Here is a 57,671-nt window from a genome sequence, read left to right on the forward strand (position 1 = left end):
TCGTTTTGAATAAATGGAATAATTCTGTTCCATCTCGGGATATTCATAATAATAGTATGAACCCTCCCAAACTATAATAAAATTCCCATCGCTGGCTATATCGACAGCAGGTGAGCCTGCGGATTTATAATTAGTATAATCGTTATAATAAGAATCAGAGACTATTATCTCCAGATCCGAAGTGTTTTCATTGTCTACATACCTCGCTTTCACATAATCTGCCGGATCATCGCTATCATATGACTCCCAAACTATAGCAAAATTTCCATTTTCATCAAGGGCCACATCAGGACTATCAACGCTTTCGTATGTTGTATTGGAACCTTCCTTTAGCGTGTATGGACCATCTGCGATTATATTTTCTCCATCCAGTTCATATCGCATGTATTTGATTGAAAATGTGCTATAAGGTGTTGTTGGCTCCATAGAAGTCCACGCTACTACAAAGTCCCCTTCATCATTAATTGAAACACTGGGATCCGAATTTCTATTCGTGTCGGCAGTCACAGTGAACTCCAACCCTTCATCACCAACACCAAAACCTTTGCCAACTATTTGATTGTCTGCCGACTCCCATACGAATACAGACTCTCCAAGGTCATTCATGGCTGCATCCGGGTTTTTCTGATCTCCATCTGTATCCGAATTGAGCAGAGTTTTATCAGTCGTCAATTTCGTCGGTATACCAATTCCGGTGGGACCAGAGGAAGCTAATCCTTCTGTTTGAACTGCTGTCGTGAGGCCTAAACTAAAGGCCAAAGAACCGCCAGCAGCAGCCAATTTCATCCGACTGTTTAATTGTTCAATTTTTTGTTTGAGCTTTCGAAGTTTTGAAAGGATTTGATACCTTTTACGAGCTGTAAGCGCTTGAAAGGATTTGTTCGCTATTCTTTTTTCAAATCTCGTTTGAAGTTTTCTGAATTTCCGCAGTGTTCTACGATATTCCAGAAAGAGGTAGTTTTGGTAGCTCATAACTTCCTGTTTTTAATTGGATTGAGGTCAGAAACTGTCTGCAGTTTCTGACCTCAATATTTTATTCTTTATTGATCTTATAAGTCATTGTGGTGTTTTCATTAACCAATTTCAATAAATAAAGGCCACGCTTCAAGTGTGCTACATCTATGTCTATCACCATCGAAGCACGTGTTTGATGTATGCTCGATTGGCTCATTAGCTGACCCGATGCATTAAATACATATAGGTCAATCGAACCAATCATATTTGCTGGGGGTCTCAGTTTTACCTGACCCGAAGTAGGGTTCGGGTAGAGCTGAATGCCTTCAGGATTTTCGCCATCTACTGTCAGCACTGAAGCGATCGCAAGATTAAACTCATCGGAGTTCGAAGCTTCACCATCTGAAGCCGAGACCTTGAGGGTAATCGTTCGATCAAAGTTCGGATCGTTTTCAACCGTTCCGCTAAAAGTGCGGGTAGCCGCATTGAAACTCAGCCAAGAGGGCAAGGCCGAATCATCGCCTAACGTAGCCGAATAAGTCAATTCAGAAGACTCCTCATCTGAGAAAGTATTGTCTGGAATAGTATAACTATATGCCTGAAAACCTGTGGTGCTTTGGTCCGGAATAGGGTTGTCCACAGTTGGCGCATCGTTCACTAGGTTGACATTAATGTAAAAAGAGTTCGTACCAGTTTCAAAATCTTCGTTAGCTACAGTGAAAGTAAAAAGGTCAAATGTACTTTCTTCCCCGTTGTGCTCATAGCTAAGGAAGTGCATGTCATCTTCATTAAGCTGCTGATTCAAGGTGATGGCATTGCCGTCCAGCTTCAAAGTGCCTTGAGAAGGCAATAGTGTCACTGTAAGTAGAGGAGATTCATCCCCACCTGACGGATTGCTAATCAAAAGTTCATCAGAAGTAATGTCAGCTTCTGTTCCTTCATCTATTATTAAATCTTCAACTAAGAAAGTAGGCTTATGAGATACGAATTGTTTAGCCATTACGGCGTAATCGCTATCATCAGTGTAATTCGCTTCCCATACAACCGTATAGCTACCATCTGGGCTCGATGCCATTGCACTATTCGAATGATCATTTTGAGTGGTGTCATTAACCAAAAACTCCGGCCCAACCTTCTCCATTTCATAAGACAGCCTCTGTGCCCAGATACCATCATATTCGCCGCCTTCATATGATTCGTCTTGAAAGGTCAAAATAAAATCCCCATCATCAACCGCTTCGATACCCACTTCGTCAGGTCGATTACCAACATCTAATTGAACCGCCGAGCCATCAAAACTTTCCCCACCCGAATAATTTCTTAGATAGGCATGCACATAGTCACTGCCATGGGCCCAGGCCACCACAAATTCTCCTTCTTCATTTGATGCCACCGCAGGTTTGTGCAACCTGATATCTCCGTTGTTACTTGTTTGTAAATGATCCACTATGGGGTTAAAAGCGTCATCGAAGACACTCAAATACAGTTGCACTCCACCGTAACTATAAGTAAATGGAATGGCCATATCTCCATCCTCATTAAAAGCAATTGAAGATATAATAGTTGTTTGAGATTCCGGGGCAATCTCCACTAAGAGTTGATTGCCGGCTGCGTCGGGCACTCCGGTCGGTGATATTTCTTGTCCGTAGATTCGATTCCAATTAGTAGATCCATAATCAGTATAGTGCGATGACCATACAACCTGAAAGTTTCCGTCGGGATTGATGGCAACATCCGGCCTCCGCTGATTGGACCTAGTTCCATCATTGATCATAAAATCATTTTTGATCACACTTCCGTCCCAATCATATACTTTACCAAGAATGTCGTCATGTTCTCCTCCAATATCTCCACCATCTGTGGTCCAAACAACCATAAAAGAGCCATCGTCTTTGAGCGCTACTTCAGGGTCATCTACAGCTAACCCTCCATCATTTATTGTCATTTCTGTGCCTTGACGAATGCCGGCTCTATTGTATCGTTGTGCCTTGATGCTGTATGCACTGCCTGAACCATTGTAATGATCCGTCCAAACTATAACAAAGTCTCCATCTGCATTTTTTGCAATGTCCGGATCGTCTTGATTTACAGTAGTAACGCTATTGACAATAAATTCATTGCCTTCATCAACGTTACCAGCCAGGGGTTTGGCTATCGTTTTGGTATGTACATTATAGGCTGAGCCATAGTAGACTCCTGCCGCTACAATCGCATCTCCGTCAAGGTCCAATGCAACAGCCACGCCTTCCTGGTTATCATCTGGGTTTATCGCTTCATACCCATTGTAAACCAATTCATTTTCCTTATCGAATAAGGACAAAGCCACAAAACCATCGCCATAAGTTTGATTCCAAACCACAGCAAAATCACCATCCAGATTAGCCGAGATATCTGGCATATCTGAAGCATTGGCTCGATTTGTTAGTTCTTCCTCTTCAAAAATCGCCGTACCATCACTTTTGTATTTGCTAGCCAAAACACTAGAATAAGTGCCAGCATCTTCAGTGAAAGCAATCATGAAATCACCCGTACTTTTATCCATGGCAATGGCTTGTCGACGAGTTTGGGAGTTGAAACTATTTGATATTCGAACATCATTAGCATCTAAAGCTGAAGCATCGCTGTCAAAACGGCGAATAAAGGTTTGGTCTTCTCCTCCTGTTTCATTGTTCCAAGTAACAACAAAGCTTCCATCGTCCTGTATGGCTACATCAGGGTAATCTCTCGAATGATTACTTACAAGAGTACTAGCATCTATTCTAAACTCATTTCCGTCAAAAGAAGCTGGTCCGGTAACAATTCTTGCATTTATCTCACTTCCATAGTTGCCTTCCCAAACAATTACAGCATCACCATCACTATTGATATCTACTGCTGGTTCGCTCAAAGTAAAGTAGGAGCTAGATTCCTGATCCACCCGAAACTCTGAGCCGTTTGGCAAACCATCCGCTTGATACATCTGAGCGAAAATTCCTGTTTTGGACGTACCTGCATAGCCACTCCAGGTCACAATAAAACGACCTGAACCATCTATCGCCACATCCGGTGAAGATTGGGTGTTGTCCGTAGTGGTATTGATTTGAAACTCTGAATCCTCTTCGGTTCCATCTGCATTGAATCGTTGACCAATAATTCCAGAACCATCAGTTAATGACTCTCCTTGCCAAACCACTACGTAGTTGCCATTGATATCAATATCCACAGCAGGCTGATACTGGTGACCTGTGCTATAGTCATTCACTTGACTTTCATCAACAGCACAATAAGGCTCGTTATCAGCGTCACTATATTTTTTGAAATAGACTCCTCTATTGTCACAATCATCATCTATACCACATTCTCCTCCATAAGCAGCATACTCGTCATCCCAGGCCACAGCAAAATCACCATGGTCGTTCATGGCTACGGCGGGGTTACCGCCTCCATACGTTTCACTATAAAAAGAATAATCTGGCTCCATAATGGCATCACCAAAACGGTTAAATCGCTTGCCCACAATGTTATAATCGCTTCCATCAGAGTCTTCATATACGATTATAAAACCTCCATCTTTATCTGCGGCAATTTGAAGGTCACTCGCATAAGGCAATGTTGTGACGTTAATCACCGAGCTCGTTTCTTCTCCCCCCTCATTAAAGGTTTGCGCTCTTATATATTCAAATGAACCAGGAAGGCTTTCATATTCCCAAGCCACTACAAAGCTTCCATCTCCGTTGAGGTCAACATCTGGGGAAAACAGATTGTCTTCACCACCACCAACATATGCAGATACGAGTTTATCTTCATCACCTTGAGGAACACCGGCCTTATATTTTCGTCCAGTGACATGCCCGTAAGTAGAACCATACCCATTAATGTCTTTGTCTATCCAAACGACAATGAAGTTTCCTTCATCATCCATATCTACACTAGGTTGAGTTTGATTAAATTCTGTATTTTGGCTGACATCAAGTACACCAGCAGATACATTTTCATTGGTATAATATCTTGCTTTCACATCATAGTCAGCGCCATTGTATTGCTCCCAAGCAATAACAAAATTGCCCTCATCATCTACGGCTACTTCTGGGTTGTCTATCCACTCACCACTAACATAATCCTTGGCTGTGTATGGTCCGTCAGCGGAAATATCACCATCCTCCACTTCATACCTCATGTACTTGATAGCGAAGTTGCTATCCGCCCAAGCGACAACAAACTGATCATCGTCATTGATAGCAATGGATGGATTGGCATTGAAGGTAGATGTACCCCCAGGTATTGAAAAATCCAGGCTTTGATCCACATCGCCTCCATAGCCTTTACCTTGCAAAGAGCCATCATTGTCGTCTTCCCAAACAATAGCGAAGTTGCCTTCATTATTGAGTGCAATGTCTGCGTCTTGCTGAGAACCTGTAGTAGCATCATTTGCCAATGTTCTGTCAATGCTCAATGTTTTTGGAGCCGCCTGTTGAGCCTGTACCTCTTGACTATCTAAAGCAAATGCCATGGTGAAAGCCAACGAACCACCTGCAGTAGCCAATTTAAGTCGACTTGTGAGTTGCTCTATTTTTTGTTTGAGTTTTCGAAGTTGTGAAAGGAGTCGATGCCTTCTTCTAGCGGTAAGTGCTTGAAAAGTATTGTTTGCTATTCTTTTTTCAAATCTCGTTTGAAGTTTTCTGAATTTTTGCAGGGCTCTGCTATACTCCAGATAGAGGTAATTTTGGTGCTTCATTGTTCTTTAGTAATCTAGACAGTCCTGCTGTAAACTGCCTGTATGGATATTCTAAATTTTAGCTGGTTGAAACACAGTCAATAAATATACTAAAAATAATACAGCACGAGGCGGATTTGTATGACAAATTTGTTGAGAGGTACGGCTATTCCATTTTATCAAAATTCGTGAGCAAGAAATCTTCAATTTCATCAATAAGTTCCGATTGCTCAAATAGCTTAGCTTCATTTTTATTATAGATCTTCATAAACTCGGCTTTCTTTTTGGGGTTTTGTGCGAACTCGATGGCCAGGTCGATATACGCTTTGTTATTTCCAGGAATGAAGTCTTCTAATTCTAAAATACGATATAGGGCTTCGGTATACTTTCCCCTCTGAAAATTACCAGGCAAAGTGACTACCGGAACGCCCATTTGCAGAGTTTCGTAAGTGGTATTAGCCCCGCTATAGTGCGGAGGATCTAAACATACATCCGCCAGTTTTATGAGTTGGAGATATTGCTGATGTGGTATTTTTTTTAGGACGCGAATTCGATCCATGTAAGCGAAGAGGGTAGACCGAAACCTTTTTAAAAGTTGTTCGACTAGCTTCTCTTGCTTGGGTGTAGTCAAACATATTAATGCCTTATCGTCTGCCTCTAAAATTCCTAATAACAACTGGTCAAAATCGGGATGTAATTTGCTCATATTTTGTACACAGAGGTACACTCGGCGATCCTCTGGCAAATCAAAATCTGCTCTGGTTTTGAGATCCTGCGATTCTCCAATGCGATAATAGTAAGTAGGAAGTTGCTCCAATAGCACAACTTGCTCTGTATAATGATCAGGATAACTTTCGTTTTCTAACCACTTGCTGGACCAATAATACTGAACCCTGGGGTTTCCTGAAGTAAAAGCACTCCCCCAGCTGGATATTTGAACTCTGGCTAGCTGATAAAATGGCAAGAAGTAATTAAGCGCATCGGATCCAATCTCCCAATAATATATAAAATCCAGATTGAGTGAAGTTATTTCATGTACAGCTCGACCCAATTGCTTTGAAATGGAAAGAAAAGATACTTCTGTTCTGTTTATGAAAGTCTTAATTTTTTCCAGGGCCTCGCTACCATTGGCGAGTACAACTAGATCAAATTTTTCACTAGACAAGTTTTTAATCATCCCTCCGGCATCTTTCATAAAGACCCCTTCATGCGACTGTGTCACCAAAAAACCAACCTTCGGTTTTTTATTTTTGGACCCTAATCCAACGGGCTGTATTCTTTTGGCATAAAATTCTCCCCAGAGTGATTTAATCTCCTTTACATTCCTTCCTTGATAAGTAAAACTGAATGATGGAAAGGCGCATGATTGCTCTATTTCATTCGGAGATAGACGCATTGGAATAAGTTGCTCAAATCGAAGGATCGACTCTTTAGTTTGATTTCTATATTCATCATTGGCTTCATTACTAGGCGAAATATTCGGACATAGTGTTTCGATGTGCATTTTGAAAAGGTCATCGTCAGGTAGTCGTGTAGAAATGTGGGAATAGACATCCTTGGCCTTTGAAAATTCTCCGTTGTTTTCATAAGCCAAGCCTAAATTGACAAACGCAGATTGCTGATTGGGATCTATTTCGGCCGATTTTTTTAGCAATGGGATTGCTTCTTCAAATTGACGGTTTTCAAGCAGTAGACCTCCGAAATTATTGAGAATCTCTGGGTCATCGGGCGAAAGAAGCAAAGCTTTCTGAAAGGCAATTTGAGCATCCTTGTTTTTTCCCAAATCAGAAAGTAGCAAGGCAAATTGCTTTAATATTTCTGGGTTCTTTTCATCGAGCTGCCTTGCCTTGTTGAGCGCATCAAAGGCCGGTCTAAACTGGTTCAATCTGTAATGTAAGAGTCCTTTTTCGAACCAAACTAAAGAAGCCTGTGGATTCTGACTCAAAATTGAATCCATTAGCTGAAATGACTCTTCATACGCCATGGCTGCATTGAGCGCTTTTATTTGTGAGGTCGCTTGCGCCTCTATTGCTGCCAAGCTCCCATCTTTTCCAACTACCTCGTAGGATTGATTATCGGCGTTGGGTTTTAGTCCATCAAACTGTTCCTGTAGGAATTTTTCAACCTGTTGTACAATTTCGCCTTGTTCGAACAGACGATGGGCATTGGCGTTGAAAGTAGAAATAAGTTCATTTTTAAACGCATGGTCATGTGCCAACCGTACCGCCAGGTCGACGTATTCTGTATTGTTTTGGGGTATAAAATCTTCCAACCCGACAATGCGATAGATGGCTGCTGTGTATTTTCCTCTTTGAAATTCTCCAGGGAGCGAAACCACAGGCGTACCCATTTGTAAAGTTTCGTAAGTGGTATTGAATCCTGCATAATGAAGTGTATCCAGGCAAACGTCTGCAAGTGCTATGCGCTGAGCGTAATCATCCTTGGATACTTTTGGAAGGAATAAAATTCGGTTGGCGGATACACCAATAGTCCGTTCAAATCTCTTTTGCAGACGCCCTATGACGGCCGCATATTCGGGTGCCACCAACGCTACTACGGCTTCTTCATCTTTCTCCAAAATGCTCTTGAGAACGCTGTCAAAATCGGGATGTATTTTACTGATGGATTGTATGCAGAGGTATATCTTTTTATGCTCTGGCAGATTAAAGTATTTTCTACTTCTAGTAACAGCTGGTTTATTGAATCGATAATAATAATATACCAACTGGTCGAATAGCGCGACTTCTTCAGAATAATGTTCCTTGTAACTTTGGCTTTCAACCAATTTCGAGGCCCAATAGTATTGAATTCTTGGATTGCCAGAAGTATATGGGCTACCCCAGCTCAAAATCTGGATTTTACCTAATTGGTAAAACGGTAAAAAGTAATTGAGTGCATCAGAACCTACTTCCCAATAATAGAGAAAGTCAAGATTTAGTGATTGAATTTCTCTTACTGCTGGTTGTAGGTCCCTGCTGAATTGCACGCACCGGACATCTTTTCGATCAATGAAATTACGAATTTTGATTAAAGACTCCTCGCCATTCACCAAAACGACTAAATCAAATTTTTCCGAAGACAATTGTTTGATCAAACCACAGCCTCCTTTCATAAAGACACCTTCATGGCCATGAGTAACTAAAAATCCAACCTTAGGCTTAGGGTTTTTAGGACCCAGAACAACAGGCTTGATTCTCTTAGCATAGAATTCTCCCCACCGAGCGTGGATTTCCTTTATGTTGTACCCATGATAAGTGAGGTTATATGATGGAAAAGCGGTGCCACGAGTTAGTTGATCTGGTAATAATTCTAACGGTACTATACGATCGAATTTGCCGATGGCTTCAATATTCCTGGATTTGCAGATTTCTATCTCCTTTTTATTCGCTACTACCTGAGGGCAGAGGGTTTCGATATGAAGTTTGAACAAGTCGTTGTCCTCCAGGCTTTTTAGAAGGTGGCCATAGACATCCTGGGCAGCTGCAATATCATTGATTTGCTCATAGACCAAACCTAGATTAATAAAAGCAGATTTTTGCTTTGGGTCTAACTCTGCAGATTTTTTTAGTACCGGAATGGCTTCTTCAAACTGGCTGTTTTCTATAAGTAGACCTCCAAAATCATTGAGCAACTCCGGATCATTGGGTGATAATCTCAGCGCTTTTTGATAGACTAAAAATGCGTCGTGCTCTTTTCCTAAACCTGAAAGAATAGAGGCCTGCTCCTTAAGGATTTCAATATTATTTGGGTCATTTCTCTGGGCTTGATTGAGCACGTCAGAGGCTAACTTGAGTTTGTTTTGTTGTTTTAATAATAACCCCTTTCGCATTAGATTCTGAGCAGTCTCACTCCCTCCTTCAGTTCTTATTGGTTGAGGTCTTTGTGTTACCTTCTCAATAAAACTCTCTAACTCTTGTACTGCTTCTTGGTCTTCAAAAAACAAGTGCTTGTTATCTTCTATTTTTTTACATGCGCTGTTGCGAAAATCTATATCACTGGCCGTTCTAACAGCTAGATCAGAATACTCCTGGAAACTTCGTGCTACCAAATCATAAAATCCCATTTGCGCATAAGCGGTAGCTGTATATCTACCCCGGTGGTAGTCAACGGGCAGAGTGACTACTGGTTTATTGAGCGCAAAAGCATCTCCGTTCGTATTGGCTCCTCCGTTGTAATACACCGTGTCCAATACCACATCCGCAAGATTCAAAATATTGAAATACCCCGACTTGTCTTGTCGTGGCAGAACGATGACACGCTCGGCATGAGTTCCGCAGCTATTTTTGATTCTTTTCTCTAAGGCATCGTTCACTTTGGCGTGCTTGTCTCCTAAAAAAGCAACTATACCCTTTTCGTCTTGCTCCAATATTCCTTTGGCCAGTTGATCAAAATCAGGGTGAACTTTTTTTACATTTTGAGCACAAAGGTATAGGCGGCATTCTTCTTTAATTCCAAAGTCCGTTTTGGTTTTGTTAAGGGTTGGAATTTCAGGAGAATAATAGAAGGCCGGTAACTTGTCAAAAAGCACCAACTTTTCTGAATAGTCTTTTTGGTCTACTTCCTCATCTAACCCATGACAAGAGATGAAATAATCCATTGTGGGAATACCTGAAGTCGTCGGCCACCCCCAGGAAGTCACTTGTACTCTTGCCGGTTTGAAATAAGGAATGAAATAATTGTACGCATCGGTACCTACTTCCCAATAGTGCAAAAAATCGAAGCTCAATGAGCTAAGCAGATGTATACTTTGTCCCAGTGATTTCGGTAAACTGATTAATTTAATCGCTGGATTCTCTATGGCCGGTCTAACTATTTTTTCGCCATTGGGAAAACTACAAACCACCGTGATTTCAAATTTATCTGTCGACAGACAGTTGATTAAACCACGCATACATTTCAAGAATACACCTTCATGCCCACCAGTCACTACAAAACCAACATGGGGTTTTTCCTCAGTTTTTTTTGGCATTTGAACTTTAGGGATCCCCTTAAAAAGCTCTCCATATTTAGTCTTGATATCCAGATCACTCCTGCCATGATAAATCAGACCAGCAGGAGGATATATATCAAGTTGGGTCAATTGATCAGCATCAATGTTAACTTTCTTAGTTTTAATCAGGTTCAGCTGGTCTTCGACATGCCTACGAAACTGAGTAATTTCCTGGGTTGATGTAAATATTGTCGGCTCGATGATTTCGGCCTTCCAAGATATTAAAGGGTCGTTATTTTTTAAATTTGCGAGTCGATTCCAATACAATTTGGATTGTTCTGGCTTTCCTGTTTTTTCATAAATCAAGGCAAGGTTACGAATACTGTCAGTGTAATTTGGATCCGTGACTAATGCGCTTTCATAACATTCAATGGCCTCCTCATACTCCTCCCATTCCTGATGAGCAACCGCTAAATTATTGAGCGCTTTGATAGACTTTGGATTAAGTGCAACAGCTGACTTAAGGTAATCTTTGGCTGACTTAAAGTTTCCAGTTTCAAGCATCAAGGTGCCCAATTGAAAAAATGCCGGAAAGAATTTTGGTTCTTTTTCAATAATTAATTTGAAAATTTTTGCTGCTTCTTCGAAAGCCCCAGTTTTCTTCAAAACGGTTCCTAACTTTTGTTGAGCCTCTACAAAATTGGGGTCCATTTCAATGGCTTTGCGCAGTAAATCTATCGCTTTATCATTGTGGTTTATTCGCTGGAGTGTCTCAGCAAAATTGACGCAATAGGCCGAGTGATCTGGACGAATATCTATCGCTTTTTCGAACCATGGAATAGCTTTTTTGTATTCCGCTTTTTGTGCATAGATCAAGGCCAGTCTGTGATAGGGTTCGGGCTGGCCACTCATGTCAGTTGTCAGTTGTCTATATAGCGTAATGGCTTTGGCAAGATCTCCAGATTGATGGGCCAGGGTAGCCTCCTGTAGCAACTGATCGTAATAGGCTTTGCCGGTAATCATTCCCCAGTAGTTTTTTTATTATCGTCATTTGGAATAGCCCAAAACCCTTGATTTGGTAAGGATAGCCCATTTTTATAATCATCAGTATTCACTCCCAAAATGCCAGGACGAGGCATATTGCTAATGATTTTTATATCGTAAATTTCTTCAAGACTGTTTTCATAGCGAATGTGGCCGACTATATTTCCTGTATTAGCGTCGACAACGATCACCCCAGGGAAAATAGACTGTTGAGCTATAGGAAGGTCCTTGAAGGTTGGGCTAGATTTTCTCATTTTAGAAAGTCCTATAAAAAGCAGGTTTCCATAACGCGACATCCCCCTGACGAATCCAGGAATTCTGGTCATCACGTCATACTTGCCGGTTTCCTGATCCACAGCAATCAATTCGCCAGTAGCAGATAATAAAACAAAGAGCTTGTTTCCTTCTATCCTTGGAGAGTGTGGCATGGCTAGCCCTGAAGTAATAATTTCACCAGTAGGCACATGAATTAGCACTCCTCCATTGGTTTTATTTTGTCTCCAACCAAAAGCAGAATTTGTTGTTCCTAAAGCCGTTACAAACTCCGGTTTTCCATTCTTCATGGCCATACCATTGAGGTGACAACGGTCTTCTGGCACTAAATCTGAAACAAATTTTGGCTTCCATTTAGGTTCGAAACTATAATCATCGTTGATGAGGGATAAGCAAGAAAACCGTGTGTTCACCCCCCAAAGCCCTTCCTGACCCCAAGCCATATCATGCATATCAACCTCACCCGTGAAATAAAGAGCCCTTGGCATAAACAATCCTGTGTAGGTGTCTGGCATTTTAGGGTATCCCTTGGCTAGCGAAGGTGTGTTCTTCAACACTACCACCTCTTCTTGTGTGGCAATTGCCATTTTCCCTTGATGATAGGCCATGCCCATAGCCTTCTTAAAATCTCTTGGCAATTGAACCAACCCATGTTCACTATTTGCACTTATAAATATGACTTTCCCTGCCTGGTACGTTGTGATCGCTAAAGTGAGTTTGTTTTTCCAAAGAATTTCAGGAATATTGGGTGTGTAAGTGCTATAAAATGGTGGTTGCTCAGAAGTCGGCATTGATTGAAATGGGATTAAAAAATTTAAAAATCAGTTTTAAAGATAGTTCATTAAAGGAATTTCATATTCATAATAATATTGATTTGAATATTAGGGCTCAGCATCAAATTTGGCTGGAAATTACTATGAGGGATAAACCTTCAAGCGACTTGGAGGTTATAAACCAAATATTCTTTAATCAGTGCTATATTCACAGTGTTTCAAAGTTCAAACAACTATACCCAAATCTCCATACACCCATTATTTTTGATTTGGGAGCCTATACGGGCATAAGCTGTCTCTACTTCAAGACTATATTTCCATCTGCGAAAATATTTTGTCTTGAACCAGATGCAGAAAATTATCAGCTACTCAAAAACAACATTCAAAACAATCAAGTGAATCAGGTGTCACATGCTCAAGCTGCTGTTTGGGACAAAAACACGAAAGTAGCAAAAGACAAAAAATTTAGAGATGGCAAGGAATGGTCAGTAGTCTATCAGGAACAGAAAGATGGGTCAGTAAATGCATTTGATATGGACACATTGATGCAAAGCAGACAGTTAGAGATGATTGATTTTATGAAAATGGACATTGAAGGAGCGGAGCAAATGCTACTTGGCAGTCTCGAAACAGCCGAATCCTTTTTACCTAATGTCAGATTTATTGCATTCGAATTACATCGAGAATTTTTGAGTGAAGAAAACATGAAATCCATTTTCGATCAATTGGGTTTTGAAACAGTATTTGGAACAGACATATCTTTTGCTTGGAACAAAAACCTCCTCCATAACTCTATTTCAAAAACTCACTCACTTTCTTTTTGAGTTGGAGTTTTTCTTCGCGAATCACGATATTCTTGTGCACATGCGGATACATCTCCATCACAGCGCCCAAACCATATCCTAACTTCATGGCAATCTTTTGGCAATACAAGACTTCTTCATTATAGATTTCGTCATCAATTTTCATCAGCTGAATGATGCTGTATAGAAACTCGAATTTATCATCTTCATCCAAAGCTTTCAAATCCCCTAATTGACCCGGGCTATCTATGATTTGTTGGATTCCGTCTCGCTTCATACCATGAGCTTCACCTATACGATGAATCAATCTGAGCTCACGCTCATCCATGTCTCCATCGCTATTGGCCAATTGAGCCAGTGCCTTGAGTTGTTCCTTTACCATAAGATTGAAACGGAATGATTAACCGTAAGATACCTAATTTTTGAATAGTTGAAAGAAGAATGTTGAACGCTCAGTCATTTATTTCTATATTGAAAAAATGTAATTAACCCTTTCCAAATGAGTTTAGACTTTACCCAAAAAGAGTATCAGAAACTTCTCCGACAAGCCTCAGACATCGTATTGAACTGGCAAGAAAAACTATTGACGGACCAAACTTATCAGAACCCATCTCCACAGGATATTCGAAATTTATTTGATGAGCCATTACCCAAGGGGCCAACTTCTGCAGCACACCTTTTGAGTCAAGTCGATCGTGAGGTTCATAGTCATTCTAATTTGAATGCAAGCCCAAATTATTACGGATACATTACAGGAGGTGGCAATCAGACCGCTGTGCTTGCCGAATTGCTCAAAAATGCTCTCAACCAAAACAACTTGAAATGGCACAGCGCCCCTGCCAATTCCGAAATCGAAAAGATCATCATCAAATGGATTTGCCAATTTATTAATTATCCTGAAACAGCTGGAGGCATATTAGTTAGTGGGGGTTCTGTGGCCAATTTTCTCAATCTCGCTGTGATGCGAAAAATAAAATGCCCAATAGACGTAGCCAATGAAGGCATGCATCAAGCACCAAAAATGACAGTTTATGCTTCCGAACAAGGACACAGCAGCATTGACAAAGGCATGGATATGTTGGGGATGGGCAAAAAATATTTACGCAAAATTGGCGTAGATGACAGTTTCAAAGTTTCTATCAAGGAAATGGAGAAACAGATTCTTGAGGATAAAGATGCCGGATTGCTACCGATAGGTATAGTAGGCATGGCAGGTACTACCAACTCAGGAGCAGTCGATGACTTGAATGCCCTGGCAGATCTCGCCGAAAAACATGATTTATGGTATGTAGTAGATGCTGCCTATGGCGGACCTGCAGCTGCTACAGATATAGCGGGTCAATTGTTTTCAGGAATAGAGCGAGCCGATTCGATTCTGATCAATCCACACAAGTGGTTTTATGTTCCATTCGAAGTGGCCTGTGTGATTGTAAAAGACAGAGAAAAACTAAGAAGAACTTTTTCACTGGTTCCGGACTATCTGACTGCAGGTTCGGAGGATAAGGAAGATTTAATGGATTTCAATCTTCAACTCACCAAGGATTTCAAAGCACTCAAAGTTTGGATGACATTTAAAACTTATGGCGCAGATAAACTCAAAGAAGCTATTAGTAATGATATTTCCAACGCACAATACGCAGCAAAGCTCATAGAAGAAAGCCAGGATTTTGAGTTGCTCGCTCCGGTGCCTTTATCGATCGTCTGCTTTCGCTACATTGGTAATGGCAAATACAGTGAGAAAGAACTAGATGAATTAAATACCAAACTCCTTGATGCAATAGAAGCCGACGGCAGAATATTTTTTGCCGGCACTAAAATCAAAGGCAAAGTATCCCTAAGGATAAGCCTCACTAATCACCGAAGAACTAATAGAGATATTGATTACTTATTTGAGGTGATGAGAGAGTTGTTAGCCTAAATTGTCTAGTGATCGAATGGTAGATTCTAATCGTTGCCTGTTTTTTATTGAAGAACATTCGTATTTTGTTGCATCAACACAATTGATCTCCTTTTCCTTGAATAAAGGTTTAATCCATTGATACAGCTTGTAGAAACCCAATTTCATTATAAATCTATTTCGTCAAAAACAAATACACGTCATCAACCAGTTGAAGCTTCACCTTGTTATTGGCCATCTCCAAAATCGTATAAGGAATACCATACTTATCACCATCATTGGTTAGGTTTAGAATAGTATCTGATGGCACCTCCCAGTTGAGCGTGTGAATCAAGGTATCCGCACCAAATATGCAGTTTTTATATCCAAAGGCATTGATGGTGATTTTACCGTTGGCTTTAATGTTCATTTCACCATTCATGGTGTAATTGATAGAATCGTTTGTCGGGGCATTTTTATCTGGATAAGTAATCCACTGGACTTGCCAATCTCCCACTAAACTTTCTGAAATTTCAGTTGTCTTTTCCTTGGTTGAGTCGCAAGAGTAGATCGTAAAAAGAGCGAAAATAAGCACCAAGCTTAGTCGTATTTTATTCATAGCATTTTTCAATTGAAGGCTAAATTTAACACCATAATAATTTAAAGATCAAATAGACTGGCCAAGGAGGTTAAGAAAAATTCGAGACAATGCTCTCAATCCTTTTTATTACGCCTAATAGCTTCTAGATTTGCGCAATTTTAGAGTATCCATACTATCAAATAAAAAACATCCGCAATGCCAAAGGACAATAGCATCAAATCAGTACTCATTATTGGAAGCGGCCCTATCGTTATCGGTCAGGCTTGTGAATTCGATTATTCAGGTTCACAGGCGGCAAGATCACTTAGGGAAGAAGGAATCGAAGTGACGTTGATCAATTCGAACCCGGCAACCATCATGACTGATGAAGTAACAGCGGACAACATTTACCTCAAGCCCCTTACAAAACAATCCATTCGAGAGATTCTCGAAAAACATGATAACATCGATGCCGTACTGCCTACCATGGGTGGACAGACGGCATTGAACCTGGCCATGGACTGCGACAAAGCAGGCATATGGAAGAAGCACAATGTGCGAATTCTAGGTTCAAACTTCGATGCGATCGAAACCACTGAGGATCGAGAGAAATTCAGATTGCTTATGCAAAAACTGAATGTTGGGGTTTGTAAAGGAAGGACAGCGACTTCGTTTCTGGAAGGAAAAGAAATTGCACAAGAAATTGGCTTTCCACTTATTATTCGTTCGTCCTACACACTAGGTGGAGCAGGTGGTGGGTTCGTGGAAAACCCAGAAGATTTTGATAAAGCCTTGAACGCAGGGCTCCATGCCTCACCGATCCATGAGGTATTGATTGAGCAGAGTATCCTTGGATGGAAGGAATACGAACTGGAAGTGATGCGAGACAACATCGGCAACTTCATCGTCATTTGTTCGATTGAAAACTTTGACCCGATGGGTGTGCATACTGGTGACTCTATTACAGTAGCGCCAGCCATGACACTTCCAGATACAGTCTACCAGCACATGAGAAATCTAGCTATCAAAATGCTAGACGGCATTGGCCAGTTTGCAGGTGGATGTAACGTACAATTTGCTGTGCACCCAGAGACAGATGAAATCATCGGTATCGAGATCAACCCGAGAGTATCTCGTTCATCAGCCTTGGCTTCCAAAGCTACTGGCTATCCAATTGCGAAAATAGCAGCGAAGCTGGCGATTGGTTACAATCTGGATGAGTTGAATAACCAAATTACAAAAACTACGTCCGCATTCTTCGAACCAACGATCGATTACGTGATCGTAAAAGTGCCACGTTGGAACTTTGATAAATTCAAAGGATCTGATAGACACCTTGGTCTGCAAATGAAATCTGTGGGTGAAGCCATGGGTATTGGTCGAAACTTTCAAGAGGCGCTACAAAAGGCTTGTCAGTCTTTGGAGATCAAAAGAAATGGATTGGGCGCAGATGGCAGAGAGCTGAAAAGCCACGACGAGCTGCTTTACAGTTTGAAACACCCAAGCTGGAACAGACTCTTCCATGTGTATGACTCTTTCAAGTTGGGTATCCCCTTCAAAACCATACATAACTTGACTAGAATCGATCCTTGGTTCTTAAATCAGATCGAAGAATTGATCAAGCTAGAAGACAAAATAGAAAAGTACAAGCTAGATACGCTACCAAAAGAACTATTGCTTGAAGCAAAGAAAAAAGGTTATGCGGATCGACAAATTGCTCATTTGATCGACTGTTTGGAGAGCGAAGTATTTGCCAAAAGACAAGAATTGGGTATCAAGCGTACTTACAAGCTTGTAGATACCTGTGCGGCTGAGTTTGATGCGAAGACACCTTATTACTACTCTACTTTCGAAGAGGAAAACGAATCCGTAGCGTCGGACAACAAGAAAATCATTGTGTTAGGATCTGGACCAAATAGAATTGGTCAGGGGATTGAGTTTGACTACTCCTGCGTGCATGGCATCCTGGCCGCTAAAGAATGCGGCTATGAGACCATCATGATCAACTGCAATCCAGAGACTGTTTCAACCGACTTTGATATTGCTGACAAGCTCTACTTCGAGCCAGTATTCTGGGAGCACATTTATGAAATTATCCTTTTGGAAAAACCGGAAGGTGTGATCGTACAATTGGGTGGACAAACAGCCTTGAAATTGGCTGAAAAGCTCGAGCGATACGGTATCAAAATTATCGGTACCAGCTTCAAAGCATTGGACTTAGCCGAAGACAGAGGGTCATTCTCATCCTTACTGAAAGAAAACGACATTCCTTATCCAAAATTTGGCGTTATAGAAACAGCGGATGAGGCGCTTGAGCTTTCTAAGGAACTGGGCTTCCCTTTATTAGTTAGACCTTCTTACGTACTGGGTGGTCAAGGCATGAAGATCGTGATCAATGAAGAAGAACTAGAATCGCACGTGGTGGAATTGTTTAGACAAATTCCAGGAAACAGGGTGATGCTAGATCACTTCCTGGACGGTGCGCTAGAAGCAGAGGCTGATGCGATATGCGATGGTGAGAATGTCCATATCATCGGTATCATGCAGCACATCGAACCTGCGGGTATTCACTCTGGAGATTCGTTCGCGGTATTGCCTCCGTTTAACCTGGGAGACTTAGTCATCAGAAAGATCGAGGACTATACCAGAAAAATTGCCACAGCACTGGATACGGTTGGTTTGATCAACATTCAGTTTGCTGTGAAAAACGATGAAGTGTATATCATTGAGGCCAATCCAAGAGCGTCGAGAACCGTACCTTTCATCTGTAAGGCGTACCAAGAGCCTTATGTGAACTACGCGGTGAAAGTGATGCTTGGAGATAAGAAAGTGACTGACTTCAAATTTAATCCGAACACCAAGGGATACGCTATCAAAGAACCGGTATTCTCATTTCACAAATTCCCGAATGTAAATAAGGAATTAGGACCTGAGATGAAATCTACTGGCGAGTCCATTTACTTCATTGATGACTTGATGGACGATTATTTCATGGAATTGTACGCCGAACGAAACCTATACCTCAGTCGATAAGTAAAAGACACTATGTTTAAGTTTTTACTCCTCTTATTTGTTTTCATTTGGGTCATTGCCAAACTCGGTGGGTTTATACTTCGAACCTTGTTTGGAGGATTCACCACACAAGCTCGCCAACAGACTTACCAATCTCAAGGCCAGCGCAGCCAGCAGAGACAACCTAGAGATGGCAACGTGAGTATTGACTACAACCCGAGAGATAGACAAAAGTCAAAGGACGGTGGAAATTTCAAGGGCGGTGACTACGTAAACTATGAGGAGGTAGACTAAACAGTTTTAATAAAATTGATATACAAATGGCTGGCAAGATTTGCTGGCCATTTTTGTTTTACATCAAAAGGGAATAATTTCGGTTTTAACCAATCTGAAACTGAAATGCACAAAACACTAATTCTACTCCTATCATTGGCCTTGGCTTGTTCACCGAAACAGCAAGAGTTAACCCTTGAGGAAAAACTGGATTTGATCCACCAAAATGCGGCTAAAGTAAATCCCTTTGAAACATATGCAGACGAATTATTTAAAGTGGACTGCAGTCAGGTTGATCAGATGCTATATGACATTTTTGAAGCAGACCAGGAAGTGAGAATGGAAGAGCTTCCGATGGAAGCTACTGATCATTCGAATCTTATTAAAGTATTGTCTATATTGAAGTCTTGTGGGTTGCCAAAAGTCAATCAACTAGGTTCAACTGAAAGCATGAACGCCATTGCTTATGTCTTGCAACATCAACGAAATCAAGATATCTCAGCGTACTTTTTACCAACAATCCAAAAAGGATTTGAGACAGCGCTATTTTCACCAGAAATTTGGGCAAGAATTATCGATCGTCAGTTAATGTTCAATGGCTACAAACAAGTCTATGGAACAAATTTTTTTGACGGTAAACTATATGAACTAGAAAATCCAGATGAAGTTCAAGAAAGAAGAGATGCCATGGGGCTTGGACAATCCTTTGAAACAATTCTTGATTACAATGGACTTACTCTTGAAGAAGCACTGGCGGATCAATATCCTGCGGAGCAGCTTCAACGAATTCTGGTAAAACCAAATTAATAATTTCAGCTATTCCATGAACACCAAAACCCTAATGACTCTTACCGCAATATATCTTGCTGTGCAAGGCCTACTTTTGACTTTTCTCCCTCAAGAAGTAAATGCCTATTTCGGTCTCAGTGCTAAAGGAATGTCCGTACTGATCTCACAAACTCTAGGAGCCGCCTTGTTGGCCTTTGCCATGCTGAATTGGATGACCCGAAATAATATTTTGGGAGGGATATATGGGAAACCGCTGATGATGGCCAACTTCTTGTTTTTCTTCGCTTCGGGTATGAGCTATCTAAAGGGAGCCAACAGCGAACTGATATGGGTTTTAGCTGGTGTTTCGCTATTCATTGGACTGTCGTTCGGATACGTTGCATTTACACACCCATTCAAAAAATAATGAAACCATACTTTTACCTCACGATTCTCTTGTTGTCTTGTGGTACGGAGCCCAAACAACAAGCATCTTTTGAGCCCGAAGCCTTTCTGTCTGAGTTCGTTTCGGCAGGACAACTGGCACATGGAGGTATCTTGTCACCCGATGGTCTGCAGTACTATGTTACACTATCAGATTCCAACTTTCAGCATTTCAATGTGGTAATGTCCGAGAATAAAAATGGAAAATGGGGTGTACCGAAGCCGGTATCTTTTAATTCGAGTCATGATGAACATGGGGTTAATTTTTCTCCTGATCAACAGTATATTTATTTTAGTTCGACCAGGCCAGTTCCGAAAGACAGTCTATCCAACTCCTGGCAAATTTGGCGATGCCAAAAAACACCTGACGGATGGGGTGAACCCGAATGGGTAATACTGCCTTCTATGTCAGGTCAATTGGTCTCTCATCCATCACTTACCGAAACTGGCAGAATATATTTTCATGCCGGAAAAAAGGATTATAGTCAGCTCTCCATCTATTATGCTAATCAGCATAATGGAAAGTTTTCAGCTCCTAAAAAAGTAACTTTCAATACTATACTAGAAGGTCTCCAAATAACGCCATATGTAGCTGCAGATGAATCATTTCTGATTTTCGGTCAACTAGCGAATGGGAAGGAAGAATTATATGTATCAAAAAATATCAATGGAGAATGGCAAACGCCCATTAGGTTAAATGATAAAATCAATCACGACTGCAAGGCCAATCCTTTTATTAGTACAGACGCCAAATTTCTATATTATGCCTCTGGGAAATTTGATGATCATGGAATACCCAAGAACTGGATCATAAAACGAGTTTTATGGAAAGGTATGCCAGATAGTATCAGGTTCTCTAAGAATTGATTAATTTCATTGAAACTAAACGAGAAAACTATGACAGTCGAAGAGTTGATGCCACAGATACTTGACCTCATTTTTGAATACGGTCCCAAATTAGTAGGAGCTATTTTAGTCCTCGTTATTGGGTTCTGGGTGGTTAAAGCCATGACCAATGGCTTCAAGCGCTTACTAGAGGTACGAGATATTGATGCTTCTCTCAAACCATTTTTAGTGAGTCTGGTCTCGATGCTACTCAAAGTGGTTTTGGTCATTTCTGTCTTGACTACAATGGGTATAGAAATGACATCGTTAGTGGCCGTTCTGGGCGCGGCCGGACTGGCCGTGGGCATGGCGTTATCTGGTACATTACAAAATTTTGCTGGGGGTGTGGTAATTCTCTTGTTTAGACCCTTCAAAGTGGGTGACTTCATCGATGCGCAAGGCCACTCAGGTACTGTTCATTCGATTCAGATTTTCAACACCATACTAAAAACACCGGACAACAAGACGATCATTATACCCAACGGAGGACTGTCTACTAGCAGTATGACCAACTACTCCACAGAACCAAAAAGACGAGTGGATTGGACTGTGTGCATCGGATATGGTGATGACGTAGACAAAGCGAGGGCCGTGATCAAAAAACTAGCCGATGACGACCAACGAATACACAAGGACCCAGAAGTATTCATTGCCGTGTCAGAGCTGGCTGATAGCTCAGTCAACTTTACGGTAAGGGCTTGGGTAGATGCGCCAGATTATTGGGGAGTAAACTTCGATATGAACGAAAATATCTATAAAACTTTCGCCAAAGAAGGTCTCAATATTCCTTTCCCTCAAATGGATGTACACGTACATAAAAACTGAAAAAAATGAATCTATTTCACTATGCCTTTAAAGTCAAAGACATTGACTCTACCAGAAAATTCTATGTGGATGTTTTAGGATGTAAAGAAGGTCGCTCGACAGAAACATGGATAGACTTTGAATTTTTCGGCCACCAATTATCGGCTCATATCAGTGCAGATATTCCTCCGCTAGATTACTGCGGAAAAGTAGATGGAATCAATGTCCCCATTCCTCACTTTGGTTGCCTGCTGAGTTCTGTAGATTTTCAAAAAGTAAAACAGCAATTGGAAGGAGCGCAAATTGAATTTCTTGTCAAACCCCAGGAACGTTACAAAGGACAAAAAGGAGAGCAGCTCACCATGTTTGTATTTGATCATAGTGGAAATCCACTGGAGTTTAAATCATTCAAAAACGAAGATGAGGTTTTTTAATCTAGATTAAACTTATATCAATTTAACTCAACCCAACGTTTATGCTTTCTTCATTTAGATTCTTCCATGTTTTGTTGTTCGCAATTGCGTCTTTTTCTTGTCAAAAACAAGAAAAAATAAACCCTGTTGCTTCGGCATCGAATTCTATCGAGATCGGACTTATTGACAGCTTATATTCTGAAATATTGGGAGAGTCACGAACGGTTTGGGTACATGTGCCGAACAGCGCTAAAAATACTCTTTTTGGAGACCGTACTTATCCAGTGCTCTATTTATTAGATGGAAGTGCGCATTTTCATTCTGTATCAGGAATGATTAACCAGTTAAGTACCAAAAATGGCAATATGATCGTGCCAGAGATGGTAGTTGTGGCAATATTAAATACCAATAGAAGCAAAGATCTCACCCCTACACGAGTAGAAATCGATACTTTCACAGGAGATAGCATTGCCTATGAATCCGGTGGTGGTGGAGCATTTCTTGATTTTATAGAAAAAGAATTGATACCTCATGTAGAAAAAAAATATCCGGTAGCTCCATACCGAACATTTGTAGGTCACTCCTTCGGTGGACTAAGTGTACTCAATGCTCTGATATCAAAGCCAGACCTATTCAACAACTACATAGCTATAGACCCCAGTCTTTGGTGGGATAATCAGGCTTTTATGAAAACCGCAGATTCGATTCTGACAACTAATACTTACACTGGCAAATCATTGTATATAGGGGTGGCTAATACTATGAGTGACAAGCAGACAATAGAAACTGTAATGGACGATACTACACGTTCTACACTTCATATTCGATCGAACTTGGAATTCGCTAATTCTATTGAATCAAAAAAAGAAAACGGGCTTGAGTTTAATTGGAAATATTATGGCAATGACACTCATGGAAGCGTCCCACTAATCACCGAATATGATGCCCTTCGTTTCATGTTTCCATGGTATGCTTTTAAAAACATAAACCAAATCTATGACCCCAACTCAGATGCCATAGACTTGCTAAATAGTATCGCTACTCATTTCGGTCTTGTTTCTGATCAATTTGGCTATGCGGTACTTCCTCCAGCAGGTTTGATCAACGACATTGGATATACTAAAATGAGGCTTAAAAAATTCGAAGATGCTCACACCTTTTTCGACCTAAATATCAAGAATTATCCTGATGTCTCTAACGTGTATGATTCCAAAGGAGATTGTTTTCTGGCCGAAGGCGACTCCTTAAAAGCATTGGAATATTTCACCAAAGCATTGGAAGTCGGGCCTAATGAATACTCCCAACCTAAGATCGATGCCATAAAAGGAGCCATGGCTAAATAAATGGGCCATAAACAAAAAGAGACTGTCTCAAAATCTTTAAATCGGTCATCACGAACGTAGTGAAGTGATCTTATTGTTCGAATACGGGTCTTATAATAAGATTGCTTCACGTTGTTCGCAATGACGGTCAACTTTTGAGACCGTCGCTTTCACAATGGTCTGTCAGAGTTATCAATGCCCCGCTCTACATGAGCAGCCCTCATCAGTAGCGCCATGCCAGTCGAAAGCTGGCGCATAACCCGTTTGCTCCCAGTAGAACTTGCTTCTGGGCTTGTTGTAGTTTCCAACTTCGTTCATCGTATTAGCATCATACAATCTTCCATTGATCATGGTGTACACTACAGAGTTTGAGTTTTGAATATCCTCCAATGGATTTCTGTCCAAGACGACCAAGTCGGCCAGTTTACCTTCTTCGATCGACCCAATCTGATCATCCATACCGAGATAATTAGCACCATTCAAAGTGGCTGATCGAATGGCCTCGAGAGGTGTCATTCCGCCTTGAGCCAATTCCCATAGCTCCCAGTGTGCGCCTAATCCTTGTAGCTGACCATGGGCACCCAGGTTTACTTTCACACCTGCATCAGTCAGTTTCTTACAGCTCTTTGATGCCAGGATATGTCCATTGTCATATTCTTTCATCGGGATCATCGTTCTGTGTCTTGACCTGGAATCGATCGTGCTGCGCGGTGTAAAGTTCAAGAGTTTTTCATCCTCCCAAACATTGGTGGTTTGATACCAGTAGTACTCTCCACTCACAGACCCATAGCTTACAAGCAAGGTAGGCGTATAACCTGTTTTGCTCGCCTGCCATAGTTGAATCACGTCATTGTGCAATTCACCTACAGGTAAATTATGCTCTACGCCGGTATGACCATCCAAAATCATAGATAAATTGTGAAAGAAATTAGAGCCGCCTTCTGGCACCACCTCCACCTGCTGTTCGTGAGCCGCCTGGATCACTTGCTGGCGCTGGTCTCTTCTCGGCTGATTGTAGCTTTTCACAGAGAAGGCACCAAAAGCTTTCGTTCTGGTGATGGCTGACCGTGCGTCATCCAAACTGTTAACCAAGGCTTTGAAATCCCCATCAGCGCCGTAGAGAATTACTCCAGTAGAGAATATTCTCGGGCCCACCATAGCACCTGATTTCACCATTTCAGATTGTGAGAAAACCATTTCTGTGTTGGAAGATGGGTCGTGGGTAGTGGTCACTCCATAAGCCAGATTCGTGTGATACTGCCAGTGCTGCTGAGGACTTAATCCATAACGGAAAGCACCAAGGTGTGCATGCACATCGATCAAGCCAGGCATGATTGTCTTACCTGTGGCATCAATCACTTTGGCATCAGACGGTACTTCAACATCAGTTCCTACGGCAATGATTTTGTTAGACTCCACTACCACTGTTCCTTTTTCAATCACCTCATCACCATTCATGGTAATGATTCTGGCATTCGTGAAAGCAATTTTCCCATTTGGCTTATCCGAAGGCAATTGTAAGTCAATCTTGACCCCAACCGAATCCATAGGAGGAATACTATCAGGTGCACCTTCTACAAACAAGAATCTGTCATTGATCGCATTGCTGAAATACTCGTCACCCAATGTCCAATTCAATCTTTTCGAATCATTCGACCATTGGATATTAATTCCGGCATCTTTGGCCACTTGTGCCACTGGCACGTTCGTAGACTTTCCGTCTAGTGTAATAGTCTTGCCCGCCAATGGCATAGCAGCGATATAGACTTTGTAAAGGTTAGAAAACGCCACCCACTTTTCATCCGGACTCGGGATGATGCGTTGACCATATTTCGACTTCACGATTGCTCTCTCATCTGTCCCGTCCACTTTCACTGACTTCAGTGTTTTTTCTAACGAGCCAAATAGATAACCGCCAGTTTGGTAATAAATGCGATCACCCTTTTGATTAAATGTTGGATAGGCACCCTCGTCGGTGATTTTTTCTGCTGTAGTAGCTGTCTTTTTTGAAGTACTTACCTTCAGTAAATACAAGCCTGGTTCCTTGGTATTCAAATAACCTTGGTGACCATTGCCGCCTTCTTTTCTGTAAACGATTTTGTTGATGTCAGTCGGATGAAAAGCGGGCTCTCGATAGATGGCTTTTTCTGTAGTTAATTTTACAGGCCTGGATTTTGATGAAGTCATCTCCAGGCGATATATCGCACCCATGTTGTCATCGTTCCAGGTCACGTAAGTCAAGTATTTTCCATCTCTAGTATAAGCAGGCTCGAATTCTAAATCCATCCCGGAAGTCAATCTTGCAGGCGTGCCATTTGGCAAGCTCTTTTTCCATAAATAACCAGCTGCATTAAACACTAGAGTTTTACCATCTGGCGAAGTCACTGTTTGCCGGATAGCCTTTGCAGTAAATTGGTCTGGTGCGGCCTCATTTCTAAATTTTAGCGCATCCACAATTTTGTGAGTAGCTGTGGCCTCAAATGGAATCGTAGTAACTTCCATGCTAGCCACGTTGATCTTTCGGATTTTGCCTTTGGACCAAACAATGATATGCTGATCATCTGGTGTCCAGTTGAACCCTACGAAAGGACCAAATATCGCCCACGCTTCCTGTTGGTCTTTGGTGAGGTCATCGTAGATCGGCCACTCGGCGCCTGTTTTCAGATCATGTAAATACAACACTGTTTTTTCGCGCACGCGACGAACAAAGGCTAACTTATCCCCTTTGTGAGAAGTCACTGGTCGTATAGCACCTCCTGCTCCGCCTGTTACTTTTTCTGTTTTTCCTTTTTCTAGATCATACCTTTTGATCGCATAGATCTGGCTATTGGGGTCTTTGTTGTACTGAAAGTATCCACCCGGATACATATCTTCGCTGTAGTACACATATTTACCATCCGATGAAGCCCAAGGCTCGCCGATGTCTTGTTGTTCGTTTTTCTTCTCTACCAATTGAATACCTGCTCCTCCAGATTTGTGATACATCCAGATCTCACCAGCCCCAGCAGATCGCTGAGAGGTAAAGTGCTTTCTGGCATACAAGTAGTTGCCATCTGCAGACCATACGGCATTATTGAGCAATCTAAAATCTTCCTTGGTTACTTGTTTGGCCTCAGAGCCATCTATGTTCATCACCCAAATGTTGTCGCCTCCACCTGCATCACTCGTGAAACTAATTTGTTTACCGTCTGGACTAAACCTCGGCTGAACTTCGAAAGCATGGCCCTCACGAATAACTTTAGCTTTTCCTCCAGCCATCGGTAGGGTATAAATGTCTCCCAGCAAATCGAAAACCAGCAATGAACCATCTGGGCTCACATCCACACTCATCCAAGTACCTTCGTCTGTGGTAATGGTTGTCTCCTGATAGGGCAAGGTAGGTTCAGATACTTTCCAATCTTTCTTTTCCTGAGCATTGATGGAAAACATTACACCAAATGCCAAAAATGCAGTCAATAGTTTATTCATGGTCATTTATTTGTTGTCTAAAATCATTCGAAGATAACTTATTCTCACTTAACTGATTAGTAGAAAAAAAGGCTGACTAAATATACTCAGTCAGCCTTCTGTTTATTTTGTTCTGCTCTCTACAGATTCGTGGTCCAGGCTTTGCGCAAAGCCAGTTGCTCTTTGGTAGCATCCTCATCCAATTCAAATACAAATTTTTCTACTTTGGCCTCTTCGCCCTCACCAACTGTTTTTTCAGGAGAATAAGAAACACCCACTTTGGCATAGAATTCTGCCAATGGTAATGGCTCATCATTTTTCACATAATTCTCGAAGAAGTCTGCTACCTCTGGATAAGTCATGTCTACGAAAATATCGAAGAATTCATCTTCAGGAAAAGCCTTCTCAGGACCATATTTTTTGGACAGTTCGTTTACTACTTCGCGCATCCCTCGCTTACCTTCAGATTTTTCGAGAAGCAGAATGTCTAACAGGTTAATGATTACAGCACCTTTGAAGTAGACGTTGCCATAATTTTTTCTGCCTGATTCCATAAATGAAGTTTCGGCAATTTTTGTCAAACTATAGTCAGAATCAAAGTAATAATCATCTACACTTAATTTGTAATTCAATTGACCCAAAAGCTCTTCTATTGTCATGAGACCTCCCCTCACTTGCATCATGTCCGATGCCCATTCGGTAGTAGATTCATACAGCCAAAGATGTGCAGATGGCGTAGGTGTCACAAAGTTGAACTGCTGGATAATCTCGCTGTGAATGTTGAGCGGTGTAATAATGTGAAAGAATTCATGCGCTGCCGTACTGGTGATTTTTGGTCCGCCATCAACAGCGTATTCTTCTTCCGAGTAGACATATTCAGAGCTGTAGGAATGCTCCCAAGCTCCCGCCGTAATGTCTTCAAAATGAAAAAGGAAGGTATACCTGTCCACTGGAAAATCCACCACAAATTCATTGGCAGCCTGGAGCATGGCACTCATGCTTTCCAATAGGTCTGCGGACTTAATCTTATCCGTTTTGCTATAAGTATATAGCTCAACTTTAGTTCCGTTGAAGTCTGCGCTGGCTTCTGAGAGTCTTCCCAAAAGTATAGGAGAATCTACGGCATGATCGAAGTTTTTAGCCGTATACACACCTTCCTCATTTTTTGAAAGAGCCGTACCGACTTGCCATTCGCCTGGATAGGTAAAAGCAATAGACAACGGCTCACTTTGCATACCCTGAGGGTAGCCGATGACACAGTGTGCATTGAACAACACATGATCTTCTTCGATAGAGGTGCCGCACATCTTGTAAATCTCCATTTCCTCCACAGGCGTATCCCAAGTTTCCAGTATGCGATATTCTATTTTATCAATCTTTTTAGGTTTAGTCAGCACCCATTGATTATCTCCCTTCCTTTTCGTTTCGATCTCATTTCCCTTTTTATCATAGGCTTTGAAATCTCTCACAAACCGGCCAATGTTCATGGTCTGATAGGTGCCGGGAGCTGTAGCTGCAAATTGATAGATATTGTTTTCTTCTGACAACCCTTTCACGTCAAGGGTGACCTTGAATTCATCATTGCTTCGATCATTGAGGTTAATGCTGTAATTGAGGGTTGTTTTTTGACCGCAAGAAACGAGTATTACTCCTACGATCATCAAGCTTGTTGTAAATAGTTTTTTCATTTTTAGAGTTTTTTGACTTTCAACAGGCAATATAAGAGTTGCCCCTATAACAACGCACATCTTTGTGATGAACGGAATAGTTAATTTCGCATCATGCAAACCATTAGTATTTTAGGGTGCGGCTGGTTAGGTCTTCCATTGGGCAAACACCTGAGCCAATCTGGCTTTCAAGTAAAAGGCTCTACCACCAACAAGGATAAATTGCCATTGCTCGAAAAAGCTGGTATCCAACCTTTCCATTTGATACTCAATCCATATCTGGCAGGAGACCCTGCTGAGTTTTTTGAATCTGATATCACTATTGTCAACCTTCCACCTCGAAATCAAAATGGCGCGGAAGATTTTCACGAAAACCAACTCAAATCTATTCTTGAGTGCATTCAATCAGAAAAAGTCATTTTTATTAGCTCTACCGCAGTATATCCAGCGAACAACAAGGTGGTAAATGAAGAAGATGCCAGTTCAGCATGTATGACACGCGGTGGAATTCCGCTGCTCAAAATGGAACATCTATTTTCAAATAACCCAGCCTTCGAAACTACTGTGATCCGCTTCGGTGGGCTGTACGGGCCGGATAGACATCCTGGAAAATTCTTAGCCGGAAAGAAAGACTTGGCAGGAGCCAATAGTCCAATCAATATGATTCATCTCGATGATTGCATTGGAGTAATCCAAACTATTATCGAACGAAATCTTTGGGGGGTGACAATAAATGCTTGCGCGCCTTCAGAGGAAACAAGGCAATCATTTTACGAAAAGGCTGCAAAATCATTGGACATCGAAGCACCAACTTTTTCTGATGAAGGTGCGTCATTCAAAAAGGTCAGCGCTGAGAAACTTATAAGAATGACCGGTTATCAATTTAAACACTAATTAATTTTCTTCTTTGAATACCAAGCTCGCAGAGTTAATACAATAGCGTAAACCTGTGGGCTTTGGGCCATCCTCAAATACGTGCCCCAAGTGTCCCTCACATTTGGCACAGATCACTTCAGTACGCACCATGCCATATTTATAATCTGCCAAATCTAGCAAACTCGTATCCGTAGCGTAGGTATAGAAACTCGGCCAGCCACTACCTGATTCAAATTTGGTTTTGGATTCGAAGAGCGGGTTGGCGCATGCCGCGCAATAAAACATGCCCCTACGTTTTTCCTTATTCAACTCACCAGTCCAGGGTCTTTCTGTCCCTTTTTCCCGAAGGACGTTGTATTGCATAGGAGTTAGAATTTCCTTCCACTCCGCATCCGACTTGATGACTTTTTGTTTGATAGAAGAAGTAGACTTTTTCTGATCTTGTCCTTGCGTTTGACAAGCTGAAATAAATAAAATGGCCAATACTGAAATAAATACTTTCATAGTGATTCTTTTCCCTTTTGGTAGGTACAACATAAATTTAACCGAATAAATTCAGATGTTATGCTAAAACCGATCTATGCCCTTTTGATCTTCCTTTGGGCATGTGAGCCAAAGGAAAAATCAATACAAGAAAGTACAAATGAAGCTGCTCCAGTTGAAACTGAATCGGTCATCCTACGCTTTGATGTGAATGAGGAGTTAGCAGGGTCTTCTTATCGTGAAAAAGCCACAGGTTACTTGATGGTATTAGATGGAGACAGTACTTTGTTTTTTCCCGCTTTTACCAAAGGCAAAAAGGATGGGCGAGTCAGCTTAATACTTGGTCTACATCCGTCATTGACCTATCACGAACAAATGAGGCAACTCAAAACCATTTTGCCTTATGCGGCCAAAGATTATAATTTCGATTCTCTATCAGGTGTTTATATTGGTCGATTGGTACAAACGGGTGATCTCGCCATACAGGTGACCAATGAATATCTCAATACTTTTGGTGGCTATGCCTCCACGGCTACAACTGAATACGATACCATCGCCAGCTTCCTGGCTGCTTCACAATTAGGACAAGATTTCAACACACTCTTTGCTCCATATGATATCACAGTCGTAGGCACCTCAGTGGAAAAAGTGTTTTATACTGAAATGTACGGGTCCATCAAGATTGACTCCACCTTACATGCTCAGTTTCCTGACAAGGTTTTGGATGCCATGACTTGGGTAAGACTAGCGAAGAAAGATTAAAGCTAGGCCCAGCTTGCACCGAGCCTAGCATATTTCTTCTTACAACCGCTTAATATTATCCACGACCTTTTCCTCTACTCTGGTGCTAAAAGGATCAACGGCAACAAAAAGTGGTTTTCATCGACAACTATTTTAATCTCAGATTTTTCCTGATGGAAAGCATGTGGTTTTAAGTATAAAACATCCGCTTGACCTTTGATTATGGAAGGGTCCTTACTGAAGACACCAATCGTAATAGCTTCATCAATTCCAATCGGTTCTTCTTCTCCCTCCTCATTGGTTTCAAATCTATTGGCTTCTACCTGAATAGTTAATTCAAATTGACCATTGTCCAAAGCCTCTACTTCTACCTCCTCAATTGACAATTCATAGGTAATCACTTTTTTAAACCAATCATCAATCAATGCTTTTTGGTCTACTGTTGAAATTTCATACAATTTTTCTAAAAACATCAATGTGGTCAATTCAAACGGCTCTTTACCTCCATGCTCATCTACAATTCCTTTTAGAATGGTATTAATCGCTTTTTCTCCAAGCAATTCCTGCAAGCCAAGCATTACTGTCAATGCTTTACCGTATACCAAGTGACTTTGTCCATCTACCAAATACAAGGGTTGTTCTTTGTCGCCGGTAAACGCGCGGCCATTGAAATATCGCATTCGAGCTGTTTCTCCTAACTGTATCCATGCCTTTTTACCATATACCTCTTTCATGACTACAGCTTCTGTATACTTAGCCAACCCTTCAATAAAAAAACTAGCTCCCGGAGCCACTTTGGGTGCGAGTTGATGTCCCCACCATTGATGAGCCACTTCGTGTATGGTACGCTTTGCGACCAGATTGAATTCATCTGCCTCTCTGATATCAATCAGATACAAATTGTCCTCTACCATACTGATCAAGCCCGGGTGTGCAAACCCACCCATTTGCCAGTGACTTGGAACTTCAGCTATGCGCAAATGATCTAAAGGATAGGGTCCAAAATTGACATTGCAATAAGCCAATGCGCTTTGTACGCTCGAGCTGATCGAATCAATATTAAAATCATGTTTTGGGAAATAATACTGTTCGAAATCAATGCCTTCGATTTTCTCTTTTCGTACTTCGTAAGCAGACGAAAAGTAAGCCACAGTAGGCATAACCAATTGATCAGATTTGAAGTGAAAATAATTACGGTCAGGTTCGCTCCATTGGTTGACTAACGCCCCAGTACCAATCGCAATTTCATCTGCGCTAGTAGAAATGACTGTTTCATAATTAACTCTTCCTATTTTGTAGTTTTCTTCTGTCAAGTGTAAATCTGAAACTTCTTCTACCTCTTTATGCGGCAATCCTCTTTTGGCTCGTTCAAAATTGTCTGAAATTTCCATGCTCTCGCGATATTTGAGGACTGGCTCAAAACTTCGATGCATGAGGTATGTACCATTTTCAACCAATTCCTGACTGGTTTCATAACCCTTAAATTCTCGGTCAATTTCAAAGCTTATTTTCACCTTTTGGTTGGGCATGACCGGACTTTCAAATGCATATAAGTACGTACCGTAATATTCGTCATGTTCAACCAGTCCTGCATTTTCAATCCATATTTTAGATAAAGGCTCTTTTTCAGTGATGAACAATTGAGTCATGGGCTCTTCCTCTTTATTGATCATAACATAATCCGCTTTCACCAAATAGCGATTTCTTTTTGGGTATAGGTTCACTTCTACCTTCATATCTGTGTGATAAAGTCGCGTCAACGATTCATACTTTTTAAACTTTCTTTCATACCCTTCACGAAAGTCTAAAGTATCATCGGCTGTATAGTATTCATTGACTACGTGCGTATTATACCAAATCAAACTCCCCATGCCAATAAAAATAGCAAGGCCATACGATAGCGAAATGCGCTCCCAGTTTTTCCAGTTTGATAAAACCTGACCCAGGTGCATTCTCAGATTAGTATCTACTCTGCGTTGCCAAAGTTTGAAAGTGAATAAAGTAAGAAGGCCAGAAAATGCCAGCCAAAAAATAGCCTGATGAGCAAACTGCAAGGTTTCAGCCGAATAGCCCGTCATATTGGTATAAGTAGGAAGCGTGAGGCTCCCTGGACGAAGCATCAAATGTTCCACACCTACTTTTGGTGCTAAAAAACTAAAGAGGATAATCATCAATGTAAGCCCCATAGCCAAAAACTTGTTTCTGGTAACACTTTGAAGAAACAAGGCGATCAAACAAAAAATGATAAAACGCAATCCATAGAAATAAAACAACGCCAGGTATTGGCTCCATTCGATTTCTAAAAAGCCCATGCTTATTTGAAAACCTACCGATAAAAAAATAGCCACTGCGATCAGCGTCATGGGAAGCGAAATCAATACCAAAAATTTGGATAGAAAAAGCGACCAATTGGCGACAGGACTCGCATCTATAATAGTATTAAAACGGAAGCTTCGCTCTCGCCAAACCAGCTCCCCACTATAAAAGACAATCATAATAAACGCAAAAAGCATTAGTGGATCTACATATAAGTCAATCAATAAATTTGTCAGCGGGTACCAACTATCATTATAAGCGCCACCGTTGTTTATTCGTGCCATACACTCCATGAAAACGATGATTATCCATATCGCTTGAATAGCCAAAAAAGGAAGGCTTTTGAATATTGCTGCCCACTCCAGTTTCAACTGAGATAAGAATGCCAATCGTTGTGATTTAGAGCTAATGACCACTGCTACTGGTCGGTAAATTTTTTTGATCAAAGGGGCCTGCTCATCTTCTTCTTGTTTTTTGGACTTTTGAGTTAAGACCCGAAATGAAAACAGTCGATAGGTAATAAAGAGAACTAAAAGAGAAAAACCAGTCCAAATAATCCTATTCCATAGGTATAAGCCAGAAAAGGAGAGCAATTGAGTATTCTTTTGATACGCGGTCCAATATTGCGTCTGCTCGAAAAAAGCAGCCAAACCAAAAGGATCTGCCAATGCAGCAATAGCCATAGCTTCAGGTGACGCCGGAACAGACTGTGCCATCATGGGTGAGTTTAAAAACATTGAACTCAACATGTAGAGCATGTAAATAAAAAACGCACTGACATAGGTAGCGATGTTACTTTTGGTCAATACAGTGACGGCAAAGATGAGTGCAGAGCAAAAAAAAATGTTCGGCGCAACAATTAAGAAAAAGGGTTGGACATACCTCATGAATTCGAACGCAGCTATCCTAGAAGGGTCCAGGTTGCCAAAGCTGATCATGAAAGCATAACCAAAAAGAAATGGAACAAATGAAAGCAAGCTGAACAAGTACAGTCCTGTAAAGCGACTACTAAAATACAAGGCTTTGCTAATTGGTGTACTAAAAACCAAATGTTCCATTCCGTGCCGCTTATCTCTAAGTACGCCACCGATCGACAAAAACATAATGATAAAAACACACCCTAATGATATCAATCCAGTATAGTAATTGATCTGATATCCAGAATTGAAATTCACGTTTGCAGGAGCAAATCCTTGTGCGCCCGTTACCAACCCATAAAACAAAAATATGAATGCAAAAATCATAAAGGCCTTCTGCTTCACTTGCAGAAAAGCTTCAAATCGAAGTAATTGACTAAACATGTTTATGCGTTTTTATTTTGATTGAAAAGAGTGACGAAATACAAATCTTCCAGATTAGGTTGGACGGGATCAAATCCGGCTTCTGGCTTTTGATCAGCATAAACACGAATCTGGGTTTCACCAGCAAGGAGTTTTGTCGAGATGACACCGAAGGCTTTTTTATGAGATTCGAGTTCTGATTTTTTAATCATTTTACACCAAATCTTTCCCTCAAGATTTGATACCAACTCTTTTGGGCTGCCCTGTGAAATAATTTTTCCCTCGGCCAGAATAGCCATCTGTGGACACAGGTCTCGCACATCTTCTACAATATGAGTGGATAAGATCACTATCACATTTTCGCCAATCTCACTCAATAGATTCAGAAATCGATTTCTCTCCTCCGGATCCAAGCCAGCAGTCGGCTCATCTACAATGATGATTTGAGGGTTGGCCAATAAGGCTTGAGCGATACCGAACCGCTGCCGCATACCTCCAGAGAAAGTATGAACAGCCTTTTTTCTATGTTGATACAAATTTACCTGCATCAACAGGGCCTCAACCTGTTCCTTTCTTTCTTGTTTATCAACAATTCCTTTCAGTACGGCCATATGATCCAGCAATCGTTCAGCAGAAACTTTCGGATATACTCCAAACTCTTGTGGCAGATACCCAAGTTGTTTTCTGATGACTTCTGGCTGTTGGACCAAGTCCAAATCGTTGAAAGTAATGGTGCCAGAGGTAGGTTGCTGAAGCGCGGCAATGGTTCGCATCAGAGAAGATTTACCCGCGCCATTAGCTCCTAATAGACCAAACATCCCGTTGGTCACAGTCAAAGACACCTCATCGAGCGCCTTGACGCCATTGGCATAGGTCTTTGATAGTTGATTAATTTTAAGCGTGTTCATAAGTCCTTTATTTTGAATTTTCGGCTAACCTAGCTACCCAAAATCAACACTTATAATAAAGGTGTTGTACCTCGTCTTTTTTGTGTTAGATGACCATCAAATTGACATCAATTACATTCAACATTAAACTGATCCAGTTCATGTTAAAAATTGATGGGTTGGACATTAATATTAAATTGTTGACAGGGATAACAATAACTTTGACCCATGATTGACTTCATTAAAAAATACAAAGCATTTGTCATAGGGCTAGTCATCGTTCCCTTTTTCTATTGGCTAGACTATTTGGGCTTGATCATTATCCCTGAGGATATGAACACCGACGACGTTTTCATTTTTGCCATTTGGTGGCTTTTGTTATCTCTAGTCATTCATAATTTTTCTTTTTTCGTGCAAAAAAGGAAAACTATGCTGAGGCTCTTCGGCCTCTTTGTATTATTTGTAATCGCTCTCTTGTACGATTCGAACAAAAGCATTCCTGACAACCCTATCACGATCGTCTTCCTATTGATTTTTTATTTGGGTCTTGGGTTCACCCTGTTTCCCGGTTTTTTTAAGAAATACCAATACTACATTTTAGGAGCCTATACTCTCATTGCGATTCATTTTTCCTACTTCAGGTTGTCTGCCCCAACCTTCGAATATTATGTGGAACACCATAAGACGTTTGCCCTCATACTCTTTTTGGTACCGATTCCGGTTTTGATTGTGCTGTTTATTTATGACCAATGGAAATGGCTAAAGACGCTTGAAGCAGATAAGTCACAAGCAGAATTAGAGTTGTTAAAAACTCAGGTGAATCCTCATTTTTTCTTTAATACACTCAACAACCTCTACTCGCTTACAATCAAACATTCTGATGAAGCTCCGAAAGTGATTTTGAAATTGTCTGAAATGATGCGGTATTCCATTTATGAAGGAAAAAAGGAATATGTACCTCTAAAAGATGAAATAATATATCTGGAAAACTATCTTGATTTACACCTCATTAGATACCGAAAGAAAGTAGATGTCCAATTCAATCATTCGATTGATGAAAGTGATCGAGTTTCTCCATTGCTTTTCATCATACTTTTAGAAAATGCATTAAAACACGGTGTGGAATCTCTTTCTGATAACGCCTACATCAATATGGATTTGTCAACCGAGAACGGACAACTTAAATTTAGTCTTGAAAACAACTTTGACCTTTTAGAAAAAAGCGCTCAAGGTGGCATTGGATTGAATAACTTGAAACAACGACTAAAACTGATCTACCCAAATAAACATACCCTTTCTATCCTAGAAAAGGAGGATGTCTTCAGGGTAGAATTAACTATCGAACTCAATGATTAGATATATAATCGTAGATGACGAACCACTGGCGCATGAGCTAATTGAAGAATTTTGTAGCATGCTTCCACATCTGGAGCTGGCCAAAAACTGCTATAATGCACTGGAGGCGATGCAATATCTCAATGAACAAACTGTGGACATCATGTTTCTGGACCTGAACATGCCCAAACTCAAAGGGTTTGATTTTTTGCGAACACTCACTCACCCTCCTCAGGTTATAGTCACTACAGCATATCAGGAATTTGCACTTGAGGGTTATGAGCTCAATGTTGCTGACTATTTATTGAAGCCATTTAGTTTTGATCGGCTCGTCAAGGCCATCAACAAAGCCGTAGGGCCCAAGCAGGAAGATTCAAAAACCAACACTTTATCTACACCGTCCAATGAAAGGTTCTTTGTAAAAGGTGATAAAAAGTATCACCAAATTGCCACTGACGATATATTGTATATTGAAGCATACGGCAACTATACTAAAATGTACCTTCGTGAAGAAATGATCATTAGTCATGAGAAAATTTCTGAATACGAATCCATACTCCCATCTTTAGCATTTCTTCGCGTACACAAATCTTTCATTGTTGCCAAGGACAAAATCAAGTTGATAGAAGGAAATCGTATCAAAATTCAGGATCACGATATTCCTATAGGACAGACCTATCGCGCAATCATCAATAAACTATTTCTTTGAAGAAATGAAATTCATCCACTCCAGATCAGAACTTAACATCCCAATACCATATTCTTTCTAACTAATAGAAAGAATTGTCCAGAACACAAAAAAGCCTAAAGGATGATCCAAAGCATCTCAGTCTATATCATTTCAGCCTTCTACATTTTCGCAGGGGTTAGTCATTTTCATAGCCCAAAGTTCTTCTTGAAGATTATGCCGAAATGGGTCCCTTTTCCAAAAGTGGTTAACCTATTGGTTGGGGTAATAGAAATCTTGTTAGGTGTGGCCATTTATTTTGAAGAAACAAGAACGTTGGCAGCCTGGGGAATTATTGTACTACTCATTGCTGTCTTTCCTGCCAATATTTATCATTATCAACAAGCAAGACAGAAAGGAAGACAAATTGCTATTACATTGATTCGCTTGCCGCTGCAGCTTTTATTAATTTACTGGGCTTACACCTTTGTATAATTATTTGCTCTAACATGGCAAGGCCTAAACTTAAGCTGACGCTTTCTTCATTTGATGTTTTAATGGAATTGATGGGAGGTGTGTTGATAATCCTATTAGTTGCATATCCTCTATATCGCTATGCAGAGCTTCCAGAAGTCATACCCATGCATTTTGATGCTACGGGAAAACCAGATCGTTTTGGTTCAAAATGTAGTATTTGGATCTTGCCCATGGTGGGTTTTGTCGTCTACGTGGGGCTGATGATACTAAATAGGTTTCCTCATCTTTTCAACTACCCTACAGAAATTACTAATCATAATGCTGAAAGGCAGTATAAACTAGCAGCTACACTCGTCCGAACGATAAATTTTTCAACGGCTCTGATTTTTTATTATATCACTTATCAGTCTGTACAGTCTGCTCTCGTGGGTCAGGATGGGTTAGGTAGAATGTTTCTCCCTCTAGTAATATTGGGCACCATTTGCCCAATTGCTTGGTATTTGATTAAAGTGTATCGAAATGGATAAATCTGAACAAGAAAAGTACGAATCTGAATTCCTCTCTTTCAAATGCGAATTGACTTCATTTGTTTTTCGACTCGTGTCCAATCGAGCATTAGCTGAAGACCTTGTACACGACACCTACTTAAAGGTGGTTGATAAAATTGGGACGTTTAGAAAAGAATCTTCCTACAAAACATGGGTTTTCACCATTGCACATAATTTGACCAAGAACCAATTGAGCAAGCAAAAAAGGTGGAGAGAAGATGCCCAACAGATCAACGCCAAACTGCATATCAATTCTGAAGAGATGTTCGACAAAATGAGGGGCGTCTATGATAGTAAACCCGATAAAAGTTTTGAACTGAAGGAACATATCACCTACTGCTTCAATTGTATGACTAAAACGCTGGTCGTAGAACAGCAAGTTTGTATTTGGCTCAAGAATGTCTATGACTTTAAAGTTTCTGAAATCATGACTATCACTGGTCTGAGCGAGGGAAAGGTAAAGCATGCTATCGCTGGTGCTCGAAAAAGCCTGACCCGAATCTTCGACGATAAGTGTGCATTTGTGAGCCAGAAGGGCACCTGCCACCAATGCTCATCGCTGAAAGGCATACTAAATCCCGAGCAGAACGAACAATCGAAAGCCAACCAAATAAAAATGGTACGAGAAGGTGGCAATCCTGATAAAGAAAAACTTTTAGATCTTCGGTTGGAACTAGTAAAGAATATGAATCCATTAGAAAGTTCGAGCAGCCACCTTCACACCTATTTCTTAGAAAATAGCCCTCAGTGGGTAAAAATGGCTCTTTCTGAAGAAAAATTGTAATTTCTTTCAAAACTCCGTCCGTTTTGAACAGCTCATTTGTCTAAAGGGAAACATTGTTCAAACTATATTCCATTTACAAATGAGATACTTTACAAAATCATTTATCACCTTTTTCCAAGACCTGACCAATAACAATCAGAAAGAGTGGTTTCATGCCAATAAGAAAAGATATGAATCAGAGGTGAAGAAACCTTTTGAGACCTTCCTTTCTGATCTCATTGCTGCCATTCAAAATGAAGACCCTTCTTTGTCCATAGCCCCAAAAGACTGTGTACTAAGAATCAATCGTGATTTAAGGTTTTCGAAGGATAAAACCCCATACAATCTGCATTATTCGGCTGTCGTTTCTCATGCCGGACGAAAAGATAAGAGTGTCCCAGGTCTTTTCCTGAGGTTTTCACCGGAAGAAGTAGGTGTCATGGGCGGCGCTTATGTTTTGGACAAAGACCAGCTCAAAGCCATCAGATCCGATGTCATGAAACAACCTGAAATCATCCATGCTTTAATCAACGATAGAGCGTTCAAATCAAATTTCGGTGACTTGCTAGGAGAGGAAAGTAAGAGAATGCCTGCTGAATTTCAGGAGGCGTCAGAAGACAACCCTTTGCTTCTTAAGAAGCAGTTTTATTTTATGTCTAAGCGAAAACCTGCATTGATCTCCTCAGACAATCTGCTTCAAGAACTGATGACTTATTGGCATGCGGCCCGACCACTGAATGAATACCTCGCTTCAATCATTAGAAAATAATGGCATACGATGAAATGTTGTTCGATCGGATTACCCGGAGCTTTCAGGAGCTCGGGGTAAACGCTGAAGCCAAGAGACTCATGGGTGGACTTTGTTTTGTTCTCCAAGACAAAATGTGCGTGGGTACCAGTATCGATAAGGCAAATGGAAAACCCAGACTCATTGCCAGAATTGGAGAAGCTCAAGTTTCTCAAGCTTTGAAATATGATTATTGCTTGCCCTTCCAGCCCACAGGCAAAGTGATGAAAGATTTCGTGTCGATTTATGACGAAGGCATTGATTCAGATGAGAACTTAGCACAATGGGTAAAGCTGTCAGTCAATTTTAGTCAAGAGCTGAAATAGTAAAAAGTAACTGCTGGATTTCTATATTTGGGGAATGCACCATTTAAGCCCAAAACATGAAAAAATGTAAGCTTTTTATCGCAACGAGTCTAGATGGTTATATCGCCAGAGCAGACGGTTCATTGGATTGGCTGGATGCCATTCCTAATCCAGATAAGTTAGACTATGGGTACTATAGCTTTTATGATACCGTAGATACTTTGATCATGGGACGAAAAACTTATGAGGAAGTCCTGGGCTTTGGTGTGGACTGGCCCTACCCAGATTGTAAAACTTACATAGTAAGCAGTCAGGAAGTTGAAATCAAAACGGAAAACACGTTTTTGTTTTCTGGCCCTCTTGAGGACAAGGTTAAAGAATGGAAAAGTGAGAACGGAAAAGACATTTGGGTAGTTGGAGGTGGTGTCCTCATTTCCTCAATGATTGACCTTGGGCTGATCGACGAAATGTTGTTAACCATCACCCCCGTCATACTAGGTAGTGGAATTCCACTAATTCCAAATAATCCAAAAGAGACCAAGCTTGAACTAGTCAAAACAGAGGCTTTTGATACAGGTTTCGTCAATCTCACTTATAAAAAATCTTAAATCTACTACCGCTCATCCCAAAATTGAGGAGCCAATAAGGGAATTTTATCGGGAATTGTTATCTTCTTGATTATTCAGCTAGGAGAAAAATGAAAAAACCGATTCGTCAAGCGCTTATAGTGGCGCTAATCTTAAATCTTTCAATTACTCAATTTCTTCACGCACAATTTGGCTTTGCTTTGCCAAAAGGAGAAGAAAGTGTCGAGATCCCCTTTCAAAATTTTAACAACCTCATTGTTTTAGAGGTAACGCTCAAAGACAAAATTTCAGTCAATTTCATTCTGGACACAAGTATTGAACACACCATTCTTACCGAAAAGGCTGTGGGAGATTTTTTAGAATTTAGATATGCCAGAAAAATGAAACTTGGTCAAGGCGGGGATCAAACCTACTATGGGTATGTAGCTTTAGATGCTAAAATGTCCCTGTCGGATAGTGTATCTACTGCAGATGTATCCTCGATGTTGGTACTTGAAACCGACTATTTGAATTTGGCTGGACTAGCTGGCTCAAAAGTACATGGACTCATCGGCTATGACGTTTTCAAAAGTTTTGTGGTAGAAGTGGATCATTCCAAATCTATCCTCACTCTGCACAAACCGGAGTCATTTTCAAAGCCCAAAGGTTACAGCGAACTACCTATGAACATAGTTGAACGGAAGCCATTCATCGAAACCGAAGTGGTGCTGGAAAGCTGGGAAAAACGAAATATGAATTTTATGATTAAAACAGGGGCCAGTCATGCCGTTTTTTTTGAAGATGACTCTGTGGACTACTTTCTGCCCTATCGAAACTTAGAAGTTCCAATCGGACAGTCCTTCGGTGGAGAAGTGCTCGGCCATGTTGGCCGGTTGCGAAGCCTCAACATTGATGAATATTCATTAGAGAATCCTTTGGCCACTTTTGCCAAACCTGAACATATCAATCAAAACGAAGACACCAAGAAGTATGGCGATGGGTCTATAGGCCAAGGTGTTCTACAGCGATTTAATGTCATCTATGACTTTCATCATTCCAAAATTTACCTTAAGAAGAACAACAGTTTTTCTGACCTATTTGAATATGACATGAGTGGTTTGAGTATTGACGTGAAAAACGAAAAGGATTATTCTTTTGCCATCAAATCGCTTCGCAAAGGATCTCCAGCGGAAGAATCTGGCTTACAAGCCGGAGACATCATATTGTCAATCAATGATGATCCAATCACTATCGATAATTACGGCCAATTCCTCAACCTGTTTCTTACCAGGGAAGGGAAAAAAGTGACATTCATTGTGCAGCGAGGGCAAAAACAAATTGAATGCAGCTATCGACTGGCTAGGTTTATTTAATATCTGCGAACACTTTGTTGTCCAGTAGTGGACAACCTTACCTTATATTAGACCTGATTATATTTGTAAGTATTTGACTATCTTCCAGTTAATGACTTCGGCACACCGTTTGTCCGACTAGAGTAAGAACTATACGACTATGCTTAGAAATTATATCACCATTGCTCTTCGCAATATTCAGAATAGCCCTGTCTACTCTGCTATCAATGTGATTGGACTCACAATAGGAATCGTAAGTAGTTTGCTGCTTTATTTATATATAGATTTTGAAAAAAGCTACGACAGTTTCCATTCCAACATGGAAAATATTTATCGAGTCACCACAAAAGCCAATGTACAAGACACTGAATTTCACGTGCCTCTTGCTCCTTCACTAGTAGGCTCAACTCTAAAAAACGAATACCATGCCGTAGAAAACTTTGTTCGTGTAACAGGCAAAGGAGAAATGCTGATTGCTGTTGAAGAAAACTACTTTTATGAAAATGACATTATTCAAACGGACTCGTCGTTTTTCGACGTATTCGATTTCGAATTGCTTCAAGGAGATAAAGCTACCTGCCTCAATGAACCAAATACTATTGTAATTTCTGAAAATCTCGCTGAAAAATGGTTTCCAGGAATCTCTGCCATGGGCCAATCAATAAAAACTGATGGAGAAGACACTCGCATCATTACAGGCATAATGGCGAACCCTAAAATTAACTCAAGTATTCGAGCACATGGCCTCATGTCGTATGGTACAAATACTCCAGGCCAGGATGCGTGGGGCAATATGAATGATCAAATTTTCTTAGTGCTACCGAATAATACCGAAGCTGCGGAAGTGATACCGATTATGGGTCAGATGTATGACAAGTACATGGCTCCCATTTATAACCAGTTTAGTGCATCGGCTGAATTTTCTCTTCAGCCGATGAAAGAAATCCATCTTTATTCGAATTTTGACATGGATTTTGGCTCGGAAGGAGACATCAGCTATTTGTATATTTTTAGTGCCATTGGATTCTTTATGCTCCTTATCGCATGTATCAATTACATGAACTTGGCCACGGCCAGGTCCGTATCTCGTTCCAAGGAGGTCGGTATTAGAAAAGCCATGGGCTCCTATAAAACTCAGCTCATGATCCAGTTTGTGACTGAGTCGATAGTGATTGCTTTTATTTCCCTAGGCATAAGTTTAATTCTGACATTCTTTCTTATTCCACACTTCAATGAATTAGCTAACCTTTCCATTGATCAGAATTTTATCAATTTTAAAATGTTGATGATCTTATTTGGGGTGGTTTTGTTTGTTGGAATGGTTGGTGGAAGCTATCCCGCCTTCTATTTATCACGATTCAAAGCGGCTGAAGTTCTAAAAGGAAAATCTCAAAAGAACAAGGGCAACGAATCTCTTCGCAAAGTCTTGGTGGTCGCTCAGTTTGCCATTTCCTTGGGAATGGTGGTAAGTACTTGGATTGTTTTTGAACAATTAGAATATCTTAGAAATAAAGAGCTAGGGTTTAATCGTGAGCAGGTAGTTACAGTTGCTTTGGAAGGAGATAAAGTTCAAGAAAAACTAGATGTGCTGTCTCACAAATTGCTTCAAAACCCCAATGTAGAGTCCGTGGGTTCTGGTTTTGGCGTACCCGGTACGAATAGCATGAACATGAGTGGCATCCGTGTTGAATCCGCAGATGGACTAATGATTGAAAAGATTTTTCAAAACATTATAGTAGACAATCAATATTTTCCAACGCTGGAAATTCCCATTGTAGAAGGTAGAAATTTTCTAAGCGAAATAGGAAATGATACGTCTTCCTCCGTAATTGTAAACCAAGAAATGGTTCGTGAAATGGGCTGGGTAGACCCAATAGGTAAAAAATTTGGTCGGTTTATTAGCGATGATTTGGATACGCAAGAATTTACCGTTGTAGGTGTGGTGAGAGATTACCACCTCATTTCCTTGCAAGAGCCCATTGCACCGCTTGTAGTTTACAATGGTATAAATAATGGACAAATGATTGTGCGTTTGAATTCTACAGATATTTCAACATCAATGGCTGAAGTAGAAGAGATTTTTAAGTCCGTGGTCACCAACCGACCATTTGAATATGCCTTTTTAGATCAAGGTTTCCAGCAACAATATGAAGCAGATGAAAAAAGGGGAGAAGTATTCGCTATATTTTCAATGCTTACCATAGCTATTGCTTGCTTGGGTCTATTCGGTTTAGCTTCATACACCGCTGAGACTAAGAGAAAAGAGATAGGTATCAGAAAAGTAGTTGGTGCCAGCGTAATGACCATCATCATTATGATGTCAAAAGATTTTCTTAAGCTGATCTTTATCTCCATGATTGTAGCATTTCCAGTGGCTTATTATTTTATGGATCAGTGGCTGCAGGACTTTGCATATGCCATGGACCTTCGGTGGACCAGTTTCGCTTGGTCTGCGGCCTTCACTCTTGTCATTGCATTTGTCACCGTGCTCTACCATTCACTCAAATCTGCTGTGGCAAATCCATCTTCTGCTATCAGAGATAATTAAAAAATTGAACGGTAATTAAAAAGCGGTATACTAGCCGCTTTTTTTGTGTTTACTCCTCACTATCGGGCCAATTCGTTTGTCTTTAAAAACAATTATTGACATCAAATAAGAATGCTGTTTAATTATTTGAATATTGTGCTTAACTTAATGAAAATTTGTCCGCATGAAGCAATACATACTGGCGCTTGACCAGGGAACAACAAGTTCGAGGGCTCTTCTTTTTGATCACAAAGGCAAAATAGTGACCATGGCTCAAAAAGAGTTCAAGCAGATATATCCAAAGAATGGCTGGGTAGAACATGACCCTTACGACATCCTAAAATCTCAGTTGGATGTAATGTATGAAGTCATTAAAAAAAGTAAAGTGAACAATTCTCAAATTCTGGGGATTGGCATTACCAACCAAAGAGAAACTGCCATTGTATGGAATAAGAAAACTGGCAATCCTGTTTATAATGCTATCGTATGGCAGGATACAAGAACCTCCGACTTTTGCCAACAACTCAAAAATGACGATGATTTTGAGGACTATGTTCGAGAAAACACTGGCCTTGTAATTGACTCCTATTTCTCTGCTACGAAAATTCATTGGATCCTCAACAATGTAAAAGGGGCAAAAAAAGCCGCAGAAGCGGGTGATCTCATCTTTGGTACGGTTGATACTTGGCTCATTTGGAATTTAACGAATGGCGCTTCTCATATCACGGATTTTTCTAATGCATCCAGAACGATGCTTTTTAATATTTCAGAACTCAGCTGGGACGAAGAGCTTTTAGAGCGATTCGAAATCCCAAGACAGATGCTTCCAGATGTTACCCACTCAGGTTTTCATTTTGGAATGGCTCAAGTACAAGGCGGAGATATTCCAATAATGGGGGTCGCTGGAGATCAACAAGCGGCTCTTTTTGGACAAGGCTGTTTCGATCCTGGGCAAGCCAAAAACACTTACGGAACAGGTTGTTTTCTTTTGATGAATACAGGAGAAAAAATCCAATACTCTAAAAATGGCTTGCTGACAACCATTGCCTGGGGGTTGAATGGAAAAATCGAATATGCCCTCGAAGGAAGTATATTCATGGCAGGGGCTGCCATTCAATGGTTACGCGATGGGTTGAAAATGATAAGTTCCGCAGAAGAAACAGAAAAAATTGCACAAAGAACCAAAGGAGACAGTGGGGTCTACATGGTTCCTGCTTTTTCAGGATTAGGTGCTCCATACTGGGACATGTATGCCCGAGGTGGAATTTTTGGATTAACTCAGGATACCACTAACGAAGAAATCGTAAAAGCCACATTGGAATCTTTAGCTTATCAAACACGAGATATATTGTTTGCCATGGCCAATGACTCTGGGGTGAAACTCAATTCATTGCAAGTAGACGGAGGGGCCTCTGCCAATAATTATCTTATGCAATTTCAAGCGGATATTTTAAATGTGCCGGTGGAGCGACCTAAAAATGTAGAGTCAACCGCACTGGGAGCCGCATTCTTAGCCGGAATTACCAGCGGACTCTGGAGCATGGCCGACGTCCGAAAAAGAAAGGCACTGGAAAAAACATTTAAGCCTAAAATGGACGATTTTACCAGAGACCATCTCTACACAGGTTGGCACAATGCCGTGAAAAGATGCATGAACTGGGCAAGATAAAAAAGTAAACATTTCATAACACTTCGAGAATTACGTTGAGTAATTATTTGAATTGTTTTGCACAAAAAAATTATGTCACAACCTTCCTTCTCATATCAAACTCGACCTCATATCATTCAAAACTTAAGGAATGAATACTATGACGTAATCATAATTGGTGGAGGCGTGACCGGAGCGGGTATTGCATTAGATGCTGCCACTCGTGGACTCAAAGTTGCTTTAATAGAAAAAAAAGATTTTGCTTCCGGTACGAGTAGTAAATCAACCAAATTGATTCACGGTGGACTTCGTTATCTCAAACAATTTGAATTTAGTTTGGTTCGTGAAGTGGGCAAAGAGCGTTCTATCCTTCACGAATTGGCCACCCATTTGGTCAGGCCAGAAAAGATGTTATTGCCTTTAATCAAAGATGGTAATTATGGTAAAATTATTACGTCGGTAGGCCTGATGGTTTATGACGTATTGGCCGGAGTAGAAGAAGAGGATCAACGCAAAATGCTGTCTGTAGATGAGACTATGAAATGTGAACCCCTTCTAGACAAAAACATCATTGAAGGGGGTGGACTGTATGCCGAATACCAGACGGATGATTTCCGCTTGGTGATGGAACTGATCAAAACATCAGTCAAGTTTGGTGCACAGACTTTGAACTATACGACTTGTACCGACTTGCTGGCTAAAGGAGGAAAAGTATGTGGAGTAGCTGTCCATGACGAAGATTCTGGTGAAGACTTTAAAATCTACGGAGATTATGTGGTGAACGCAGCCGGGCCTTGGGTAGACCAAGTCCGAAAATTCAACAAAAAGGTAAAAGAAACTAAGCTCCACCTTACGAAAGGAATTCATATTGTAGTGCCTTTTGAAAAGCTACCGGTGAAGCAATCGGTCTATTTCGATGTGTCTGACGGCAGAATGATATTTGCCATCCCAAAAAATGATGTGACCTACATCGGAACTACAGACACCAACTACAAAGGCAATCCAAGAGATGCACGTACTGAAAAGAAAGATGTCAAATATCTAATCAAAGCGGTCAACGATGCCTTTCCTTCAATTGTTTTAATTATGGAAGATGTACTTTCTTCATGGGCAGGTGTTCGTCCTTTGATTCAGGAAGAGGGCAAATCAGCCTCAGAGATTTCAAGAAAAGATGAGATTTTTATTTCGGATCGTGGTCTGATTTCAATTGCGGGAGGAAAACTGACTGGCTATCGTAAAATGGCAAAGCGCACCATTGATCTAGTCCTGGAAATGAAAAGCTCTCGCTCCGGCATTACAAAGAAAACAAAATCCAAAACCAAGAAAATCAAATTCGTAGGAAACAGTTTCAAAAACACGAAAGCCGTAATTACTTATAAAGCCAAGCTTTCAAAAGAAAACAGTCAATTCAGTAAACATCAAATAGCTTATCTGGTGGATACTTATGGTGACCAAGCCCAAACTATTCTCAATTTTTCCGAAAGGCTGCCAGGCAAAAATGAGGAAACAAAAATCATTAAAGCTGAAGTACGATTTTGCATTGAAAGTGAAATGGTCATGCATCTCACGGATTTCTTTATTCACCGAACCGGACGTTTGTTTTTCAATATACAAAGCGTAAAAGACCATTTGAATATGGTAGCCACTGAGATGAAACATTGGCTGGATTGGTCGAGCGAACAGATGAAAACAGAACTAGATACCATGCAATTAGAAATAGATCAAGCCACTAATTTCAAATGAAGTGGGGTATAGATCTTGGCGGAACAAAAATTGAAGGAATTATCATTGATCCTTCGGCCGAGAATAAAATAATTGCCCGAATAAGAATCCCTACTGAAGGAGACAGAGGTTATCACCATGTTCTTTTCCAAATTAAGAAACTCATTGAAAAACTAATTTCAGAGAGTGGCCAAAAACCATCTCAAATTGGGATAGGTACACCTGGGTCTATTTATCCTCCTACAGGTCATCTGAAAAACTCTAATAGTCAGCACCTCAATGATCAACCCTTGTTGGTAGACCTACAGAACTTACTTCAAATCCCAGTTCGCATGGCCAACGATGCTAATTGTTTTGCATTGGCTGAAACACAAATGGGCATTGTACCGGAAAAAGCGCCAAATGCTAAGGTAGTATTTGGAGTGATTATGGGTACAGGAGTGGGTGGTGGCCTTGTTTTTAATGGGAAAATCCTAAATGGAGCCAATGGCATAGCTGGAGAATGGGGACACAATTTTCTGCACGATTCAGGCGGGAAATGTTATTGTGGAAAAAGTGGTTGCGTAGAAACTGTCATTTCTGGCCCGGCCTTAGAACGATATTACACCGAGAACTCTGGCCAGTACAAATCACTAAAGGAGATCGTAGCTGATCGCCAATCTGACCCCTTAGCTAAAGCCACTATAAATCGTTTGATAGAATTTTTCGGAATTGGGGTTTCCACTATCATCAATACAATAGACCCTGATGTAATTGTCATTGGGGGTGGAGTTGGCAATATAGATTTGTTGTACACCAAAGGAATTGAAGAAGTGAAAAAGCATGTTTTCAATCCGGATTGTTCTACACAGATTTTGAAACCCAAACTAAGTGACTCTGCGGGTGTGTTTGGAGCAGCCTTTCTCAATTAGTTTTTGCATTCCGCTCAATAAGCTCTAATTTTCATCCTAAAACTCACCTGTTTTGGTTCGCAATGCACTAAAAGAAAAATCGCTTAACAATTCTAATGAACAATTTCGTTTTCGGGGTGTTGACAATACTCGAGTTGAGGCATTGTCCGATGGCGTTTTTGCTATTGCAACTGCACTTTTGGTCATCTCTTCTTCTATTCCAGAGACCTATGCTGAACTCCTTCATTTTCTGAAAGACCTTGTGCCCTTTGCCCTTTGCATGGCCCTGCTCATGCTCATTTGGTTTCAACACTACGTTTTCTTTATTCGATATGGGTTCAAGGACGCCACCATTGTGGCAGTCAATACCCTTTTGCTGTTTTTGATCCTATTCTATATCTATCCGCTCAAATTTCTGATGCAGCTGCTATACGATATGTTTTCGGCTATGTTTACCAATAACCAAGCAGCCTTCAAACATATTTTTACTGAGGTCATTCGAATGGAAAACACTCCTCAATTGATGGTGATTTATGGTTTTGGTGCAGCCAGCATTTTTTTTACACTGGCGGTTATGTATTTGATTGCGTATAAGAGAGCTGACAGCTTAGCATTGACCAACAAAGAAATATTTATGACCAAGGTTAGCATGCGAGCCAATGTGTTGATGGGAATTATACCGCTAGTTTCTTGTTTGTTTTGTCTCTTGCCAATCAACGCCAATATGGCCTTTACCATTGGAGGGTTTATCTATTGGCTATATCCAGCGGTCATGGTGCCATTTGGCATCAGAAATAAAAAATTATTGTCAAAAATCTCAAATTAAATTCCCTTTATGAAAATTGTTTCATACAACGTCAATGGCATTCGTGCAGCCATCAAAAAAGGTCTCCTCGATTCATTTGAAGATATGCAAGCCGATATAATTTGCTTACAAGAAACGAAGGCTCAAGATGATCAAATACTAGAAGCATTGGGAGAAGACTTTCCGTACCATGTGTCTTCCAATAGTGCTGTGAAAAAAGGATATAGTGGCACATGTACCATCAGCAAAGAAGCACCTTTATCTGTGACCAAAGGTATTGGTATTGAAGTTCATGATCAGGAAGGCCGTGTACTCACCAGCGAATTCGAAGATTTTTATTTAGTCAATGTATATGTTCCAAATTCGAGCCGTGAACTCCGAAGGTTAGACTATAGAGAGGGCTGGGACGTGGATTTTAGAAAATACTTGAAAGGATTGGAAACTCATAAACCCGTGATCGTTTGTGGTGATTTCAATGTGGCACATCAGGAAATAGACATCGCCAGACCTAAATCCAATTACAATAAAACTGCAGGCTATACCCAAGTGGAAATCGATGGAATGACTAATTTCCTTGAAGCAGGGTTTGTAGATACCTTCAGACAATTACATCCGGATGAAGTGGCTTATAGTTGGTGGAGCTATAGAGCAGGTGCAAGAGAGAAGAATATTGGCTGGCGTCTGGACTATTTTTTAGTTAGCGAACCCCTGATGAAAAATGTATCATCCTCGAGCATCCATCCAAATTACAAGGAATCAGACCATTGCCCAATTAGTATTACGCTTTAAATGAAAAAAATTAATATCCCTTCAAATAGCGATTATGAAGCCTTTTTTCAAGGGCAAAAAATTGCTGACCACCCGAAGAAAAGAGCCATGTCCATGTTGCTGGCCATTGTAGCCGGTTTGCTTTTGTACACTGGGATGAAAACTACACCAATGGATGAAAAGCTGACCTACGCAGGTGTACTGACTTTAGTCTATGTATTCGTAGGAAGAAACTTCATGTTCAAAATCAAGGTCAAGAATCTTTGGAATCAAAAAAAGGAAACAAACCCAGAATTGATTATCGACAAAAAAGGTGTTGAGATCAAACATCATATTCCCGAGCGGTGTATGACTATGGTTTGGGCCGATTTTGGATTTTATAGGATTGAAGAATCGGTTGCTTTACTTTATCCAAAAAAGTCTCCAGAAAAGTGGTTGACACTTTCTCTCAAATCATTAGAAGGTGAACAAAAACAAGAGCTAAAACAATTGATCAAAGAGAATATTAAAATCACTCAAACACAGAAACAATGAACGTCTACTTAGCAGAGTTTATCGGTACTGCCATTTTGATCCTTTTAGGTGGAGGAGTAAATGCCGGCGTTAGCCTAAATAAGAATTATTTTCATGGTGGTAGCTGGCTAGCCATTTGTGTAGGGTGGGGACTAGCAGTGGCCATGGCTATCTATGCAGTTGGAGACATTTCTGGAGCTCACATCAATCCCGGAGTCACTTTAGGGTTCGCCATGGTAGGTGCATTTGATTGGGCATTGGTTCCTGGCTATATCATCGCACAATTTTTAGGGGCTATGTTCGGGGCTACCTTGGTGTGGTTGCATTACCTTCCTCACTGGAAGGCTACGGAAGATCAAGCAACTAAATTGGGCGTGTTCTGCAACAGTCCAGCGATCCCATCAAGGTATGCCAACTTGTTTAGTGAAGTCTCAGGCACATTTGTTTTGCTCTTTACGCTTTCATATTTAGGTCTCAATTCTTTCACCGAAGGACTAAACCCTTTAGTAGTTGGTCTGCTCATTTGCATGATCGGATTAGCGATGGGTGGCACAACTGGTTTTGCCATCAACCCTGCCAGAGATATGGGCCCAAGGATAGCTCATTTTATTTTACCTATTGCCGGCAAAGGAAAGTCAGGTTGGAGCTACAGTTGGATTCCAGTGGTTGGTCCATTTATAGGTGGCACACTAGGAACATTGAGTTATCAAGCCATATTTAATCAAAACATAATGCTTGCCTTGTACCCATGCGTGTTGGTCGTAGTAGTTTTGATTTTTCTTGCAGTCAAAGAACAAAGCACAAACACGGAAGCCTTATGAAACTTATCAACTACTTTTTTGCATTGGGCCTTACAGTGGCATTCACATTTTGTCAATCAAATTCCAAAAACATGAAATACGCCAACCTTGATATTCAGGGCCACCGTGGCGCACGAGGCCTTTTGCCGGAAAACACTATCCCCGCTTTTATCAAAGCATTGGAGCTAGGAGTGACCACCCTGGAGTTGGACTTGGCTGTGACCAAAGACAAGCAATTGCTCGTCAGTCACGACACTTTCATGTCTCATAAGTTTGCTACAACACCAGATGGAAACCACATTGAAAAAGAAGAGGAGTTGACGCATAACATTTATCAAATGAGTTATGATGAAGTAAAAACATATGATGTCGGCTCCAAATTTCAAAAACAATTTCCGGAACAGGAGTTAATGAAATTGCATAAGCCACTGTTCAAAGAAGTGGTAGACGCAGTGAATGATTATTTAGAGAAGAATAATTTACCAGCCGTCCGGTACAATATAGAGATCAAAAGCCATCCGGTGGGAGATTCTAGCTATCACCCGGCACCTGAAGAATATTCCAAACTGGTATACGACTTTATCACTACCGAGATGGATACCACCATGCTAAACGTGCAATCATTTGATTTTAGAATTCTAAAATTCTTTCATGAAAATTACCCTGAGATCAAATTAGCGATGTTAGTGGAAAACCCGCTTCCTATTAAGGAAAACCTCAACAACCTAGGTTTCACTCCGGAAATATACAGCTGCTATTACCATTTGCTTAATAAAGAAAAAGTAAAGTGGTTGCAGGATCAGGGTATGAAAGTTATACCATGGACGGTCAATGAAACAGAAGATATTAGAATGGTGCTAAGTTGGGAAGTTGATGGCATCATTTCAGACTACCCAAATCGCGTATTAGAAATTATTTCGGATTAACTTTGAAGCTTGCATAATCTTAAAGGGCGGATTTATTAACTATGGAAATACCAAGTCTTAGTGACATCAAACGTGCGCACACACGTATAACCAAATACATTGTACGAACTCCAATCATTACTTCTCAAACCATCAACGAAATGGTGGGAGGTGAGGTGTTTTTCAAATGTGAGAACTTCCAAAAAGTAGGTGCTTTCAAAATGCGTGGAGCTTCTAACATCATCATGTCTTATAGACCTGAGGATCGTGTCAATGGGTTTGTTACCCACTCCTCGGGTAACCATGCTCAGGCCGTAGCCTTGGCTTCCAAGGTAGCTGGAGCCAAAGCCTACATCGTGATGCCTGACAATGCTCCTCAGGTAAAAAAAGACGCGGTAAAAGAATATGGAGCAGAGATTACATTCTGTGAGCCAACGGAAGAGGCTCGTGTGGCGGCTTGCGCCAAAATCATGGAGGAGACCAACGCCATCCAGGTTCACCCATTTCACGACCCTAGAATCATTGCTGGTCAGGCCACTTGTGCGAAGGAGTTTATCGAAGAGCATCCGGATCTTGACTTTATGATATCACCAGTAGGTGGCGGTGGCTTGGCAGCGGGCTCGGCTTTGGCGCTAAGCTACATTAGTCCTACTACCAAAATGATCTTGGCAGAACCATCCAACGTGGATGATACCTATCGGTCATTTAAATCTGGAAAACTAGTAGGCGTGGATAACCCTGATTCAATTGCCGACGGACTGTTGGTATCTATTGGGAAACTCAACTTTGAAATCATCAAACAGCACGTAGCGGATGTATATCGTGTAGAGGAGCAAGAAATCGTGGATGCCATGCGACTCATCTGGGAAAGAATGAAAGTGATCATCGAGCCGTCGAGTGCAGTAGCTGTAGCAGCCATGCTCAAAAACAAAGAGCAGTTTGCAGGTAAGAAAACCGGGTTGATTATTACAGGTGGCAATGTGCAACTAGATGCTTTGCCTTTTTAAGGTACTTAGTCATTCCTACTTTCAGCCACTTGCCGCATTTATTGTGGCATCCCTCACCAATAGAGCAGCTGTTCATTCTAGCAGGTCGCGCTAACAGAGCATCAAATCACCCTAACCCCCTTTTTCTAAGGGGGAATTACTTGCTTTTACAGGTGAGCGAAAACTCCCTTTTGGAGAAGAGGGTTGGGGAGATTGATAGGTACTATCCATTCAGTCTTCGTCATCACCCGACACCGTCCGGTTGATCCATCTGTGGTTAGTAGGCTATTACGGATGAACTATGAGCCGCATGAGATAGCCCCGACAAGCAGGGCTATGACTTTACTCCGATGTTGGTTTTGTGACCAAAATCAAACATTTACTACCCATAAATTTCATTCAAGATTCCCGCCAGCCGGATACCAGCTTTGAGCAAACGCTCATTGACAATTGAGATGTTTTTGTAGTTGTATTCATACCTCAGTTTGCCGTCTTCCGGAATGTCATAAACACTTTTTCTATAGCCTATGGCCTCATCCACCCAAACCATAAGGCCTTCACTCTGCCACTGATTGATCTGATCATCCGAGGCATGATCGATCCAGTCGCAATACTCGGTGTAGCTCAGTTTCTGACTATCGATCAGGCCCGCATCCCATACACGATGCAGATTAAAGCTTTTGTCCCACATATAGTCTACTCTTACCTTGTTGCCGCCCATATCTTCGCCATTGCCAACATGCAACGGCTGGTGAATATCAGCTACCAGATGCACCAGATACTTTAGATTTTCCAACTCCGAATCATAGGTGAATTGTTTGCTTTTCAATTCGGCCATGATTCTGGTAATGGCCTGAATAGCATCACCCTCTTCCGGTACACCGGCCTCCTGATACGTTTTTCCCTCCGGAATGGTACAGTAGTGCCAGGGCGACATAAAATCATTGGTGCTGTCCGATCGGATAAAGTCCATGTAATTGCCCACCATACCCAAGTGTTCGTCTCCTAATAAAGCCGCGATGTTTTTCTTGGCTTTATTAGTCAAGTGGTCATAAGCGATTTGCCCAACTACACGGTGACCCGTTTGGCCCCATGAAAAGGCGAAAGAATAAGTGATAAAAATGAGCAGGAGTGATACCAGAGATTTTTTCATATCAGTAGTTGACTTCTTTGAAGTGTTAAGTTAATTCTAATCTTTCTTTAGTAAGACCTCCATTTTAGAAAAGTCCGACTTTGGGATTTTGATGACAATGTCAGAGTCGAAAGGATTGCTTCCCACATAGTCGAAATTACCCTGATTATGAACGCTGGGTTTTTCAAATGTACGCTCAAAAGGAATATTATGCTTTTGTAAAATCTCAATCAGCGCCTCGGCTTCTAATGGGTCTCGATATGTGCGGAAGGGAGTCATGGGATAACGACTGTCTATGTCACGTAGCGTTTTTGATTGATTTAATGTTTCGGACACAAAGTAGGGGAAATCTCTGATTTTCTCCATGATTTTTCCTGAAGCAACCAGAAGCCAAAAAAGCCTCGGACTGCTTAGAACCGCCATTGGGTTATTCATGGAAGACCATGTTGTAGACCGTGCTTTACGTTTGAATAAGGAATTTGATAATGTCTTCTATCTTATCAGTTGTCATTTCCTCTGCCTCTAAATAGTCTACACCCCGAGCATTGTAAGGAAGTTCATACTTATCCTTTATGACATATTTATAGTTCAAAAATAAATTGGTGTTGTTTTTTCCATCCTTTTGCGATTCGCTTACTTTGAGACGAAGCAGAGAATAACTATCCGTGTCTCTATCAAATGCAAGTTCAAAAATATTCTTCTGTTTAAAGTAGTAGATGAAAGCAGAATATCTAAATACATTAAGAGAGGTACTGTCTAATTGCGCCTTAAACTCATCCATCTTTTTGAGAAAATAGAGATCGCTTGGCCTAAGAATATATTCTCCTTGTTCGTCAAAAAATTCGTTGTATATCTTCTGATTGTTAACATAGTTTGGCGATAGGTTCCATTGTCTTTTGAGTAGATCATAAAACTCTATTCCTTTGTTAGGGTCTGACATGACGGAAGTAAAAATGGCCCCATTTTTAGATAATCTTCGTTCATTGAACTTTTCGTTAAATTCTACTCCTTCATTTAATGAAATGTAAATCGAGGATTTACTATCATTTAATTCGATGCTTATTACGTCATTTAGAGACACAGTTTTGTTAATAATACTTTCGCCAACCACCGAGTAGTCAACTATTCGATCAGAAGTAAGAATTGTCGCCTTTTCTATTGCTAAAGATCCGGAGTATTTATCTGTGTTAATTCTCCAATAGGCAAGTACGATCTCGCCCTTTTCTATAATTCCTTTGCTTACATAAGATTTAACGACTTTCTTGTCAATGTTTTTTTTAAATCTGTATTCAGCGTTATTCATCTGCGCAAACAAATGCGTGCTCAAAAAGCAAAAGGACATGCCAAAAATTAGTTTATTCATTATTTTCATAGAGACTCCACGATGGTGTACAACATTTATGTAAATACTATGCACTTTATCTGCACTATATTTTTACATACAATAAAAAAATTCTCAAAAGGGCTGCTGACCGGTTGGCTGCTACACGACCGATGGAACGATAATATTACATAAATAATTAGAGGAATAAATACCGTTAGGCTAGAACTTTCTTTAGCAAGACATAAATGCTTATCTTATTGGCTTAAACGAACAACAATCTATCATGAACTTCACCAAGACCCTTCAGGCATTTATTGGCCTGAGCCTTATCGCGTTCAGCTGTAAGCAAACGCCACAAGAACAACCACCGCAGCAATACACCATCGAGCAATTCATGGATGTGAAAGAAATCTACGGCGGATATTTTTCACCAGATGAAAGCAAAGTCCTGCTTGGCAGCAAAGAATCTGGTGTGTACAATGCATTTGAAATTTCACTTGAAACAGGTGAGAAAAAGCAACTGACTCAAGCTACTGATGACGGTGTTTTCCCTATGTCGTATTTTCCTAATGACGATCGTTTTCTTTTTGCCTCTGACAAAGGAGGAAATGAAATCACGCATGTCTATGTGAATCAATTGGATGGAATGGCGAAAGACCTGACACCAGACTCTGCGGCTAAAGCCAACTTCTATGGCTGGAACTATGACCGAACAAAAATGTTCTTGACCTCTAACAAAAGAGACCAAAGATTTTTCGACTTGTATTGGATCAAGCTGGATGATATCGGGAATGAAAGTAAGCTGTACGAAACACAGCTATTTTATCAGAATGACAAAGGACTCAATCCAAGTATCATTTCGAATGATGAGAAGTTTATCGCACTGCATGAGTCTATCACGACCAACAATTCAAACATGTACCTGTACAGCGTTGAAACTGGTGAAACAAAACTCATCAGCGAACATGAAGGCGACGCTGACTACAGCCCAGAGTTTTTTAGCCTGGATGGCACAGAACTCTTCTATTTGACCAATGAAGATTATGAATTTATGTACTTAAAAGCTTATAATCTTATGACTGGTGAAAGCCGGGTAGTAGAAAAAGAAGACTGGGATATCTATTATTCCTATTTATCTCGTACTGGCAAATACCGCGTATCCGTCATCAACAACGATGCAAAAACTGAGGTTAAATTTTTTGATGGCCAAACAGGAGAGTCATTACAGATTTCAGGATTGCCCGAAGGCGATATTTCTGGCGTGAAAATTTCAGAAAGTGAAAACCTGATGAGTTTCTACATGACCA

General features: G+C 40.7%; 46 protein-coding genes (2 of these 46 running past the window's edge). 32 read left to right on the forward strand and 14 right to left on the reverse strand.

Going from position 1 to position 57,671, the window contains the following annotated elements; genetic code table 11:
• From ACOQO5_RS04030 to ACOQO5_RS04045, 4 genes are all read right to left on the reverse strand, one after another.
• Window positions 1–972, reverse strand: the 5' end (the start) of a protein-coding gene (locus ACOQO5_RS04030) for a putative Ig domain-containing protein (protein WP_420580398.1). Its footprint begins 3,744 nt before the window's first position; the window shows 972 of its 4,716 coding nt (coding positions 1–972); it begins with the start codon at window positions 970–972; its stop codon lies beyond the left edge, outside the window.
• Window positions 973–1,033: 61 nt separating this feature from the next.
• Window positions 1,034–5,668 (reverse strand): putative Ig domain-containing protein, encoded by a 4,635-nt coding sequence (locus ACOQO5_RS04035; RefSeq protein WP_420580399.1) that lies wholly within the window; start codon window positions 5,666–5,668, stop codon window positions 1,034–1,036.
• Between the two features lie 145 nt (window positions 5,669–5,813).
• Window positions 5,814–11,600 carry a tetratricopeptide repeat protein gene (locus ACOQO5_RS04040; protein WP_420580400.1) on the reverse strand — a complete coding sequence of 1,929 codons (5,787 nt, stop codon included), beginning with the start codon at window positions 11,598–11,600 and terminating at the stop codon, window positions 5,814–5,816.
• Entirely contained in the window at window positions 11,597–12,685 is a 1,089-nt protein-coding gene (locus tag ACOQO5_RS04045; protein ID WP_420580401.1) for a TIGR03032 family protein, read from the reverse strand. The genes ACOQO5_RS04040 and ACOQO5_RS04045 overlap by 4 nt, the downstream gene beginning before the upstream one ends.
• A 149-nt stretch (window positions 12,686–12,834) precedes the next feature.
• Between ACOQO5_RS04045 and ACOQO5_RS04050 the strand changes: the two genes are divergently transcribed.
• The gene (locus tag ACOQO5_RS04050; protein ID WP_420580402.1) at window positions 12,835–13,491 is read left to right on the forward strand and encodes an FkbM family methyltransferase; all 657 of its coding nucleotides are present in this window, start codon (window positions 12,835–12,837) and stop codon (window positions 13,489–13,491) included.
• Here ACOQO5_RS04050 and ACOQO5_RS04055 read toward each other — a convergent pair.
• Window positions 13,460–13,852, reverse strand: a complete 393-nt coding sequence (locus tag ACOQO5_RS04055; RefSeq protein WP_420580403.1) for a TerB family tellurite resistance protein — start codon at window positions 13,850–13,852, stop codon at window positions 13,460–13,462. The genes ACOQO5_RS04050 and ACOQO5_RS04055 overlap by 32 nt on opposite strands.
• A gap of 117 nt (window positions 13,853–13,969) precedes the next feature.
• On the opposite strand from ACOQO5_RS04055, the gene ACOQO5_RS04060 reads away from it, so the two are divergent.
• Complete coding sequence (locus ACOQO5_RS04060; protein ID WP_420580404.1) at window positions 13,970–15,388, forward strand: pyridoxal phosphate-dependent decarboxylase family protein; 1,419 nt, start codon at window positions 13,970–13,972, stop codon at window positions 15,386–15,388.
• A gap of 154 nt (window positions 15,389–15,542) precedes the next feature.
• Here the strand turns inward: ACOQO5_RS04060 and ACOQO5_RS04065 are convergent, their stop codons facing one another.
• Window positions 15,543–15,965, reverse strand: a complete 423-nt coding sequence (locus ACOQO5_RS04065) for a hypothetical protein (RefSeq protein WP_420580405.1) — start codon at window positions 15,963–15,965, stop codon at window positions 15,543–15,545.
• Window positions 15,966–16,142: 177 nt separating this feature from the next.
• On the opposite strand from ACOQO5_RS04065, the gene carB reads away from it, so the two are divergent.
• The 8 genes from carB to ACOQO5_RS04105 all read left to right on the forward strand — a co-directional run bounded on the left by carB (window position 16,143) and on the right by ACOQO5_RS04105 (window position 23,868).
• Window positions 16,143–18,959: a carbamoyl-phosphate synthase large subunit gene (carB, locus tag ACOQO5_RS04070; RefSeq protein WP_420580406.1), complete on the forward strand. Its 2,817-nt coding sequence runs from the start codon at window positions 16,143–16,145 to the stop codon at window positions 18,957–18,959.
• Between the two features lie 12 nt (window positions 18,960–18,971).
• Window positions 18,972–19,232, forward strand: coding sequence for a DUF4834 family protein (locus ACOQO5_RS04075; RefSeq protein ID WP_420580407.1), 261 nt, complete (start codon window positions 18,972–18,974; stop codon window positions 19,230–19,232).
• A gap of 105 nt (window positions 19,233–19,337) precedes the next feature.
• Entirely contained in the window at window positions 19,338–20,018 is a 681-nt protein-coding gene (locus ACOQO5_RS04080; protein WP_420580408.1) for a hypothetical protein, read from the forward strand.
• A gap of 16 nt (window positions 20,019–20,034) precedes the next feature.
• Window positions 20,035–20,406 carry a hypothetical protein gene (locus ACOQO5_RS04085; protein ID WP_420580409.1) on the forward strand — a complete coding sequence of 124 codons (372 nt, stop codon included), beginning with the start codon at window positions 20,035–20,037 and terminating at the stop codon, window positions 20,404–20,406.
• The gene (locus ACOQO5_RS04090) at window positions 20,406–21,290 is read left to right on the forward strand and encodes a TolB family protein (RefSeq protein ID WP_420580410.1); all 885 of its coding nucleotides are present in this window, start codon (window positions 20,406–20,408) and stop codon (window positions 21,288–21,290) included. The genes ACOQO5_RS04085 and ACOQO5_RS04090 overlap by 1 nt, the downstream gene beginning before the upstream one ends.
• 30 nt (window positions 21,291–21,320) lie before the next feature.
• Entirely contained in the window at window positions 21,321–22,133 is an 813-nt protein-coding gene (locus ACOQO5_RS04095) for a mechanosensitive ion channel family protein (protein WP_420580411.1), read from the forward strand.
• Window positions 22,134–22,138: 5 nt separating this feature from the next.
• On the forward strand, window positions 22,139–22,546 hold the full coding sequence (locus ACOQO5_RS04100; protein WP_420580412.1) for a VOC family protein: 408 nt from the start codon (window positions 22,139–22,141) through the stop codon (window positions 22,544–22,546).
• A gap of 41 nt (window positions 22,547–22,587) precedes the next feature.
• On the forward strand, window positions 22,588–23,868 hold the full coding sequence (locus ACOQO5_RS04105; protein ID WP_420580413.1) for an alpha/beta hydrolase-fold protein: 1,281 nt from the start codon (window positions 22,588–22,590) through the stop codon (window positions 23,866–23,868).
• Between the two features lie 171 nt (window positions 23,869–24,039).
• Here ACOQO5_RS04105 and ACOQO5_RS04110 read toward each other — a convergent pair whose 3' ends face one another.
• Both ACOQO5_RS04110 and ACOQO5_RS04115 read right to left on the reverse strand, forming a co-directional pair.
• Window positions 24,040–27,315: an amidohydrolase family protein gene (locus ACOQO5_RS04110; protein WP_420580414.1), complete on the reverse strand. Its 3,276-nt coding sequence runs from the start codon at window positions 27,313–27,315 to the stop codon at window positions 24,040–24,042.
• Window positions 27,316–27,434: 119 nt separating this feature from the next.
• Window positions 27,435–28,982, reverse strand: coding sequence for a peptidase (locus ACOQO5_RS04115; RefSeq protein WP_420580415.1), 1,548 nt, complete (start codon window positions 28,980–28,982; stop codon window positions 27,435–27,437).
• A 93-nt stretch (window positions 28,983–29,075) separates the two neighbouring features.
• Between ACOQO5_RS04115 and ACOQO5_RS04120 the strand changes: the two genes are divergently transcribed.
• Complete coding sequence (locus tag ACOQO5_RS04120; protein ID WP_420580416.1) at window positions 29,076–29,855, forward strand: SDR family NAD(P)-dependent oxidoreductase; 780 nt, start codon at window positions 29,076–29,078, stop codon at window positions 29,853–29,855.
• On the opposite strand, the gene msrB is transcribed toward ACOQO5_RS04120, so the two are convergent.
• Window positions 29,856–30,341: a peptide-methionine (R)-S-oxide reductase MsrB gene (gene msrB, locus ACOQO5_RS04125; RefSeq protein WP_420580417.1), complete on the reverse strand. Its 486-nt coding sequence runs from the start codon at window positions 30,339–30,341 to the stop codon at window positions 29,856–29,858.
• A gap of 60 nt (window positions 30,342–30,401) precedes the next feature.
• Here msrB and ACOQO5_RS04130 point away from each other — a divergent pair, with 60 nt between their 5' ends.
• Entirely contained in the window at window positions 30,402–31,082 is a 681-nt protein-coding gene (locus ACOQO5_RS04130; protein WP_420580418.1) for a hypothetical protein, read from the forward strand.
• A 74-nt stretch (window positions 31,083–31,156) separates the two neighbouring features.
• Here the strand turns inward: ACOQO5_RS04130 and ACOQO5_RS04135 are convergent, their stop codons facing one another.
• Together ACOQO5_RS04135 and ACOQO5_RS04140 are read right to left on the reverse strand one after the other, a co-directional pair.
• A complete protein-coding gene (locus ACOQO5_RS04135) occupies window positions 31,157–34,678 on the reverse strand; it encodes a M1 family aminopeptidase (RefSeq protein ID WP_420580419.1) in 3,522 nt (1,173 codons plus the stop codon).
• Between the two features lie 2 nt (window positions 34,679–34,680).
• Window positions 34,681–35,565 (reverse strand): ABC transporter ATP-binding protein, encoded by an 885-nt coding sequence (locus tag ACOQO5_RS04140; protein WP_420580420.1) that lies wholly within the window; start codon window positions 35,563–35,565, stop codon window positions 34,681–34,683.
• A 207-nt stretch (window positions 35,566–35,772) separates the two neighbouring features.
• Here ACOQO5_RS04140 and ACOQO5_RS04145 point away from each other — a divergent pair, with 207 nt between their 5' ends.
• The 19 genes from ACOQO5_RS04145 (at window position 35,773) to ACOQO5_RS04235 (ending at window position 53,929) form a co-directional block, all read left to right on the forward strand.
• Entirely contained in the window at window positions 35,773–36,900 is a 1,128-nt protein-coding gene (locus ACOQO5_RS04145) for a sensor histidine kinase (RefSeq protein ID WP_420580421.1), read from the forward strand.
• Window positions 36,893–37,588 carry a LytR/AlgR family response regulator transcription factor gene (locus ACOQO5_RS04150; protein ID WP_420580422.1) on the forward strand — a complete coding sequence of 232 codons (696 nt, stop codon included), beginning with the start codon at window positions 36,893–36,895 and terminating at the stop codon, window positions 37,586–37,588. The genes ACOQO5_RS04145 and ACOQO5_RS04150 overlap by 8 nt, the downstream gene beginning before the upstream one ends.
• A 102-nt stretch (window positions 37,589–37,690) precedes the next feature.
• Entirely contained in the window at window positions 37,691–38,041 is a 351-nt protein-coding gene (locus ACOQO5_RS04155) for a MauE/DoxX family redox-associated membrane protein (RefSeq protein WP_420580423.1), read from the forward strand.
• Window positions 38,042–38,055: 14 nt separating this feature from the next.
• Window positions 38,056–38,550 (forward strand): DUF1648 domain-containing protein, encoded by a 495-nt coding sequence (locus tag ACOQO5_RS04160; RefSeq protein WP_420580424.1) that lies wholly within the window; start codon window positions 38,056–38,058, stop codon window positions 38,548–38,550.
• Window positions 38,543–39,355, forward strand: coding sequence for an RNA polymerase sigma factor (locus ACOQO5_RS04165; RefSeq protein WP_420580425.1), 813 nt, complete (start codon window positions 38,543–38,545; stop codon window positions 39,353–39,355). Before ACOQO5_RS04160 ends, ACOQO5_RS04165 begins: the two co-directional genes overlap by 8 nt.
• Before the next feature lie 79 nt (window positions 39,356–39,434).
• Window positions 39,435–40,103 carry a DUF2461 domain-containing protein gene (locus tag ACOQO5_RS04170; RefSeq protein ID WP_420580426.1) on the forward strand — a complete coding sequence of 223 codons (669 nt, stop codon included), beginning with the start codon at window positions 39,435–39,437 and terminating at the stop codon, window positions 40,101–40,103.
• The gene (locus ACOQO5_RS04175; protein WP_420580427.1) at window positions 40,103–40,447 is read left to right on the forward strand and encodes a TfoX/Sxy family protein; all 345 of its coding nucleotides are present in this window, start codon (window positions 40,103–40,105) and stop codon (window positions 40,445–40,447) included. Before ACOQO5_RS04170 ends, ACOQO5_RS04175 begins: the two co-directional genes overlap by 1 nt.
• 56 nt (window positions 40,448–40,503) lie before the next feature.
• Entirely contained in the window at window positions 40,504–41,034 is a 531-nt protein-coding gene (locus ACOQO5_RS04180) for a dihydrofolate reductase family protein (RefSeq protein ID WP_420580428.1), read from the forward strand.
• 89 nt (window positions 41,035–41,123) lie between these two features.
• Window positions 41,124–42,365, forward strand: a complete 1,242-nt coding sequence (locus tag ACOQO5_RS04185) for a PDZ domain-containing protein (protein ID WP_420580429.1) — start codon at window positions 41,124–41,126, stop codon at window positions 42,363–42,365.
• Window positions 42,366–42,504: 139 nt separating this feature from the next.
• Window positions 42,505–44,892, forward strand: coding sequence for an ABC transporter permease (locus ACOQO5_RS04190; protein ID WP_420580430.1), 2,388 nt, complete (start codon window positions 42,505–42,507; stop codon window positions 44,890–44,892).
• 163 nt (window positions 44,893–45,055) lie between these two features.
• Entirely contained in the window at window positions 45,056–46,540 is a 1,485-nt protein-coding gene (gene glpK / locus ACOQO5_RS04195; RefSeq protein WP_420580431.1) for a glycerol kinase GlpK, read from the forward strand.
• Between the two features lie 72 nt (window positions 46,541–46,612).
• Window positions 46,613–48,262: an FAD-dependent oxidoreductase gene (locus tag ACOQO5_RS04200; protein WP_420580432.1), complete on the forward strand. Its 1,650-nt coding sequence runs from the start codon at window positions 46,613–46,615 to the stop codon at window positions 48,260–48,262.
• Window positions 48,259–49,152 carry an ROK family protein gene (locus tag ACOQO5_RS04205; protein WP_420580433.1) on the forward strand — a complete coding sequence of 298 codons (894 nt, stop codon included), beginning with the start codon at window positions 48,259–48,261 and terminating at the stop codon, window positions 49,150–49,152. The genes ACOQO5_RS04200 and ACOQO5_RS04205 overlap by 4 nt, the downstream gene beginning before the upstream one ends.
• 52 nt (window positions 49,153–49,204) lie before the next feature.
• Window positions 49,205–49,957, forward strand: coding sequence for a TMEM175 family protein (locus ACOQO5_RS04210; protein WP_420580434.1), 753 nt, complete (start codon window positions 49,205–49,207; stop codon window positions 49,955–49,957).
• 9 nt (window positions 49,958–49,966) lie between these two features.
• Window positions 49,967–50,725 (forward strand): exodeoxyribonuclease III, encoded by a 759-nt coding sequence (locus ACOQO5_RS04215; RefSeq protein WP_420580435.1) that lies wholly within the window; start codon window positions 49,967–49,969, stop codon window positions 50,723–50,725.
• The gene (locus tag ACOQO5_RS04220; RefSeq protein ID WP_420580436.1) at window positions 50,726–51,238 is read left to right on the forward strand and encodes a hypothetical protein; all 513 of its coding nucleotides are present in this window, start codon (window positions 50,726–50,728) and stop codon (window positions 51,236–51,238) included. It begins immediately after the preceding gene.
• A complete protein-coding gene (locus ACOQO5_RS04225) occupies window positions 51,235–52,038 on the forward strand; it encodes an MIP/aquaporin family protein (protein ID WP_420580437.1) in 804 nt (267 codons plus the stop codon). The genes ACOQO5_RS04220 and ACOQO5_RS04225 overlap by 4 nt, the downstream gene beginning before the upstream one ends.
• Before the next feature lie 71 nt (window positions 52,039–52,109).
• Window positions 52,110–52,943: a glycerophosphodiester phosphodiesterase family protein gene (locus tag ACOQO5_RS04230; RefSeq protein ID WP_420580438.1), complete on the forward strand. Its 834-nt coding sequence runs from the start codon at window positions 52,110–52,112 to the stop codon at window positions 52,941–52,943.
• Window positions 52,944–52,984: 41 nt separating this feature from the next.
• Window positions 52,985–53,929, forward strand: coding sequence for a threonine ammonia-lyase (locus ACOQO5_RS04235; RefSeq protein ID WP_420580439.1), 945 nt, complete (start codon window positions 52,985–52,987; stop codon window positions 53,927–53,929).
• Between the two features lie 361 nt (window positions 53,930–54,290).
• Here the strand turns inward: ACOQO5_RS04235 and ACOQO5_RS04240 are convergent, their stop codons facing one another.
• From ACOQO5_RS04240 to ACOQO5_RS04250, 3 genes are all read right to left on the reverse strand, one after another.
• Entirely contained in the window at window positions 54,291–55,061 is a 771-nt protein-coding gene (locus ACOQO5_RS04240; protein ID WP_420580440.1) for a S1/P1 nuclease, read from the reverse strand.
• A 36-nt stretch (window positions 55,062–55,097) separates the two neighbouring features.
• Window positions 55,098–55,406, reverse strand: coding sequence for a hypothetical protein (locus ACOQO5_RS04245; RefSeq protein WP_420580441.1), 309 nt, complete (start codon window positions 55,404–55,406; stop codon window positions 55,098–55,100).
• A gap of 94 nt (window positions 55,407–55,500) precedes the next feature.
• Window positions 55,501–56,403 carry a hypothetical protein gene (locus tag ACOQO5_RS04250; RefSeq protein WP_420580442.1) on the reverse strand — a complete coding sequence of 301 codons (903 nt, stop codon included), beginning with the start codon at window positions 56,401–56,403 and terminating at the stop codon, window positions 55,501–55,503.
• A gap of 244 nt (window positions 56,404–56,647) precedes the next feature.
• On the opposite strand from ACOQO5_RS04250, the gene ACOQO5_RS04255 reads away from it, so the two are divergent.
• Window positions 56,648–57,671: the 5' portion of a S9 family peptidase gene (locus ACOQO5_RS04255; RefSeq protein WP_420580443.1), read on the forward strand. Its footprint extends 896 nt past the window's final position; only the first 1,024 of its 1,920 coding nucleotides appear in the window; its start codon is at window positions 56,648–56,650; its stop codon lies off the right edge, out of view.

The organism is Reichenbachiella sp. (assembly GCF_965223055.1).
GTDB lineage: Bacteria > Bacteroidota > Bacteroidia > Cytophagales > Cyclobacteriaceae > Reichenbachiella.

What these genes read in the sequence shown, in the direction of transcription:
- msrB (WP_420580417.1), bottom strand. Translation starts at nt 30,341, where the DNA reads ATGAAAGTATTTATTTCAGTATTGGCCATTTTATTTATTTCAGCTTGT.
- ACOQO5_RS04230 (WP_420580438.1), top strand. Translation starts at nt 52,110, where the DNA reads ATGAAATACGCCAACCTTGATATTCAGGGCCACCGTGGCGCACGAGGC.
- ACOQO5_RS04220 (WP_420580436.1), top strand. Translation starts at nt 50,726, where the DNA reads ATGAAAAAAATTAATATCCCTTCAAATAGCGATTATGAAGCCTTTTTT.
- ACOQO5_RS04180 (WP_420580428.1), top strand. Translation starts at nt 40,504, where the DNA reads ATGAAAAAATGTAAGCTTTTTATCGCAACGAGTCTAGATGGTTATATC.
- ACOQO5_RS04185 (WP_420580429.1), top strand. Translation starts at nt 41,124, where the DNA reads ATGAAAAAACCGATTCGTCAAGCGCTTATAGTGGCGCTAATCTTAAAT.
- ACOQO5_RS04245 (WP_420580441.1), bottom strand. Translation starts at nt 55,406, where the DNA reads ATGGAGAAAATCAGAGATTTCCCCTACTTTGTGTCCGAAACATTAAAT.
- ACOQO5_RS04095 (WP_420580411.1), top strand. Translation starts at nt 21,321, where the DNA reads ATGACAGTCGAAGAGTTGATGCCACAGATACTTGACCTCATTTTTGAA.
- ACOQO5_RS04215 (WP_420580435.1), top strand. Translation starts at nt 49,967, where the DNA reads ATGAAAATTGTTTCATACAACGTCAATGGCATTCGTGCAGCCATCAAA.
- ACOQO5_RS04080 (WP_420580408.1), top strand. Translation starts at nt 19,338, where the DNA reads ATGCACAAAACACTAATTCTACTCCTATCATTGGCCTTGGCTTGTTCA.
- carB (WP_420580406.1), top strand. Translation starts at nt 16,143, where the DNA reads ATGCCAAAGGACAATAGCATCAAATCAGTACTCATTATTGGAAGCGGC.
- ACOQO5_RS04205 (WP_420580433.1), top strand. Translation starts at nt 48,259, where the DNA reads ATGAAGTGGGGTATAGATCTTGGCGGAACAAAAATTGAAGGAATTATC.
- ACOQO5_RS04055 (WP_420580403.1), bottom strand. Translation starts at nt 13,852, where the DNA reads ATGGTAAAGGAACAACTCAAGGCACTGGCTCAATTGGCCAATAGCGAT.
- ACOQO5_RS04225 (WP_420580437.1), top strand. Translation starts at nt 51,235, where the DNA reads ATGAACGTCTACTTAGCAGAGTTTATCGGTACTGCCATTTTGATCCTT.
- ACOQO5_RS04100 (WP_420580412.1), top strand. Translation starts at nt 22,139, where the DNA reads ATGAATCTATTTCACTATGCCTTTAAAGTCAAAGACATTGACTCTACC.
- ACOQO5_RS04120 (WP_420580416.1), top strand. Translation starts at nt 29,076, where the DNA reads ATGCAAACCATTAGTATTTTAGGGTGCGGCTGGTTAGGTCTTCCATTG.
- ACOQO5_RS04175 (WP_420580427.1), top strand. Translation starts at nt 40,103, where the DNA reads ATGGCATACGATGAAATGTTGTTCGATCGGATTACCCGGAGCTTTCAG.
- ACOQO5_RS04130 (WP_420580418.1), top strand. Translation starts at nt 30,402, where the DNA reads ATGCTAAAACCGATCTATGCCCTTTTGATCTTCCTTTGGGCATGTGAG.
- ACOQO5_RS04140 (WP_420580420.1), bottom strand. Translation starts at nt 35,565, where the DNA reads ATGAACACGCTTAAAATTAATCAACTATCAAAGACCTATGCCAATGGC.
- ACOQO5_RS04040 (WP_420580400.1), bottom strand. Translation starts at nt 11,600, where the DNA reads ATGATTACCGGCAAAGCCTATTACGATCAGTTGCTACAGGAGGCTACC.
- ACOQO5_RS04045 (WP_420580401.1), bottom strand. Translation starts at nt 12,685, where the DNA reads ATGCCGACTTCTGAGCAACCACCATTTTATAGCACTTACACACCCAAT.
- ACOQO5_RS04105 (WP_420580413.1), top strand. Translation starts at nt 22,588, where the DNA reads ATGCTTTCTTCATTTAGATTCTTCCATGTTTTGTTGTTCGCAATTGCG.
- ACOQO5_RS04110 (WP_420580414.1), bottom strand. Translation starts at nt 27,315, where the DNA reads ATGAATAAACTATTGACTGCATTTTTGGCATTTGGTGTAATGTTTTCC.
- ACOQO5_RS04160 (WP_420580424.1), top strand. Translation starts at nt 38,056, where the DNA reads ATGGCAAGGCCTAAACTTAAGCTGACGCTTTCTTCATTTGATGTTTTA.
- ACOQO5_RS04155 (WP_420580423.1), top strand. Translation starts at nt 37,691, where the DNA reads ATGATCCAAAGCATCTCAGTCTATATCATTTCAGCCTTCTACATTTTC.
- ACOQO5_RS04075 (WP_420580407.1), top strand. Translation starts at nt 18,972, where the DNA reads ATGTTTAAGTTTTTACTCCTCTTATTTGTTTTCATTTGGGTCATTGCC.
- ACOQO5_RS04165 (WP_420580425.1), top strand. Translation starts at nt 38,543, where the DNA reads ATGGATAAATCTGAACAAGAAAAGTACGAATCTGAATTCCTCTCTTTC.
- ACOQO5_RS04235 (WP_420580439.1), top strand. Translation starts at nt 52,985, where the DNA reads ATGGAAATACCAAGTCTTAGTGACATCAAACGTGCGCACACACGTATA.
- ACOQO5_RS04090 (WP_420580410.1), top strand. Translation starts at nt 20,406, where the DNA reads ATGAAACCATACTTTTACCTCACGATTCTCTTGTTGTCTTGTGGTACG.
- ACOQO5_RS04250 (WP_420580442.1), bottom strand. Translation starts at nt 56,403, where the DNA reads ATGAATAAACTAATTTTTGGCATGTCCTTTTGCTTTTTGAGCACGCAT.
- ACOQO5_RS04150 (WP_420580422.1), top strand. Translation starts at nt 36,893, where the DNA reads ATGATTAGATATATAATCGTAGATGACGAACCACTGGCGCATGAGCTA.
- ACOQO5_RS04115 (WP_420580415.1), bottom strand. Translation starts at nt 28,982, where the DNA reads ATGAAAAAACTATTTACAACAAGCTTGATGATCGTAGGAGTAATACTC.
- ACOQO5_RS04035 (WP_420580399.1), bottom strand. Translation starts at nt 5,668, where the DNA reads ATGAAGCACCAAAATTACCTCTATCTGGAGTATAGCAGAGCCCTGCAA.
- glpK (WP_420580431.1), top strand. Translation starts at nt 45,056, where the DNA reads ATGAAGCAATACATACTGGCGCTTGACCAGGGAACAACAAGTTCGAGG.
- ACOQO5_RS04135 (WP_420580419.1), bottom strand. Translation starts at nt 34,678, where the DNA reads ATGTTTAGTCAATTACTTCGATTTGAAGCTTTTCTGCAAGTGAAGCAG.
- ACOQO5_RS04065 (WP_420580405.1), bottom strand. Translation starts at nt 15,965, where the DNA reads ATGAATAAAATACGACTAAGCTTGGTGCTTATTTTCGCTCTTTTTACG.
- ACOQO5_RS04170 (WP_420580426.1), top strand. Translation starts at nt 39,435, where the DNA reads ATGAGATACTTTACAAAATCATTTATCACCTTTTTCCAAGACCTGACC.
- ACOQO5_RS04240 (WP_420580440.1), bottom strand. Translation starts at nt 55,061, where the DNA reads ATGAAAAAATCTCTGGTATCACTCCTGCTCATTTTTATCACTTATTCT.
- ACOQO5_RS04060 (WP_420580404.1), top strand. Translation starts at nt 13,970, where the DNA reads ATGAGTTTAGACTTTACCCAAAAAGAGTATCAGAAACTTCTCCGACAA.
- ACOQO5_RS04190 (WP_420580430.1), top strand. Translation starts at nt 42,505, where the DNA reads ATGCTTAGAAATTATATCACCATTGCTCTTCGCAATATTCAGAATAGC.
- ACOQO5_RS04145 (WP_420580421.1), top strand. Translation starts at nt 35,773, where the DNA reads ATGATTGACTTCATTAAAAAATACAAAGCATTTGTCATAGGGCTAGTC.
- ACOQO5_RS04085 (WP_420580409.1), top strand. Translation starts at nt 20,035, where the DNA reads ATGAACACCAAAACCCTAATGACTCTTACCGCAATATATCTTGCTGTG.
- ACOQO5_RS04200 (WP_420580432.1), top strand. Translation starts at nt 46,613, where the DNA reads ATGTCACAACCTTCCTTCTCATATCAAACTCGACCTCATATCATTCAA.